We start from the raw sequence: 57,671 nt of genomic DNA, 5'->3' as shown, positions 1-57,671 counted from the left end.
AATTGACACAGAAAGTCACTCAAAAACATTTTCTCTAGGTATGATTAAGTTATGCTTATAGTGGTAAGTCTATAGATGTCTTGTATATTCTTAATGACAGAGCACAAATGATTAGTTAGAGTGCTTATTTCTGGTCAAGCTATTGGCAGTTATTCTTAAATCACTTTATTTCTCAGTTCTAGGTTCGGAATTATTGATGAGTCATCAAGATCACAGCCCATCGAAGCGCCGTTTTATACAGGGCGCAGCTGCAGTTATGTTACTGAGCGTCAGCCCATTCGGTTTTTCTGCAAATAGCAGCGTCATCGCTGTGCGTATTTGGCCTGCATCAAGCTATACCCGAGTTACGCTAGAATCCAGCGTCCCGTTAAAGTATCGCCAGTTTGTGCTTAATAACCCTGAGCGCATTGTTGTCGATCTTGAAGGGGTGCAGTTAAATAATGTGCTTAAACAGATGGGGACTCAGATCCAAACTCGTGACCCGTATTTGAAGTTGGTTCGGGTAGGGCAGTTTGATCCTCAAACGGTTCGTTTAGTTTTTGAAGTAAAAAATAGAGTTAGCCCTCAGTTCTTTACGATAACGCCTGTTGGTGAATTTAAACATCGTTTAGTGCTTGATTTTTATCCGGGCAAAGGTGTCGATACCAATGATGACCCACTGTTGGCACTACTTGAGGATTACAATAAAGGTGATCTCGAAGAAAATATGCCAGCTCAAGCTAAAAAACCAGGGAAGGCGGGAAGGGATCGCCCGATTATTATTATGATAGACCCAGGACACGGTGGTGAAGACCCAGGTGCGATAGGGAAATATAAAACGCGAGAAAAAGATGTCGTCCTGCAAATCGCACGTCGTTTAAAAGCGTTAATTGATAAAGACCCTAAAATGCGGGCTTATATGACACGAAATGAAGACGTTTTTATTCCGTTGAAGGTTCGTGTTGCGAAAGCAAGAAAGATGCAAGCAGATTTATTTGTTTCTATTCATGCTGATGCATTTACTAATCGTTCAGCACGCGGTTCCTCTGTCTTTGCTTTATCAACGAAAGGGGCTACCAGTAATACGGCTCGCTATCTTGCGCAAACTCAGAATGAAGCTGACTTAATTGGTGGGGTAAGTAAGAGTGGAGATGTATATCTTGACCATACAATGCTTGACTTGGTCCAAACGGCAACGATCAATGATAGTTTGAAGTTTGGTGATGAAGTATTAAAACTCATGGGTAAAGTCAATAAATTGCATAAGAACAAAGTTGACCAAGCCGGGTTTGCGGTACTTAAAGCGCCTGAAATACCATCAATTCTAGTTGAAACCGCATTCATTAGTAATTTAGAAGAAGAGCGAAAGCTTAAAACAGCTAAGTTCCAGCAACAAATGGCTGAATCTATTTTTGAAGGGGTTAAAGCCTATTTCCGCAATGGTGGAGAGCTAGCTATTCGTAACTAATCGAGTGAGCTATTAGGTATATGTTGATATAAAGGTGATGAACTAATTTGTGAGTCGCCTTTTTTATTTGCATAAATAAAAAAATAAGGGTTTATACAGGATAAAGACTAAAGGTGATTTGCTATTCAAGGAAGGAAATTAAGAAAGAATTGGTTGCGGGGGCTGGATTTGAACCAACGACCTTCGGGTTATGAGCCCGACGAGCTACCATGCTGCTCCACCCCGCGACTGAAGAAGTAAAAAATTGGTTGCGGGAGCTGGATTTGAACCAACGACCTTCGGGTTATGAGCCCGACGAGCTACCATGCTGCTCCATCCCGCGACTGAATTTTTACATCTTTATACTGCTGACTACTTTTAATACTTTACTGATAAAATCAGTAATTGGTTGCGGGGGCTGGATTTGAACCAACGACCTTCGGGTTATGAGCCCGACGAGCTACCAAGCTGCTCCACCCCGCGTCCGATTCGGGCACTATACTCGGGATGAGATCTGATGCAAGTTTTTTCGTGTTTTTTTTTCAAATTTCAGCATCTACAGAACAAAATCCGCACTGAATGTCTATTTTTTAATCTTTAGTGGGAGTGTTGAGAAAAATAACTGAACTAAATATGTTTACTCGTTTCATTCCCAATTTGGGTTTGCTATTGTGCGTTTCATATTGGATTGTTGGATGCGCTTGGGTGGTGGAGAATGAATTTAGGACTGACAAAAATTGTAAATAAGCGAGCAGTAAAAAATGGGTTGGTAATCAGTGTGTTTTTTTCTTTATTGGCAGGATGCCAAACTCATCCAACGGATAAAGGCCAACAATATAAAGATGGGCGTTTAGTACAAGACCTGCAAAAAGTTAACCAAGTGAATGTTCAAGGTCGGCCTATTAATGCACCTGATTTTAATCAACAAGTTGTTGAGATCAAAAATGCATCACCCCGTTTATTTCAAAATAACAGCGATACCTACCATGCTATCGAGAATTGGTTAATGGCGGGGGGAGAACCTGCGAAATTAGCTAATTTCAATTTAACAGCTTTTCAAATGGAAGGAGCTGATAATTATGGGAATGTGCAATTTACTGGTTATTACACGCCTGTTATCGAGGCTAGACGTGTCCCACAAGGTGAATTTCGTTACCCTCTATATGGTATGCCACCGAAAAGAAAATCCCGCTTACCTAGCCGAGCAGCTATTTACAATGGTGCATTGAGTGATAATTTAATTTTAGCTTATAGTAACTCTGTCGTTGATAATTTTATGATGGAGGTACAAGGAAGTGGTTATGTTGACTTTGGTGATGGCAGCCCACTGAATTTCTTTGGTTACGCAGGTAAAAACGGTCATGCATACAAAAGTATCGGTAAAGTGCTTGTTGATCGTGGAGAAGTACCATTAAACCAAATGTCTTTGCAAGCTATCCATGATTGGACAAATAACCACAGTGAGCAAGAAGTTCGCCAATTATTAGAAGAAAACCCATCGTTTGTTTTCTTTAAGCCTCAATCATTTGTCCCTGTTAGGGGGGCGAGTGCAGTACCTTTAATTGCTAAAGCTTCAGTGGCATCAGATAAAACATTAATTCCGCCTGGGACCGCATTACTTGCAGAAATCCCCGTATTAGACGGTAATGGTAAATTTACGGGGCAGTATGAAATGCGTATGATGGTTGCCTTAGATGTCGGAGGGGCAATTAAAGGACATCATTTTGATATTTACCATGGAACGGGCCATGAAGCTGGGAAAATGGCAGGTTTTTATAATCATTATGGGCGAGTTTGGGTGTTGAAAAAAAGCCAACCGCTTTTTGGTACAATGTAGTTAACGTTTTAACTAAGGTTGTTTGTTATTATGCAAGCTAAGCTTTCAGATGCTTGGATGCAGCGTTTTGCTGGGATCGGGCGTTTATATGGGCAACAAGCCCTTCATCTTTTTGCACGATCTCACATTTGTGTTATTGGTGTCGGTGGGGTTGGTGTATGGGCAGCTGAGGCGCTAGCTCGTTCAGGTATTGGTTATATTACTTTGATTGATATGGATGATATTTGTGTAACCAATACAAACCGCCAATTACATGCAATAAAATCGACAGTGGGCTTACCCAAAGTTGAAGTCATGAAAAATCGCATTTTGGAAATAAACCCTGAATGTGTAGTGAATGTGATTGATGATTTCATCACTGTTGATAATGCTGCTCAATACCTTAGTACGGGGTTTGACTATGTTATTGATGCGATTGATAGTGTTAGGCCAAAAGCTGCACTGCTAGCGTATTGCAGGCGCTTTAAAGTCCCTGTGGTAACGACCGGGGGAGCCGGGGGGCAGATTGACCCCACGCAAATCCAAGTTTCAGATCTCGCAAAAACTATACAGGACCCATTAGCTGCCAAACTACGTGAACGTTTGAAATCTGATTTTAATGTCGTGAAAAATGGCAAAGGCAAGCTTGGTATTGATTGCGTTTTCTCAACTGAGCAATTAGTTTACCCGCAAAGTGATGGGACGGTGTGTGCCGCTAAAAGCACCGCCGAGGGTTCTAAGCGTATGGATTGCGCAGCAGGTTTTGGCGCAGTAACCATGGTAACTGCGAGCTTTGGCTTTATCGCAGTTTCTCATGCACTCAAAAAAATGGTTGCAAAAGCGCAAAGGCAGGCAAGTCAAAGTGAGTAAGAATAGGAAGAGGCCATAAAATAGCCTCTTTCTAGCATTGATTATGCTGGCGTCATTTCACTGGCAATATTTTGAATTGCACTAATGAGTGATTGAATGCCATTTTGGCGGGATTCACTTAGCTGTGCCGGTAAGCCAGTTTGGGTGAGTAAATCATTAAAATTAATATCTATGATTTCCTGCGCTGTTTTTTGTTCTACCGCCGCGAGTAAAATGGTAAATAAACCTTTTACTACACGCCCCTCACTATCACCATAAAAGTGGAACGTATTATTATCATTGAGCAGTGCACCTATCCAGACGCGGTTTTCACAGCCTTTAACCTCTTGAGTTTGTTGCTTTTCATCGTCAGTTAATGGTGGTAACTTTTTAGCAAGCTGGATGAGCAAACGATACTTATCTTCCCATGCTTTGTACGTTGAAAATTGTTCAACTATTTCTTGAATTCCAATCTCTGTACCAAAAGGGTGCGGAGCAAAATCATGTTTAGTCGAAGTCATTAGGCTTCCTTCTGTATCTTTAGTCTTCATTTAATCATTTAGTATAGAAAGTGAGAGTGTGACTGCATCGATAAACTTATTGATATCTTGCTGGTTGTTATAAGGCATTACTGAAATGCGCAAACACCCACTAATATTCAATGCATCCATTAAGGGTTGGGCACAATGCTGACCATAGCGTAATGCAATATTTTGCTCGGTCAAGAGGGTACCTAAATCGCTATGATGAATATCTTTAAAATTAAATGATAATAAAGGGGAGTGAGAAGGGTGATAACTCATAAAGTTGGGGAGTAATGACAGCTTCTCGTAGGCGTATTCCACCAAGGAACATGCATAAGCTTCAGCAGAAGTTAAATCGACACCTTCTAGCCACTTAAGGACAGCAGAAAAGGCAATGACGCCAGCAATATTTGGTGTTCCAGCCTCAAAACGCTGTGGGATAGGCGCAGGGGTAAAATGGTCAAATGTGACATCAGTCAGCATTTTACCTCCTCCGTGCCAAGGGCTCATTTGTTCTAATAGCTCAGTTTTCGCATAACAAACCCCAAGCCCTGTAGGGCCATACAATTTGTGGGCTGAAAATGCGTAAAAATCAATATTCAGCTTTTTTACATTTATTGGGCTATGTACTACACCTTGTGCTCCATCAACCAGAACAAGTGCCCCAACTTGGTGAGCCAACTGAGTTATAGCATGTAAATCAGTTTGATATCCCGTTACATTGGACATTTGTGTGATAGCAACAAGTTTGCTTTTTGTGGAGAGCTTTGATTTGAGCACATCAAGGCTTAATGTTAAGTCTTTTTCAACAGGCCATTTAATTATTTTAGCGCCAGTTTGTTGAGCTAGCATAATCCAAGGTAATAAATTTGAGTGATGTTCGATTTCACTTACAATAATTTCATCACCGGGTTGTAATCTTGAGCGAAAATAACACTGAGCAATTAAATTGATTGATTCAGTAGTTCCACGCGTCCAGATAATATTTTTTTCGCTGGGGGCATTAATCAATTTGGCAGTGCGGACACGCCCTTGTTCATAGTCACGAGTTAATTTTAAGGCGTCAGGGGATTGGCCCCGATAAACAGAACTACCTGATAAACGGTAATAATTATTTGAAGCATCGATCATGGCTATGGGTTTTAATGCGGTAGCTGCACTATCAAAAAATAGAGTCGATGAGTCTAAAGCAGGAAATGCGAGACGAAATGAAGCGGCGCTAAAATGGTCCATGAGTTCTTTCTTTTAGTCAAAATTTATCTGTTATTGGCTATTGCTGAGTGTGGTGTAATTTGATTGTACATTTATTAGTACATTTATAGTTATTTTTTTGATTAATTTAAACATATCATTTTCAACCTAAGCATTGAAATATTTTGTTACGTTTGGTATTAATTGTTATCAATTATCTAGAATGTGTTTTTTAAAATGATTTAGCGTTTTGCATTACAATGCAATCCTTTTTATTCAGAAATTATTTTATTGATATCCTTTACGAACATATTTCAAGAATTATCTTAAATATCTAACTGAAAGTTTTTTCGGTACACTAGTAGTTATCTATAGATTATTGTATTTATTACGTTAAATTGCTTAGGTATTTATTGTTAGTGGTTTAAATAAATAGCAAAAAAAAGCACCGCGCGTTGGCGGTGCACTATAAAAATCACTATGGACAGACAGGGTAAATGTACAGGAAGTGAAAAAAACAGTAGCAAAGCTACAAAGTCTGGCTGAACCAGACAACTTGCAAACACAACATCACAACCACAAAGCCAAAAGTTCCAAAGTAACTAAACTCTGTAACTTTTCGTTCCGGCTTAGGAAGTGTGCATACTATAGGTATTTACTGGCGTATCCTCAAGGGACAAATTATAATGCTTCGGATGAAAAAAACTAATGAATAACAATATGCCAAGTAGAAGTGATTATGTCTAAAAGATTACCGCCCCTGAATGCACTGAGAGTCTTTGATGCAGCAGCTCGTCATTTAAGTTTTACTAAGGCTGCAGAAGAATTATTTGTAACGCAAGCTGCTGTTAGTCACCAAATGAAAAGTTTGGAGGATTTTCTTGGGCTCAAGCTGTTTCGCCGACGTAATCGTTCATTATTATTAACGGAAGAAGGGCAGAGCTATTATCTTGATATTAAAGAAATTTTCTCTTCTTTAAATGAGGCGACACGCAAGCTTCAAGCGCGAAGCGCGAAAGGAGCTCTAACAGTAAGTTTGTCACCAAGCTTTGCTATCCAATGGCTTGTACCAAGGCTTTCAGGCTTTAACCAAGCTTATCCTGGTATTGATGTAAGAATACAGGCTGTGGATAGAGAAGAAGATAAATTGGCAGATGATGTTGATGTCGCTATTTTCTACGGTAGAGGAAATTGGTCAGGGTTAAGAACGGATCGGCTGTATGCTGAATATCTAATGCCAGTATGTTCACCATCGTTATTAACAGGTGATAACCAACTTAAAAATCCCGAAGATTTAGCAAAACATACGTTACTTCACGATTCTTCTCGAAGAGACTGGCAAGCGTATGTTAAACAACTAGAGTTACAGAATGTGGTCAATGTACAGCAAGGGCCTATTTTTAGTCATAGTGCTATGGTTATCCAAGCTGCTGTACATGGGCAAGGTATTGCATTAACAAATAATGTGATGGCCAAAAATGAAATTGATGCAGGGCGTTTAGTTTGCCCCTTCAGTGAAGTATTGGTGAGTAAAAATGCATTTTATTTAGTCTGCCAAGAAAGCCAAGCAGATTTGGGCAAAATAGCGGCATTTCGCCAGTGGATCTTAGGGCAAGCAGCGAGTGAACAAGAAAAATTAGGCTTTATTACGGGTGACCAAGATGTGGCGCTTATTCAGTAATCAAGTAGTTAAATAAAAAGGTGTTACTGTGAATAGTCGTTTGATGTTAATTTTTGCTGGGATTAGTGGCTTCTTTACTGTTGCTTTTGGGGCTATAGGCTCTCATGCGTTGTCGTCAATCATGAGTGTCCACCAAATGGACTGGATTGAAACAGGCTTACGTTATCAGATGTTACATACTGTTGCGCTTATGGTGTTAGGTGCAGTTTTATTGCGTAAAGTGGTTCTATGGTTTTACTGGTCAGGGGTATTTTTTTCAGTTGGCATACTTCTTTTTAGCGGTAGTCTTTATTGTATGGCCCTATTGCAGGTAAAATACTTTTCTTATTTTACGCCAATAGGGGGAGTATGTTTCCTGATTGGCTGGCTGTTAGTAGTAATTGGCGCTATGCGTCTAAGGAAATCGGCGTCACGTAATGAGTAATAAAATTGCACTATATTGCCGTCCAGGCTTTGAGAAAGAGTGTGCAGCAGAGATTACAGACAAAGCCGGGCAAAAAGAAATTTATGGTTTTGCTCGGGTAAAAGAAAATAGTGGTTATGTTATTTTTGAGTGTTACCAAGCAGAAGATGCAGATACACTCGCGCGGACGTTGCCTTTTCGAGAGTTAATTTTTGCTCGTCAAATGATTGTGGTGGGGGATTTACTAAAAGATCTGCCGCCAGAGGATCGTATTACCCCGATTATAAACGCGCTGAGCCAGCAAGTTGCTCGAGCGGGTGATATTCGTGTTGAAGTGGCAGACACGAATGAATCTAAAGAGTTAATGAAGTTCTGCCGTAAGTTTACGGTGCCTTTACGTAATGCATTACGTAAAGAGAAAATTTTACTTCCTCTTGAAAATTTTAAGCGCCCAGTGATCCATGTATTTTTTATTGCTCCGGGTTGCTGTTATACAGGGTATTCCTATACCAATAACAGTTCGAATTTTTATATGGGTATCCCGCGATTAAAATTTCCATCAGATGCGCCAAGTCGCTCAACATTAAAACTCGAAGAAGCTTTTCATGTATTTATTCCGTATGAAGAGTGGGAAGAGCGGTTAGCAAGCGGTATGAACGCAGTTGATTTAGGGGCATGTCCGGGAGGTTGGACATACCAATTAGTGAAGCGCAGTATGATGGTTCATGCCGTAGATAATGGCCCAATGGCAGAAAGCTTAATGGATACTGGGCAAGTTAAACACCACCGAGCTGATGGTTTTAAGTTTCAGCCAAGTTCACAAAACATTACTTGGTTAGTATGTGATATGGTTGAAAAACCGGCGAAGGTGGCTGCACTGATGACTGATTGGCTAGCACAAGGTTGGTGTCGGGAAGCTATTTTCAATCTCAAGTTGCCAATGAAAAAGCGTTATGAAGAAGTTTCACATATTCTGGAAAAGATGAAAACACAGCTAAAAGAGCAAGGTGTGAATGTGTTAATTCAAGCTAAGCAACTTTATCATGACCGAGAAGAAGTCACTGTACATGTGATGAGAATTTGGTCTGCCAACCCAATGGCGCGTGAATATTACTAGTTAGTGTACTGCCATTCTAAAGGCCGCCAAGTGTGGCCTTTTTTGTGTGTTTATTTAGTGTAGTAACGTAGTTGATTTAAATTACCTTGCAAAGCTATATCTGTTTTTAATGTTGCAATATCACGGCAAATCAATGCAATTTGCTGCTGATCGACTAACTTTTTTTGCCATTTTTCTTCTAGTTTCGATAAATGAGCAAATAAATTTTCAATTGAATGATATTGTTGTAAAAGCTGCGTTGCACTTTTAGGGCCAATCCCTGCAACCCCAGGCACTTTACTACTGCTAATACCGGCAAGCCCCCAGTAATCAGGGAGTTGCTCAGGTGTAACGCCAAATTCCTTCTCAATAAACGGAACATCGAGCCAGCGTTTTTGAAAATAATCACGAATTCGAATATTCGGAGATAATAATTGGCAATAACCTTTGTCTGTGGATACGATGGTAACTGTATGCCCCGACCCAGCAATGCGTGTTGCTAAGGTCGCCGCTAAATCATCTGCTTCATCTCCTTCAGATTGCCAGCAATGTATCCCCTTTTCTTGGAAAAGAGCAATGAGAGTTGGCAGTTCAGCTTGTAAATCCTCAGGCATAGGCTGTCGACCCGCTTTGTAATCGGGTAGTTTTTCATGACGCCAACTTTGATGCCGCCCTTCCTCATCAAATACCGCCACAATATGAGTTGCAGCGGTATGATTTAATAATTGGGATATGGCAGATAAGCAGGTTTCACCACACGGGCTTCCTTGCACCGCATGGATGCGGCGTATTAAGTTTAGTGCATCAATAATTAATAAATGGATCATAAATACGCCATACCTAAAATGTTTATCCTTACTTGTAGACCATACTTATTTTACAATTTCGTAGCAAGGCTCATAAGCTGTACCACCTGGTAGCTTCATGCGGTGCTGTTCTACGAAGCCTTGCAGTAAAATATCCATCCGTTTCATGAGTTCGGTATCACCGTGGATTTTAAATGGCCCGTGCTTTTCTATTGCCTTCATACCAAACTCTTTTACGTTACCAGCAACAATCCCAGAGAAAGCGCGGCGTAAATCAGAGGCCAGTTTTTCAGGTTCTTGACCAGGATGAAGGTTCAATGAAGCCATATTTTCATGCGTTGGTTCGAATGGGTGTTGTAAATCTTGAGCAATTTTAATTGACCAGTTGAAGCTATAGGCATCACCGGTGCTACGGCGGTTCTCTTTAACTTTTGGCATGCTTTGCTTCATTACTCGGGCGACTTCTTGGGCATCGTCAATAATGATTTGGTAATGCTTACTGGCATCTTCACCTAAGGTATGACGGATAAAGTCATCTAAAACGGTAAAATATTCAGCACTTTCTTTTGGACCCGTTAAGATAAGCGGCAGAACTTGTTCGCTGTTGGCTGGGTCCATTAAGATACCCAGTAAGTAAAGTAGCTCTTCAGCAGTTCCTACCCCCCCAGGGAAAATAATAATGCCGTGGCCTAATCGAACAAACGCTTCTAAGCGTTTTTCAATGTCAGGCATAATAATCAGCTCATTTACCAGTGGGTTAGGTGGCTCTGCGGCAATAATTGATGGCTCTGTTAAACCAATAAAACGGCTATTTTTATACTGTTGTTGAGCATGCCCTACAGCAGCACCTTTCATTGGTGCTTCCATTGCTCCTGGCCCACAGCCAGTACAAATATTGAGCTCACGTAAGCCAAGTTCGTTACCAACTTTACGACCATACTGGTATTCGATTTCATTAATGGAGTGACCGCCCCAGCACACAATCATGCTTGGGTCTTCATCAATATGTAATGCGCGGGCATTACGCAAAATGGAGAAAATCATATTAGTAATATGAGCTCCATTTTCAAGGTCTAAATGGAATTGTTCTTTTGCGTAGGTAATTTGTGCATGAACGAACAGGATATCACGTAATACTGAGAATAGGTTTGCTTGCAATGTACGGATGATTTTACCGTCAACAAAGGCTTTTTCTGGCGGGTCTATAAGTTCTAGTTTAACACCGCGCTCACGACGTAATACATTGATATCAAAATCTTTGCTTTTTTCTAATAGCTCTTTACTGCTATCAGTAAGGCTGCCTGAGTGTAGAACGGCTAAAGAGCAATTTCTAAATAATTGGTACAAATCGCTACTGGCCGTACGTTTTAGCATATCAACTTCAAGTTGAGATAGTAGATCCATAGATCCTAATGGACTGATATGAGTAATCAAGTAGTACTCCTTTACCCAGTGGGTTCTTGATATGTGAATTGTACTGTAAATGCATGGGTAACATTTACTTTCAATTGTTTTTCAACTACATGGATACTTATTGCCGTGCTAAACGACCTAATTCAGGCGTAAAATCCTCATTACTTCGCCATGGGTTAATATCAAGCCCTCCACGGCGAGTATAACGTGCATAAACACTTAATTTATCGGGTTTACACAGTTGTGTAATATCATTAAATATACGTTCAACACATTGTTCATGAAACTCATTATGATGGCGAAATGAAATTAAATAACGTAATAGGGCTTCACGATTAATTTTCGCACCGCAATAGTGAATTTGTACTGAACCCCAATCAGGTTGATTAGTAATTAAACAATTTGATTTTAACAAATGGCTAACTAAGGTTTCTTCGACGATATCTTCTTGCGTACTATTTGTTAAGTAGTCACGGTTAAATTCATAATTATTGATATCAATTTCCTGATCATCAATACATATCCCTTGCAATGGTTGGATAGGTTGATGGGAAAAATCATCTAATTTATAAAGTGTAACGCTAACCTTACCATTAGCACAGCGGCTTAAATCATTTTGCAAAACGCTTCGCACATTTTCCCAAGTTTCAAAGCATGTTTGGTTAAAGCTGTTGAGATATAGCTTAAAACTTTTGGATTCAATAAGGTTTTCACTATGGGCATCAACACTGATTGAACCAATCGCAACTTGAGGGACACCACGTTGATTTAGCCAAGAAAGCTCGTACATTGTCCAGATATCTGCACCATGAAAGGGAAGAGCATCGGCGTAGATCGCTAAAGGAGAGCGATTTAGGCTGCGAGGAACGGCTTGGAGTAATGTTGCATCATATTGGTCATGATAAGCCGTTTTTTTCCCTAACGTTAAATTATCAAGTGCGGGATTATTCTGGTAGTGTGACATATTGGTCCTTGTACTTCATAAACGAGAATGAGGTTAAAAGGCAGAAACTGGTACATTTTATTCGCCCGTAAACTTCTGCCATAATACCATTTATCCACCTTGTTGACGTCTTTCAATTTAACGCAGCTATAAAACCATATAAATATGAATACAACACTTTCTGTCGCATTGCATAACTTTACTGAGAAATATGTTTCTCAATGGCAACAACAAACTGGTTTACCGCCCGCTTCAACGGATTTATATGGTATTCCATCCCCTTGTATTGTTCGCACTGGCGAAAACTGGGTGTATTGGGAGCCTCAAACATTTCCAATTAAGGGTGCAACCTTGGATAAAGTCGCTACTGCATTAGATATCAATTTGCAAAGTGATATCCACACTTTTTATACCACTCAGTTAGCTGGTGATATGAAAGCGACATTTCGTGATATTACCCTTAATTTAGTGCAAGTTTGGAATGAGGATGACTTTATTCGCTTACAGGAAAATTTAATTGGCCATTTGGTCACTCAAAAGCGTTTAAAGCTGCCGCCAACGTTGTTTATTGCAACCTTAGATTCTGAACTTGAAATGATATCAATGTGTAATCTTAGTGGTGAAATAATCCTAGAAAAATTTGGTAGTAAAGAAAGACGAGTACTTTCTTCGAATTTAACCTGTTTTCTTGAAGAGCTGACTGTCATTGTGGAGCCAAAGGGGTAAGCACTTTATTACAACTTGGTGTAGGTAAAAGCTTACAATTAAGTTAAGCAATATCTTAAAGTTTTTTTCTTTTATAAGAATGATAATTATTTAACTTTTTATTTCATGGCGTTACTACCGTACGTGATATTTCATTTAATATTATTGAATTATTGCAAGCCATACTAGGTTGTTTTAGTAAGCGGTTTCATACATTCTTATCTCGCTGGACAGGGTAAGTCAGTTTAGCTTTTTATACCTAATTATAGGGTGTAAAAATTTTTAAAAGTAAGGCGAGGGATTGCTAAATAGGTTAAAACACCTATTAACATGCTTTTATTCAACAGGATGTTGAGTGACAGGATGTCATTTTGCAGGATGCATAAGTCCTAAAGCGTAAGCCAGTCAACCAAGGTTGACTGGCTTTTTTCCTGATAAATATTATAGAGTTAATAATAGGCTTTATTGGTTATGGTTCTTCAAGGCATTTTTATTAACGGCTAGTTATCATTTACATTCTTGCTAACGCAAGGCCTGCGAACGAAATATTAATGGCTGTTATGCTGGGAGTTTTTAGTTAATGACATAATAATTTCTTGGGTCATTGCATCGCGCAGCGCTTCGCGACGGCGAAACTCAGCTCGGCGTTGGCTTTTGACTGATTCTATATCGCGTACAGGCTCTTGAATTGGCAATTGGAACCAGCCGTCTGCGGTTTGCGTCCCATTGCACTCTAACCAAAAAGTATCATAACTTGATTTTAAATGTTGGCTCTTAATATGGCATTGGTTAGAAACGCCTAATATTGATTTTACATGGAAAAAAGTAGCGACAGCATAAACTGCGGACATTAATAAATTCTTAGGTCTCATGCCGTGCATTTGTTTAGTAATTAACCTAACTTGGTCAACACTTTGCTCGGTTGAAGGCCCTTGTAAGGAGCATACATAAAGTTGGCCTTCAGGGCCGAAAGAAAAACTCATTAAATAGATCTCATCACCTGTTTCATTTTTCAGGTGTAGAGTGAGGTCACCTTCTCTTGGGTATTGTGAATATATTAAGGTTAATTGAGCAAAATCCCCTGATTTTAACTCAATATTAGCCACAACAAGCCCTTCACGTTTATCACAAAACATGGCTTCGATAGCTTCAGGTTTAAATGTTGTTTCAACTAAATTAAGTGTATAGCTAGCCGTAAGCAACTTTTGCTTTCCAGTCCAAGCCTTATGAAGGTATTTATTAATCGGTCGTTCAATGAAATGAGGAACACCTTCAATTGCCGCCGAAAATTGAGCACAACGGTAGTTTTGGCACATTACCTGATAGTGTTTATATTGCTCAGTAGGAAGTTTAGTAATACGAATTTTTCTTTTTAATTCAACATATTTTGAGTTAAAAGCTCGCCAAACTTTATTTTCCTTACGCCACTGCTTTAGTAATCCCATAGATAAACCATTTTATTGTTAATTATTTTGTTTGCATTAAATTGAAAAACATTTGATTTTACTTTTATCAATCGAAACAAATCATCAACGAAACTTATCAAGTTAAGTCGAGCAGATAATTAAGCAGAAAATAATGGTATAGAGATATCAATAAACTTGTATTTCCTCGTTTTTAACCCCATTTATCCGACAGAATTGTGATGAAAAATAAAGTATATTTGCTTTGTGATAATTAAATAGGTTTAAGCATGAATATTGAACAACGCATTATTGAAAAACTTTGTCATCTAGAAGAGGAAATGAAATTAAAATCCCTTTGGAATGAACAGCCACCAAGTCCTGAAGCTTTTAAAAGTGTTGAACCCTTTTGTATTGATACAATGGAAGCTTCGGAATGGTTACAATGGGTTTTGATCCCTCGCTTGCAGATACTGATTGAGCAAAAAGCGGTATTGCCGACAAGCTTTGCAGTTGCCCCTTATTTTGAAGAGGCTTATAAGCATGACGAAGAAGAGCGTTATACATTGGTTATTCATCACTTGCGTGAGCTAGACGGCCTTTTTTCAGCGAAAACGAGCGGGTGAATAATTAATGCTGGAAATCATTTATCACGATGAGTATATGGTTGCGGTGAATAAACCGGCAGGTATGCTAGTGCATCGCAGTTGGTTAGATAGCAAAGAAACGGTGTTTGTCATGCAAACGCTGCGAGATCAAATTGGGCAATATGTGTATCCCATTCATCGGCTTGATAGGCCTACATCAGGTATATTGCTTTTTGCGTTGTCGAGTGAGGTTGCAAGGCTGTTAGCTGCACAGTTTGAAAGCCACCAGTTAGAAAAAGTATATCATGCTATCGTTCGTGGCTATTTAACCGAAGAGCAAACCATCGATTATCCACTCTTAGAAGAGTTAGATAAAATTGCGGATAAACACGCGTCTCGTGAGCCCGTTTTACAGGAATGTATTACTCATTGTAAGCCAATCGCCACCGTTGAATGCCCTATTGCTATCGGGCGCTACGACACATCTAGGTTCAGCTTGGTTGAATTAAGGCCGGAAACAGGCCGTAAGCATCAACTAAGAAGGCACATGTCTCACCTTCGTCATCCTATTATTGGCGATAGTAAACATGGTGATTTGCGGCAGAACCGGGGAGTTAATGCGAATTTTTCAGTATCACGACTGATGTTGCATGCCAGTTTATTAAATTTAAATCACCCGATAACAAAAGAAAATATATCACTAGTTGCGCCGTGGGACACACAATGGTTGTCATTAATTGAACAATTTGGGTGGTCAGATAAGGTTGTAAAGTTAGGAATAAACGTTATTAATTCGTCAAATGAATAAGAAATAGAGGGGGTGTTATGTCAAAAATAGGCATTTTTGTTGGAACTGTCTATGGTAACTCTTTGGCTGTTGCAGAAACGGCACAAGAAATTTTAGAACAGCAAGGGCATGAAGTGGTTGTCTTTGACGAACCTACCTTGAATGATTGGCAACACTACAATTCAGGTGAAGAAATTGCCTTAATTGTGACTTCATCTACAGGCCAAGGGGATTTGCCCGATACTATAGCGCCGTTGTTTAGTGAAATTAACGATGTTGTTGGTTATCAACCTGATTTACGTTACGGCCTAATTGCTTTAGGTGATAGCAGTTATGAAAGTTTTTGCGGGGCTGGGGTCCGTTTTGATGAGCTATTAGCCGAACAATCAGCTACACGTATTGGTGATATTTTATTTATTGATGCAATTGAAGTGGACACGCCAGAAGAATATGCGAAGAGTTGGATTGAAGCTTGGGCTGAGCTACTTTAAATGCCTGCACCGTGGGATTACCCATATTTATAATAAATAGCGGTAATGCTACGGCGCAGTATATAATCACTTCGCCTGTAAATTATTTACGGGTAAGTTTTTCGAGGTCAGCTTCAATTTCTGCAATTTTATTTGAAACAACATGTTCTAAATGGCGTAAGTCATCAAGAATTTTGTGTTTTAAATCAATATCAGTTTGCTCTGTTTGGCAAATTTGGTCTAGTTCTTCAATCGCATAACGTAGGTTAGTATTGATCTCGTTAATTTCTTTGAAATTATTACCGCCATCGGCAATCGTTTTACGTTGGCGTGGGTATTTGAATTTTACGCTTTTAGCGAAAAACTCCCCTTTATCTTTGCGAAAATAGATTTTTAAAATGTCATTATTCGCTTCTTGACGCAAGGAATAGCGGTCAATGTCTTGGGGGTTACTGATGCCTAAACTTTTCAAATTATCGTACATGTTAGCTCGCTTTACTGTAGGAACAGAGTCGGTAAACAAAGTGATAGTGTGAGCAAGGCCGTAACAATATCGGTCTATTTCCCTTTATGGTACTACTGGTTTAAAGACGTAGGTTGGAAATACCCTATTACGTCATTTTGCAATAGCATCATTATAATGAAAAATAAAATAATACAGTTTTATTGATGGTAAACGGCAAAAGTCACGGACATATTATGCGCGATTTCTTGAAATTGACAAACTTCTCTTTGCAATTAATGCGCTCAGATGAACCACAAAATGAAATATTAACGAAAGTGTATTGAATATGGCCACCCGATTTGCATACAAGGTATGCGCTTCGGGATAGCTTCATGTTTAACCTAATTACTATGAAATGATTACAAAAACTGAGTAATAGGTTTTTAGATGGTAAGTAGTGGCTGATAGGAATTATTCATCAATACTTCTTAATAATTCATTGATCCCTACTTTACTCCGTGTTTTCTCGTCGACCTTTTTAACAATAACAGCACAGTAAAGGCTATAGCTACCGTCTTTGGAAGGCAAGTTACCGGAAACAACGACAGACCCCGCAGGTACACGACCGTAAAAGATTTCGCCAGTTTCGCGATCATAAATTTTTGTGCTTTGTCCCAGATAAACCCCCATTGAAATAACGGAGCCTTCTTCAACAATCACACCCTCAACCACTTCTGAGCGAGCACCAATAAAGCAGTTATCTTCAATTATTGTCGGGTTTGCTTGTAATGGTTCTAAAACACCACCAATGCCAACGCCGCCAGATAAGTGAACATTTTTACCAATTTGCGCACAAGAGCCGACTGTCGCCCATGTATCAACCATGGTGCCTTCATCAACATAAGCCCCTATGTTGACGTATGATGGCATTAAGACGCTATTTTTAGCAATGTAAGCCCCTTTACGTACAGCGGCTGGTGGAACAACGCGAAAACCTTCTTTTTCGAAGCGAGCTTGGTCGTAGTCGGCAAATTTCATTGGGACTTTATCGAAATAACGGCTTTCAGCGCCATCAATGACTTGGTTATCTTGAATACGAAATGATAACAATACGGCTTTTTTGAGCCATTGATGTGTAACCCAAACACCAGCAATTTTTTCTGCGACACGTAATTTACCGCTATCAAGTAATGCAATAGTCTCTAAAACGGCTTGTTTTACTGGGATAGAGACGGTATTTGGTGTAATACTGCTTCTATCTTCGAATGCTTGTTCAATGATCGCCTGTAAATGCTGCATTGATTGTATTTCCCTCTTGAATGACATGAAAGTAAGCGTTGACCGCAATAATGCGATGAGCGCTATATTTTATCCTTCGATTTTAGGGCTTCTGTCAACCTTTCTGATAACTCTTGTTGCATATTTTTACTTAAGGCTTGGTGCTCTTTATCTGCTAACACAAAGAAATCTTCAACTTTTTCGCCAATAGTGGTGATCCGTGCGCCATATAGCGAAATTTCCATTTGAGCAAAAACATGCCCAATTCGCGCTAATAACCCTGGTTGATCTAAGGCAAATAATTCCATATAGGTACGGCGATCATTCGTTGAATGTAAAAAATTGACTTTTGTTGGAACCGTAAAATGACGTAATTTAGATGGAATAGTGCGTGGTTTTGGTAGCGAAATTTCAGGTTGTTGCACCGCTAGCAACAACATTTTACGGATATGTTCATATCTATCTTTCGACAATGCATTCCCGTTAGGCTCTAACACCACAAAAGTATCCATTGCCATATTATCTTTATTAGTAAAGATCTGCGCACTGTGAATACTTAAATTACGCCTATCAAGTTCACTAGCAACAGCTGCAAATAAATGGGGTTTATCATGGCACCAAATAAAAATTTCAGTGCCACCATGTTTAGGTTGGGTGCTTATCAGGACAAGCGGTTGGCTTAAATCATGCGCTAGCAAATGTTTGGCGTGCCAAGCCAGTTGTGATGGGGTGTGACGCAAAAAATAGTCGGCGTGACAACGGGACCAAAGCGCTTGCAATTTTTCTTCGTTAATAGGGGACTGCCGTAATAATGATAAAGCTTGATAACGGTGATGGCGGATACGTTGGCGCAAATCAGGCGTGCTTTGCATCCCTTGATTTAACTGGTGCTCAGTGGATAAAAATAACTCGCGGATTAAACTTTGTTTCCAGCTATTCCATAATGTGCTGTTGGTCGCGCAAATATCAGCGACGGTCAAGCACATTAAATAATTAAGACGCGAAACTGTTTTTACTTCAGCTGCAAACTGCTTAATGATATCGGGGTCTTGAATGTCCCGCCTTTGAGCGGTTACTGACATCAGTAAGTGGTTTTTTACTAACCAAGCGGCAAGACCTGCTTCTTTGCTCGAAAAACCATGTAATAAGGCGAAGTCATACACAAATTCGGCTCCAAGATCAGAATGATCTCCTGAACGCCCTTTAGCAATATCATGGAAAATAGCGGCTAGCCGTAAAATCTCAGGTTGAAGTAATTTAGGGTAAACACTGACACAAAGCGGGTGATCGCGGCGATTTTCTTCTAGGGTAAAACTATCAATTTTTTGCAAGACGCGAATTGTGTGTTCATCGACGGTATAAGCATGGAATAGGTCGAATTGCATTTGGCCAACAATATTGCTCCAAAGAGGCGTATAAGCGCTTAGGACACTGTGAAGGTGCATAGGGACAAACGCACCTTTGATTGCTCTTGGATGGCATAATATTTTAAGGAATAGTTTTCGTGCTTCTGGCAGTTCACAGAGCGGCTTCACAAGATTTCGTCGCGCAAAACGTAATTGCCGTAAAGTGGTTGAGTAAATCCCTGTAATATTGGGATAGCGGGCCATTTGGTAGAACATTTTTAAGATAGTGGCAGGCTGGTTAATGAATAGGTCATCATCAATCATATCAATTAACGAGCCACGAAGCTGGAATTGAGAATCAATAGGACGAGGCTTTTCATCGGGGTTGAGGGTCAAAATGGCTTCATCAAATAGTTGTAATAACATTTGATTTAGTTCTCTAACGCGCCGAGTGACACGATAAAAATCTTTCATCATTCGCTCAACAGGTTGGTTTTTATCACCTTGATAACCCAATAGATTGGCTACACTAAACTGGCGGTCAAATAACAGTCTATTATCATGGCGTTTAACCACTAAGTGTAAGGCGAAGCGAATTTTCCATAAAAAGACTAAACATTCTTTGAGTTCTTGGTGTTCCTCTTCGGTTAAAAAACCAAAACCCACCATTTCATCGACGGTTGTTGCCCCAAAGTGACGCCTACCTACCCATAGTAAGGTATGTATATCCCGCAAGCCACCAGGGCTGCTTTTAATATCAGGTTCTAAGTTGTAGCTAGTGCTATGGTAGCGTTGATGGCGTTCTTGTTGTTCTTCAATTTTAGCGGCAAAAAAGACAGCGGAAGGCCAAAATTCATCACTGAAAATCGTTTTTTGTAACTGTAAAAAGAGGGCAATGTCACCACAAATTAGCCTTGATTCAATTAAATTTGTTGCGGTTGTGAGGTCTGCATTGCCGGCTTCTATACATTCAGATAAAGAACGAACGCTATGACCAATATCAAAGCGAAGATCCCACAATAAAGTAATAAATTGCCCAATTTGAGCTGCTAATGTCTCAGGTAGTGGCTCTTTACTTAACACTAAGATATCAATATCAGAAAGTGGGTGCAGCTCATGACGGCCATAGCCACCAACCGCAATCAGTGACATCCCTGACTGTTTTTCAAATTTAAATGATTGCCAGAGACGAGTCAGTAAAGCATCGAGGTAGTCACTGCGAATATGAACTAGGTCAACGACATCTTTACCTTGGTTGAATGCTTCCTCTAGCCAATGGTCAAAATCATCGACATGTTGCCTTAAGGCACTGAGTTCAAGGTCGTGGGGACCAAATTGGTTTGGTGAGAGATAGGGAGTAGGAAGTGCCGTCATCTTTATCTTTCCGTAGTGATATCGATAGAAAAACTTATATCAGCTTACGGTTTTTTAGTAAAAATGAACAGAAAAAGAACCCCCTAATGTGAGGGGGTCTTCTTGGAATTAGGCGTTAACCAGAACCGCTGAGATAAATGGCTCTTCTTCTTTACGTAATGTTAAGATTTCACAACCGTTATCAGTAACGACTAAAGTGTGTTCATACTGTGCTGACCAACCTCGGTCTTTGGTTTTGACTGTCCAACCATCTTTCATGGTACGGATGCGGTGATCGCCAGTATTAACCATAGGTTCGATGGTAAATGCCATGCCTTTTTGTAGCACCACTCCACTATCATCAGCATCATAATGTAGAACTTGTGGTTCTTCATGGAACCCTTCGCCAATACCATGGCCACAATATTCACGTACAACTGAAAAGTCTTGTTTTTCAACAAACTCTTGGATGGCCTTTCCTAGGGTGCGTAAGCGAATACCCGGTTTAACCAGACGTAGGGCTAAGTACAGGCTATCTAATGTGACTTGGCAAAGACGCTCGCCTTGGATAGTCGGTTTCCCAACAATGAACATTTTAGACGTATCACCGTGGAAACCATTTTTGATCACCGTAACATCGATATTAACGATATCACCATCTTTTAAAATTTTATCTTCACTAGGAATTCCATGACAAATGACATCATTGACGGAAATACAAACGGATTTAGGGAAACCGTGATAGTTAAGACAGGCAGGGATAGCTTGCTGCGTTTCAACGATGTGTTGATGACAGAGGCGGTCCAATTCACCAGTGCTGACGCCCGGCACAACATGTGGCGCAATCATTTCTAACACTTCCGCTGCTAGCCTACCCGCAACACGCATTTTCTGAATATCTTCTTCAGTTTTGATAATAATAGCCATGAGTTTAATCCATTCATGCCACATATATTAATGGCATGTTTAATAAAGGGGGGTGAAAATAGGTTTGGTACCTTTTTTACATCAATAACACTTATGGTAACAGCCACCGCATTTCCTGCCAACTAGCTATCGATAGGAACCGATAGATTAAGTGTTTTTTAGATAGGTGAGTAGGGCGCTGAGGCTATACGAACCTAAGTGTTTTATAGCACAAAATGCACAGTAATGATGAAGATATCTTGAACGGAGAAATAACTCCGATAGAAAATAAGATTTTTACTCTACCAGCGTTTTTACCCTGCCCAAAGAGCGTCTATAATTGATTAATGGGAATATCATATTTCCCGAGTGAACCGCTTTTTAATCAATCTGCTTTTTTGTCATTTTTGTTAGCGAAAAAAACAACAAAAGTTGGCTTCTAAGTTGGATTTATGGTATAAAGCGCGCCGGCAATCCATATTATTTCTTCTCACTTTTTTGTGCATCAATGAATGCTGCTCAAATGTTGTTAGTCGGATAGAAAATTGGATATGCGATAAACTTAAACTCAATTGTGTAATAACACACACAAATCGACACGTGCTCCGGGGTGCTCTTATGCGTTTAAACGCAGCCATAGAGTCGGTAGCATGGGATTTGTGGAGGCATAACCCCAATTACTTATATACAGAGGTATTAAATGGCAACTGTTTCCATGCGCGATATGTTACAAGCGGGCGTACACTTTGGTCACCAGACTCGTTACTGGAACCCAAAAATGAAACCTTTCATTTTCGGCGCTCGTAACAAAGTTCATATCATCAACCTGGAAAAGACTGTTCCAATGTTCAACGAAGCTTTGGCTGAGTTAACTAAAATTGCTTCTCGTAAAGGCAAAATTCTGTTTGTCGGTACTAAACGTGCTGCAAGCGAAGCCGTTCAAGAAGCTGCTAACAGCTGTGATCAGTATTTCGTTAACCACCGTTGGTTAGGTGGGATGCTGACTAACTGGAAAACTGTTCGTCAGTCAATCAAACGTCTGAAAGATTTAGAAGTTCAGTCGCAAGACGGTACTTTCGATAAACTGACCAAGAAAGAAGCGCTGATGCGTACTCGTGAACTTGGTAAGTTAGAAAACAGCTTAGGCGGTATCAAAGATATGGGCGGTTTACCTGACGCTCTGTTCGTTATCGATGCAGACCACGAACACATTGCTATCAAAGAAGCAAACAATCTGGGTATCCCAGTATTTGCTATCGTAGATACTAACTCTGATCCAGATGGTATCGATTTCGTTATCCCTGGTAACGATGATGCAATCCGTGCAATCAAACTGTATCTGGGCGCTGTAGCAAGCACCGTTCGTGAAGGCCGTTCACAAGATCTGGCTGTTCAAGCAGAAGAAAGCTTAGTAGAAGCTGAATAATAAGGCTTAAGTCCTTATTTATAGGTATTGCTATACAGGTACTGCTATATGTTAGAAGGGGCCTGATAAAGGCCCCTTTTATATATGAATCAGAACTATCCACGTGAGGAAGACTCTCACGGGGAATATCGAGGAATAAATCACATGTCTGGAATTACCGCTGCATTGGTAAAAGAACTGCGTGAACGTACTGGCGCAGGTATGATGGAATGTAAAAAAGCACTTGTTGAAGCTAATGGCGACATCGAATTAGCGATCGATAACATGCGTAAATCAGGTCAAGCAAAAGCGGCTAAAAAAGCAGGTCGTGTTGCAGCTGAAGGTGTTATCCTGACCGAAGTTTTCAACGATGGCAAAACAGGCGCTCTGATCGAGCTGAACTGTGAAACTGACTTCGTTGCTAAAGATGCTGGTTTCTTAGCATTTGGTAAAGAAGTTTTAGCATCTGTTGTTGCGGACAAAAATGCAGATATCGAAGCGCTGAAAGCAAAATTCGAAGAAGCTCGTACAACTTTAGTTGCTAAAATCGGTGAAAATATCAATATCCGTCGTGTTGATATTCTGGAAGGCGCACAAGTAGGTAGCTACCTGCACGGTGCTCGTATTGGTGTTTTAGTCGCTGGCGAAGGCGCAGACGAAGAATTACTAAAACACATTGCTATGCACATCGCTGCAAGCAAACCTGAATATGTGACTCCAGATGATGTACCTGCGGATGTTGTTGCTCATGAGCATCAAATCCAGTTAGACATCGCAATGCAATCTGGTAAACCACGCGAAATCGCTGAAAAAATGGTTACTGGTCGCATGAACAAATTCACTGGCGAAATCTCTTTGACTGGCCAGCCTTTCGTAATGGACCCAAGCAAATCTGTTGGTGACTTACTGAAAGAAAAAGGTGCTACTGTTTCTAACTTCATCCGTTATGAAGTTGGTGAAGGTATCGAAAAAGTTGAAACTGACTTTGCAGCAGAAGTTGCTGCAATGAGCAAGTAAGCAACTTAAGGGCCGCCGATTGGCGGCTCTGTTTTATACACGTTATATTTCAAGCTGTATTAGCCTTGTTTTACGACTGCAAACGGAGAATAACTCCGCCCTCGGAGCCGTTGACATAACAGCAACATGTAGCTCGAACTATTTAGTGTATAACTGTCGTATTCTAATTTTAAATTTAGGTACGTAGAAAACCATTATTCTACGTGTGTTACCCCAATAAATAATCTGTTAGGACAGAACACCATGGCAACCAATGCAAAACCCGTTTATCAACGTATTCTGCTTAAATTAAGTGGCGAAGCCTTACAAGGTGCAGAAGGTTTTGGTATCGATGCTAGCGTTTTAGATCGTATGGCTCAGGAAATTAAAGAACTCATAGAACTGGGTATACAGGTCGGTGTGGTTATTGGCGGTGGTAACCTGTTTCGTGGTGCTGGTTTGGCACAAGCTGGCATGAACCGTGTTGTCGGCGACCACATGGGGATGCTAGCGACAGTGATGAACGGGCTCGCTATGCGTGATGCGTTACACCGTGCATATGTGAATGCAAGGTTAATGTCTGCGATTCCACTAAACGGTGTCTGTGATAATTATAGCTGGGCTGAAGCAATCAGCTTATTACGCCACGGCCGTGTTGTTATTTTTTCTGCCGGAACAGGGAATCCATTTTTTACAACGGACTCAGCGGCATGTCTACGTGGGATTGAAATTGAAGCGGATGTGGTATTAAAAGCCACTAAAGTTGATGGTGTATATTCAGCAGATCCAGCTAAAGACCCTGAAGCAGTTCTTTATGAAACCCTGAGCTATCAAGATGTTCTGGAACGTGAACTTAAAGTGATGGACTTAGCTGCCTTCACTCTGGCGCGCGATCATAACTTACCTATTCGTGTTTTTAACATGAATAAGCCGGGCGCTTTACGCCGTGCCGTAATGGGTGAAAATGAAGGTACCCTGATTTCTCACAATTAATACTCAGAGACATAACCTGAGTTTAAATGTATTATCTAACATAAATTCAGACTATTTAAGCGAGGTCGCATCGCGGCCTTTAATAACCAGTTCTTAAGGGTTGAAAACGTGATTAATGAAATCCAAAAAGATGCTCAAGACCGTATGGAAAAGAGCCTAGAAGCATTTAAAAACCAAATTAGCAAAGTCCGTACAGGCCGTGCATCTCCAAGCCTCTTAGATGGCATCACTGTTGAATATTACGGTTCAGCAACACCTCTACGTCAGTTAGCTAACGTGACGGTTGAGGACTCCCGTACATTAGCAATTTCTGTTTTTGACCGTAGCATGTCACCGGCTATTGAAAAAGCGATTATGGCTTCTGATTTAGGTTTGAACCCTTCATCGGCAGGTACAGTTATCCGTGTTCCACTTCCTCCATTAACGGAAGAACGCCGTAAAGACTTAATCAAAGTGGTTCGTGGTGAAGCAGAACAAGGCCGTATCGCAGTTCGCAACGTTCGCCGTGATGCTAACGATAAAGTCAAAGCTTTACTGAAAGATAAAGAAATTAGTGAAGATGACGAGCGCCGTTCACAGGATGAAATCCAAAAGCTGACTGATAGCTACATCAAGAAAGTTGATGAGTCATTAGCGCAAAAAGAAACGGAATTGATGGAGTTTTAATCCATCTTGATATAAAGCCACCAAAGCATACCGTAAAAAGTATGTGTTAGTGTGGCTTTATTGTTTTCATATCTATTAAAAAATCCTTTCTAACCTCTAAGCTGATATAATCTCAGTATTGATTTAATACAGAGTAACCAATCACTATGAAACGTCTGACAATCCTAGGTTCCACAGGCTCAATTGGTACAAATACACTTTCTGTTGTTCGCCAAAACCCCGAAAAATTTCAAATTCTTGCTTTAGTCGCAGGGCAAAACGTTGCTGAAATGGCTAAACAATGCCTTGAGTTTAATCCGAAATATGTATCAATGGCGGATGAGTCTTCAGCCAAAGCATTACGGGCTATTTTGACTGAAAATAACAATAAAACGGAAGTGTTGTCAGGAAACCAAGCTGCAATTGAGCTCGCAGGGCTTGACGATGCTGACCAAGTTATGTCAGCGATTACTGGTGTGGCGGGCTTACTTCCTACTTTAGCCGCGATCAGAAAAGGCAAAAGAATATTATTAGCGAATAAAGAGTCTCTGATTACGAGTGGCCGTTTATTCTTTAATGAGATTCGTCAACACAATGCGACAGTTTTTCCTATTGATAGTGAGCATAACGCTATTTTTCAAAGCTTACCTGAAGTTATTCAGCTTAATTTAGGGTTTGCTGATCTATCTGCTTCTGGTATATCAAGTATTGTTTTAACTGGCTCAGGCGGCCCTTTTAGAGATACCCCATTATCTCATTTTGATAACGTGACACCTGATGAAGCCTGCAATCACCCGAATTGGTCGATGGGAAGAAAAATTTCAGTAGATTCGGCGACAATGATGAATAAAGGGCTAGAATATATTGAAGCTTGTTATTTCTTCAATGCGAGTGCTGAGCAGATGGAGGTCATTATTCACCCTCAGTCAGTTATCCATTCAATGGTACGGTATAAAGATGGCAGTGTGATTGCTCAATTGGGTACGCCTGATATGCGCACACCAATTTCATATAGTATGGCTTATCCTCAACGTATAATGTCTGGTGCAGAACCTCTCGATTTTGCCACTCTTTCATCATTAACGTTTGTTCAGCCAGACTATCAACGTTATCCTTGTTTGAAGTTAGCTATAGATGCTTGCCATGAAGGCCAAGCGGCAACAACTGCATTAAATGCAGCAAATGAAGTGGCCGTTGCCGCTTTCCTTAACGGTAAAATTCGTTTTACAGATATAGCAAAAATTAACCACAAAGTACTAGATGCACAAGTTTTTTCTGAACCAGTTTCTATTGATGAGGTCTTAGAAATCGATGAGCAAGCCCGCAAAAATGCGGTAAAAATAATCGCTCAGGCAGTTTAACCTCAGTATGTGATTTATTTAGTTGCTGATAGCCACATTATATCTTTAATATGTGATGTGTTTAAAAAAAGAAAGATAACATAGTATTTTGTAGCGAATTAAGGATGTGTCTTATCAGCAAACTTAATAATAGTGGTTATTATTGGGCTGTATTTTTAAAGCAGTACTCACAAGGATTAACATTTAATGAACTCTAGTGGTGAAAATCTCTCTGATTCGATGATACCTAAGCATGTCGCTATCATTATGGATGGTAATGGGCGATGGGCTAAACAGAGAGGAAAACTCAGAATTACAGGTCATAAGGCAGGTGTTGAATCTGTTCGTAATTCAGTGCGTTTTGCGGTAAAAAATAAAATTAGCTCCCTTACACTGTATGCATTTAGTAGTGAAAACTGGAGACGGCCAGAAAAAGAAGTGAGTTCTTTGATGGAATTATTTGTTTTTGCTCTCGACAATGAAGTTAAAAACCTGCATAAAAACAATGTAAAATTAAAGGTTATCGGTGATGTAAGTCGTTTTAGTGATCGTCTCAAAAAAAGAATCGATAAGGCAGAGGCACTCACGCAAAACAATACAGGTTTGAAACTGAATATTGCCGCAAATTACGGTGGCCGTTGGGATATAACCAACAGTGTGAAACAGGTATTTTCGAAAGTACAAAATGGTGAACTCTCTATTGATGATATCAATGAAGAAACCATTAATAGTGAAATTTGTATGCATGACCAAGAAAATGTCGATTTGGTTATAAGAACAGGAGGGGAGCATCGCATCAGCAACTTCCTGTTATGGCAAGTCGCTTATGCGGAATTTTATTTCACCAACGTTTTGTGGCCAGATTTTGATGAAATGGTGTTTCAGGATGCAGTTGATGCTTTTAGTAAGCGCGAGCGTCGTTATGGTGGAGCTGAATCAGATGATGAACTCGTCAAATAATAGGGGAAAGATGTGCTGAAATACCGTTTACTTACTGCAATAGTATTAATACCAATCGTTATTGCAGCTTTGTTTTTGCTTTCTCCAGCAAATTTTGGTTTTGTCGTGATTGCAGTTTGTGCATTAGGTGCTTGGGAATGGGCGCAGTTCGCAGGCTGGCATTCGCAAGTTAAACGTATAGGGCTAGCTATTGTTTTTGCAATAATATTGCTTGCGGTTCAATTAGCTGTTCCTGATATAACATCATTTTCCTCTGAGCCGATGATCCTCTACGGCTTGTGGGCCGGTCTGGCATGGTGGGTTGTCGCAATTCTTTTAGTCGTGACTTATCCTGCATCGGCATCGTGGGGTAAATCGGTCATTGTCCGCTTGCTGTTCGGTGCATTAACTATTATTCCATTTTATTGCGGCATGATGGTACTTAGAACTATTGGTTATCAAAGTGATACATCCTTTGGTGCATGGTGGTTATTGTACGTTATGTTACTTGTTTGGGGGGCTGATTCAGGTGCTTATGCATTTGGCCGCACCATTGGGCGGAATAAAATGGCGCCGAAAGTTTCTCCTGGGAAAACATGGGAAGGTTTAATTGGGGGCTTGATTACCGCAGGGGTGATATCGTGGTTGTTTAGCACATTTGCACCAATCCCTGTGATGCCTGATTATTTGCTAGTGACTTCGATTATTGTTGTTGTAGTATCTGTGTTTGGTGACCTAACAGAAAGTATGTTTAAACGTCAATCAGGTATTAAAGACAGTAGCCACTTAATTCCGGGGCATGGCGGTATTCTTGACCGAATTGATAGCCTGACAGCAGCGATTCCAGTTTTTGCTGGGCTAAATTTGTTAGTTTTTAACGGTTTTGGTCTTTAGGAAGATAAATGGGATTTATTTGGAGCTTAGCGGCGTTTATTATTGCGATTGGTGTGCTGATTACAGTACATGAATTAGGGCACTTTTGGGTTGCTCGCCGTTGTGGTGTTTATGTTGAGCGTTTCTCCATTGGTTTTGGGAAAACGTTATGGCGTAAGGTAGATAAACAGGGTACTGAGTTTGTATTAGCAATGATCCCGCTAGGGGGCTATGTCAAAATGCTTGATGAGCGAGTTGGCGAAGTTTCTCCTGAGCGTCGGCACCAAGCATTTAACAATAAAACGGTTGGGCAGCGGGCTGCCATTGTTAGTGCAGGGCCAATTGCGAACTTTTTACTTGCTATTGTTGTCTACTGGGTAGTATTTATGATTGGTGTTCCTTCGGTGAAACCAATTATTGAGGATGTAAAAAGCGGTTCTATCGCCGCCATAGCAAATTTTGAACCAAAAATGGAACTAAAAGCCATTGATGGTATCGAAACACCTGATTGGAATTCAGTGCGTTTGGCATTGGTCGGTAAAATTGGTGACCGTGAATTAACGGCTCAAGTATTGCCACAGGGCTACAGTGAGCCGATTACAAAAACGGTTGATTTAACCAATTGGCAATTTGATCCAGAAAAACAAGACCCGATACTGTCTATTGGCATTATGCCAGTATCTGTGAGAATTGACCCTGTTATTCAAAAAGTCACTGAAGGTTTGGCTGGTGAACGTGCGGGTTTACAGCCGGGTGATAGAATTGTTAGTGTTAACGGGGAAGCATTGGGTCTTTGGAATCCAGTGACGCGTATTATTCGTAATAACCCTGGAATACCATTGAAACTTGAGGTAGAGCGGTCACAACATTTGATCCCTCTCACTCTAACCCCTGACAGCCAAAATGGTCAGCGTGGTGAAAAAATTGGGTTTGCGGGCGTTGAACTTTCAGTGTTACCGTTAGCGGATGAATATAAAATGGTACAGCAGTATGGGCCATTTTCTGCGTTTTACCAAGCCAGTGATAAAACGTGGCAGTTAATGAAATTAACGGTCAACATGATGGGTAAACTGGTTGTTGGGGATGTCAAACTCAATAACTTAAGCGGTCCGATATCTATCGCAAAAGGTGCGGGGGTATCAGCCGAATCAGGCTTGGTGTATTATTTGATGTTTATTGCGCTTATTAGCGTCAATTTAGGTATCATCAATCTGTTTCCACTGCCTGTTTTAGATGGGGGGCACTTGCTCTTCTTGTTAATTGAAAAAATTAAAGGAAGTCCAGTGTCTGAGCGAGTACAAGACTTTAGTTTTCGGATAGGTGCAATGGCATTGATTCTGTTAATGGGACTTGCACTTTTTAATGATTTCTCTCGCTTCTAATTTTTATAAGCTGGGGACCAGTAAGGAATACGCATAACAACGATGGCGATGAAAAAGTTGCTCATAGCGTCGCTGCTTTTCAGCAGCGCCACTGCATACAGTTCAGACGGATTCGTAGTTAAAGACATTCGTTTCGAAGGTCTACAACGCGTCGCCGTTGGTGCAGCATTATTGAACATGCCAGTTAGGGTCGGTGATTCGGTTGATAACGAAGATATCAGTCGTTCGATTCGTTCCCTATTTTCAACCGGTAACTTCGAAGATGTTAGGGTCCTGCGTGATGGAAACACGCTGATCGTTCAAGTTAAAGAGCGCCCAACTATCGCAAGTATCACTTTTACAGGTAATAAATCTGTCAAAGATGACATGCTTAAGCAGAACTTGGAAGCTTCAAATATCCGTGTTGGTGAGGCGCTTGACCGCACAACAATTGCGAATATTGAAAAAGGCTTAGAAGACTTTTACTACAGTGTAGGTAAATATAACGCGACAGTAAAAGCGGTTGTAACGCCTTTACCACGTAATCGTGTTGACCTAAAATTTGTTTTCTCTGAAGGTGTTTCTGCGCAAATTCAGCAAATTAACATTGTTGGTAATAAAAATTACACGACTGCAGAATTAGTCAATAAACTGCAATTGCGTGATGATGTACCATGGTGGAACCTTGCTGCTGACCAAAAATATCAGAAACAAAAATTGGCGGGTGACTTAGAAACACTTCGCAGTTTTTACCTTGATCGCGGTTACGCTCGTTTCAATATAGATTCAACCCAAGTTAGTCTGACACCAGACAAAAAAGGAATTTATATTACGATTAACATTACCGAAGGCGACCAGTATAAAATTTCTGGTGTTGAGGTTAATGGTAATACAGCAGAACACTTAGCTGAAATCCAAGAGCTAATCACTATCACTCCGGGTGAGCTGTATAACGGTGCGCAAGTGACACGCATGGAAAACCAAATTAAAGAAATGTTTGGTCGCTATGGCTATGCTTATCCTCGGGTTATGACTCAACCTGAAATTAATGATGAAGATAAAACAGTTAAGTTGCATCTCAACATTGATGCTGGTAACCGTTTCTATGTACGTGAAATTCGTTTCCAAGGGAATGATACCAGTAAAGATACTGTTCTGCGCCGTGAAATGCGTCAGATGGAAGGCGCTTGGCTTGGTAATGACCTTGTCGAATTAGGTAAAGAACGCCTCAATCGTACTGGTTTCTTTGAAACTGTTGATGTTGAAACTCAACGTGTACCAGGAAGCCCTGACCAAGTTGACGTTATCTACAAAGTTAAAGAACGTAATACGGGTTCTATGAACTTTGGTATCGGTTTTGGTACTGAGAGTGGTGTAAGTTTCCAAGTCGGTGTAACACAAGATAACTGGTTAGGAACGGGGAATGCGGTTGGTATTAACGCAAGTAAGAATGACTATTCAACAAACGTTGAATTCTCATTTACTGATCCTTACTTCACCGTTAACGGTGTGAGTTTAGGTGGGCGCATTTTCTATAATGATTTTAGTGCGAAAGATGCAGATCTATCAGGCTATAACAACAAAACGTATGGTTTAGATAGTTTCTTAAGTTTCCCATTCAATGAGAATAACTCTTTCCGTGTTGGTGCCGGTTATGTACATAACCGACTTTCTGATATGCGTGCACAAGCTGCGATGTGGGATTACCTTGATTCTATGGGTAAAAATCCACCAGTCACAGAAAATGGGCGTAATAAAGAAAGTTTTGATGCAGATGACTTCACGCTTAACTTAGGTTGGACTTACAACTCGTTAAACCGCGGTTTCTTCCCGACATCAGGTAATAAAACTAACTTGTCTGCTAAAGTGACTATTCCTGGTTCTGATAACGAATACTATAAACTGCGTTTTGATACAGCACAGTATTACCCATTGGATGAAGACGAATCGTGGGTGGTTCTTGGCCGTGCACAAGCGGGTTATGGGGATGGTATCGGTAGTAAGCAAATGCCATTCTATGAAAACTTCTATGCGGGTGGTTCTAGCACCATTCGTGGTTTCCGCTCGAACAATATCGGTCCGAAAGCGGTTTACCTGAAGAAAATTAATGGTAAAGATCAACCTGAACCTGGAAGTCCATCAAGTGATGCGGTCGGTGGTAATGCTATGTACGCAGCATCATTTGAGTTAATTACCCCTACACCATTTATTGACGAGAAATATTCGAATTCTGTTCGTACTTCTTTGTTTGTCGATGCTGGTACGGTATGGGACACAAATTGGAACAGTATTCCCGCTGCTTGGCGTGCAGGTATGCCTGACTATGGTAAAGCAAGTAATGTCCGTGCTTCTGCGGGTATTGCTTTACAATGGATGTCTCCTCTTGGGCCATTGGTATTCTCTTATGCGCAGCCAATTAAGGACTACGAAGGGGATAAATCAGAACAGTTCCAATTTAATATTGGTAGAACGTGGTAATCTACTCTAGTTTCTATCTATGAAGGCTCCCATAATTTTGTGGGAGCAACCAAAATTTCCAGCCATACATATGGGTTAAGGAGTTTAGTGTGAAAAAATTGTTGTGTGCAGCGGGTGTTAGTATTGCTTTAGCAATGTCTGCGGGTGCTTATGCTGAGAAAATCGCTATTGTAAATGTTGGTGAAATTTTCCAAAAAATGCCTGCACGTGAAGCCGTTGCTAAACAGCTTGAGAGTGAGTTCAAAAGTCGCGCAACTGAGTTACAAAATCTAGAGAAAGATTTACAAGCTCGAGTTGATAAATTGCGCCGTGATGGTGCAACTATGAAGAAAACTGAACGTGAAAAACTTGAAGCAGAACTCATGACTAAACGTGACCAGTTCGCTGAAAAAGCTCAAAAATTTGAAGAAGACAACCGTCGTCGTCAAGGTGAAGAGCGTACTAAAATTTTAACACGTATTCAGGATTCTATTAAATCTGTAGCTGCTAAAGAAGGCTATGATGTTGTTATCGATGCAAATGCAGTTGCTTATGCAAAAGATAGCGTAGACATCACCAGTCAGGTTCAAAAACAGGTTAAATAATAGATGTCTTCAATTCGATTGGCTGACCTTGCTCAGCAGTTGAATGCGCAACTACATGGTGATGGCGATATTGTCATCACCAGTATTGCTCCAATGCATTCAGCGAATAATCAACAGATTACTTTTCTATCTGATAGCCGTTATAGTGATAAATTGGCTGATTGCCAAGCTGCAGCGGTTGTTCTCACAGCAAAAGATCTTGCAGCCTGTAAAGTCGCAGCATTGGTTGTGGATAACCCATACCTTGCTTATGCGCACATGGCTCAAATTATGGATACAACTCCGAGCCCAGCTGAAAATATCCATCCCTCCGCAGTGATTGCAGAAGACGCAAAACTCGGTGAGAATGTGGCAATAGGTGCAAATGCCGTTATCGAAAGTGGTGTAATCCTAGGCGATAACGTGGTGATTGGCGCAGGTTGCTTTGTGGGTAAAAACACACGTATAGGTGCAGAGACCCGTTTGTGGGCAAATGTGAGTGTGTACCACAATATTGAAATTGGCGAGCAATGCTTGGTTCAATCCGGAACAGTGATTGGTTCCGATGGGTTCGGCTATGCAAATGATCGTGGTAATTGGGTCAAAATCCCCCAATTAGGCACCGTAATTATTGGTTCACGAGTAGAAATCGGCGCAAATACAACGATTGATCGTGGTGCATTGGATAACACAATAATTGGCAATGGGGTTATCATCGATAATCAGTGTCAAATTGCACACAATGTCATTATTGGTGATAATACAGCAGTTGCTGGTGGTGTCATCATGGCGGGCAGTTTAAAAATTGGCCGTTATTGTATGATTGGTGGTGCCAGTGTAATCAATGGCCATATGGAAATTTGCGATAAGGTAACGGTAACGGGAATGGGTATGGTCATGAGACCAATCACTGAGCCGGGAGTTTACTCTTCAGGTATTCCTTTACAGCCTAATAAAGCTTGGCGTAAAACAGCTGCTTTAGTCTTAAATATCAATGAGATGAATAAGCGGCTGAAACATGTTGAGCGTGAATTAGATAGCCAAAATCAAAAAAATCAGTAATCATTTTGTAATTCAGGCTAAAATAGTCATCTGAGTTACGTTTTCCGGCCTGCCAGTTAACCTAATTTATGGTTAAAGCGGGCCGATTCATTAATTAAACCGTATTAATAGACAGGAAGAGTATTTCGATGAGTGATAATCATACTCTGAATATAGAAGAAATTTTAGAACTGCTTCCGCACCGTTATCCATTTCTTTTGGTTGACCGTGTATTAGATTTCGAAGAAGGCAAATCTTTGCGCGCAGTAAAAAATGTCTCATTTAATGAGCCATTTTTCCAAGGTCATTTTCCAGGCAAACCTATATTTCCTGGCGTGTTAATTTTAGAAGCAATGGCTCAAGCCACAGGTATTCTTGCGTTTAAAAGCGCCGGTAAATTAGAACCTGGTGAACTGTACTATTTTGCTGCGATTGATAATGCACGTTTTAAACGTCCGGTTCTACCTGGAGACCAAATGGTCTTAGAGGTTGAATTCATTAAAGAACGTCGTGGTGTAGCACGTTTTAAAGGTGTTGCAAAAGTTGATGGAGAAGTGGCCTGCGAAGCAGAAATGATGTGCGCCCGTCGTCGTGAGGTCTGATATGATTGACAAAACAGCCTATGTCCATCCCTCATCTATCGTAGAAGATGGGGCTAGTATTGGAGCCAATGTTAGAATTGGCCCTTTTTGTTATATTGGCGCGAATGTTGAAATTGGCGAAGGTACAGAGCTGAAATCCCACGTTGTGGTCAATGGCCATACAAAGATCGGCTGTGATAATGTCATTTTTCAATTCGCATCAATTGGCGAAATAAACCAAGACCTTAAATACCAAGGTGAACCAACACGTGTTGAAATTGGTGATAGAAACCGTATTAGAGAAAGCGTAACTATTCACCGAGGCACTGTCCAAGACGTAGGGCTGACCAAGATCGGTGATGATAACCTGTTAATGGTTAACGTCCATGTTGCTCATGATTGCCTGATTGGCAATCGATGCATCATTGCCAATAATGGGACATTAGGTGGTCATGTTACATTAGGTGATTACGCCATAATTGGTGGGATGACAGCTGTACATCAGTTTTGTAAAATTGGTGCACATGTTATGGTCGGTGGCTGCTCTGGTGTTGCACAAGATGTTCCTCCTTATGTTATTGCGCAAGGGAATCATGCGACCCCATTTGGTTTAAACCTTGAGGGTTTAAAACGTCGCGGTTTTGAAAAAGACTCGTTGCATGCAATTCGTAATGCATACAAAACGTTATATCGTTCAGGGAAATCGTTAGAGGAAGCTCGTGAAGAAATCGCGGAAGCTGCAAAGCTTAATGAGTACGTTAAAGTATTCAGCGATTTCTTGGAAGATTCTGCGCAATCCAAACGTGGTATTATCCGTTAATCCCTACTTTGGGGTTAACGAGCTTAGGCCTTTATTAAGGAGCGAATTTCGGTGAATAGCAACCGTCCACTTACTATTGGCCTTGTTGCCGGAGAAACTTCTGGTGATATTCTTGGCGCTGGCCTTATACGAGCGCTTAAAGAGCAAGTCCCTAATGCACGTTTTGTCGGTGTTGCAGGGCCGCTTATGCAAGCTGAAGGTTGTGAAGCTTGGTATGAAATGGAAGAGCTTGCTGTGATGGGCGTGGTTGAAGTCCTTGGTCGTTTACCTCGCTTATTATCCATTCGTAAAGATTTAACTCAGCGTTTTACTCAGTTGCAACCTGACGTTTTTGTTGGTATTGATGCGCCTGATTTTAATATCACCTTAGAAGGTCGTTTAAAGTCAAAAGGGATCAAAACGATCCATTACGTAAGCCCGTCGGTTTGGGCATGGCGCCAAAAACGGGTATTTAAAATCGGTCGTTCCACTGATTTAGTATTAGCATTTTTACCATTTGAAAAAGCGTTTTACGATCGTTTCAATGTCCCTTGTCGCTTTATCGGTCATACAATGGCAGATGCAATCCCATTACATCCAGATAAGCACGCAGCTAGAGTTCGTCTAAATATCCCTGAAAGTGTAAAATGTTTAGCATTATTGCCGGGGAGTCGCCATTCAGAAGTGGAAATGCTCAGCGCAGACTTTCTCAATACAGCTAAAATTTTACAGCAGCGGTTTCCTGACTTGCATGTGGTCGTTCCGTTGGTGAATGAAAAACGCCGTCAGCAATTTGATGCTATCAAGCAAAGTACTGCGCCTGAATTACAGGTTCATATTCTTGATGGTCAAGCACGCGATGCAATGATAGCTGCAGATGCAACTTTATTAGCCTCTGGCACTGCTGCGCTTGAATGTATGCTGACAAAATGCCCAATGGTTGTGGGTTATCGTATGAAACCTTTTACTTTTTGGTTAGCAAAACGCTTAGTAAAAACACCCTATGTTTCTTTGCCTAACTTACTGGCCGAAAAAGAGATAGTAAAAGAATTACTACAAGAAGAGTGTCAACCTGAACAATTAGCACAACAGCTTATTCCATTATTAGATGGCGGAGAGCAGGTTGATAGCTTGAAACAAACCTTTTTGCAATTGCATCAACGTATTCGTTGTGATGCAGATAAACAAGCTGCTGAGGCAGTACTAGATTTGGTTAAAAATTAATGGAATTTATCTATCCAAAAGCCAATTTGATTGCTGGTGTGGATGAAGTAGGTCGTGGTCCATTAGTCGGGGCTGTGGTAACTGCTGCCGTGATCCTCGATCCTAACAATCCAATTATTGGTCTCGCTGATTCAAAAAAGCTCACGGAAAGAAAACGTGAAAAACTATTTGATGAAATCCAGGAAAAAGCGTTGTGTTGGTGCATTGGTCGTGCAGAACCTGAAGAAATTGATAAAATAAATATTCTGCATGCAACTATGTTAGCCATGCAACGTGCAGTCGCAGGGTTAGCAATTGTTCCTGAGTTTGTTTTGATCGATGGCAATCGTTGCCCTGAATTACCGATGCCAGCACAGGCGGTTGTCAAAGGGGATAGCCTTGTACAGGAAATTAGTGCCGCCTCTATATTGGCGAAGGTTATTAGAGATCGCGAAATGGTTGAACTAGATAAAACCTTCCCTGAATATGGCTTTGCTAAGCACAAAGGTTATCCTACGGCTTACCATTTAGAAAAATTAGCGCAATATGGCGCAACCGAATTCCATCGCAAAAGCTTTGCTCCAGTGAGACGAGCTTTAGATATAACACAGTAGGTAGAAATTCGATGGCATCTCCTCGTTTTATTCATTTGCGTGTCCATAGTGACTATTCCATGATTGATGGGTTAGCTAAAACGGGTCCATTAGTTAAAAAAGTGGCCGCTATGGGAATGCCCGCATTTGCAATCACAGACTTTACTAACCTTTGTGGGTTAGTTAGGTTCTATGGGGCTGCCCATAGTGCAGGGATTAAGCCAATTATTGGTGCAGATTTTTATGTTGAAAGTGAATTATTAGGCGATGAAATTTCACATTTAACTATTTTAGCGCGTAATAATGAAGGCTATCAGAACCTAACCTTGCTGATTTCTGAAGCCTATCAAAAAGGTTATGGGGCAATAGGCCCAACAATCCACCGTGATTGGTTAGCAAAACATAAAGAAGGCCTGATTTTACTTTCAGGTGGGCGCAAAGGAGATGTCGGTCAATTTCTTTTAAGAGGTAATCAGGCGCTTGTCGATGAATGTCTTGAATTTTATGAAACCCATTTCCCAGACAGTTATTATTTAGAGTTAATAAGAACTGGTCGACCGGATGAAGAAAGCTACTTACACGCAGCCGTTGAGCTAGCCACTAAAAAAGGCTTACCTGTTGTTGCTACCAATGACGTTTGTTTTATTGAAAGTAGTGATTTCGATGCTCACGAGATCCGAGTTGCCATCCATGATGGGTTTACACTTGTCGACCCTAAAAGGCCTAAAAATTATAGCCCTCAGCAATATTTACGTTCTGAAGAAGAGATGTGTGAGCTATTTGCTGACATCCCTGAAGCGTTAGAAAACAGTGTAGAGATTGCTAAGCGTTGTAACGTGACCATCCGTCTTGGTGAATATTTCTTACCACAATTCCCTACTGGGGATATGAAAACGGAAGATTTTCTGGTTTTACGCTCAAAAGAAGGGCTTGAAGAGCGCTTAGAATTTCTCTTTCCAGATGAAAAAGTTAGGGCAGAAAAGAGGCCCGAGTATGATGAGCGTTTAGATATTGAGCTAAACGTTATTAACCAAATGGGGTTTCCCGGTTACTTCTTGATCGTAATGGAATTTATCCAGTGGTCAAAAGATAATGGTGTCCCTGTAGGGCCGGGCAGGGGGTCAGGCGCGGGCTCACTTGTCGCTTATGCTTTAAAAATTACTGATCTTGACCCTTTGGAATTTGACTTACTGTTTGAGCGGTTTCTTAACCCTGAACGTGTTTCGATGCCAGACTTTGACGTCGATTTCTGTATGGAAAAACGTGACCAAGTGATTGAACACGTTGCTCATATGTATGGGCGCGATGCTGTTTCGCAAATCATCACTTTCGGTACGATGGCTGCAAAAGCGGTTATCCGAGATGTAGGGCGCGTGCTTGGTCACCCTTATGGTTTTGTTGACAGAATTTCGAAATTAGTGCCACCTGATCCAGGTATGACATTGGAAAAAGCTTTTGAAGCTGAACCCCAATTGCCAGAAATATACGAAGCTGATGAAGAAGTTAAAGCGCTTATTGATATGGCGCGTAAGCTTGAAGGTGTGACCCGAAACGCAGGGAAACATGCGGGTGGTGTCGTTATTGCCCCCACGAAAATTACTGATTTTGCGCCGCTGTATTGTGATGCAGAAGGAAATAACCCTGTTACTCAATTCGATAAAAACGATGTTGAATACGCAGGGTTAGTGAAGTTTGACTTCCTTGGTTTACGCACACTGACAATCATCAACTGGGCGTTGGAAATGATCAACGCACGTCGAGCCAAGAAAAATTTAGATCCGATTGATATCGCAGCGATCCCATTGCATGATCAAAAAAGCTTCGATATGTTACAACGCTCAGAAACCACGGCGGTATTCCAGTTAGAATCCCGTGGAATGAAAGATTTGATCAAGCGGTTACGTCCAGACTGTTTTGAGGATATGATCGCCTTAGTTGCTCTTTTTCGTCCCGGCCCTTTGCAATCAGGGATGGTAGATAACTTTATTGACCGTAAGCATGGTCGCGAAGAAATTTCTTACCCTGATGTACAGTGGCAACATGAGTCATTAAAACCTGTTCTAGAACCAACTTATGGCATTATTCTGTACCAAGAACAGGTTATGCAGATTGCGCAAGTTTTGGCTGGTTACACACTTGGCGGTGCAGATATGCTGCGTCGAGCTATGGGGAAAAAGAAACCAGAAGAGATGGCCAAGCAACGGTCCATTTTTGAAGAAGGCGCAATCAAAAATGGTGTTGACGGCGAGCTATCAATGAAAATCTTTGACTTGGTAGAGAAATTTGCCGGTTATGGGTTTAATAAATCTCACTCGGCTGCATATGCATTAGTTTCATATCAAACTTTATGGTTAAAAGCCCATTATCCAGCCGAATTTATGGCCGCAGTAATGACTGCTGATATGGATAATACAGAAAAAGTGGTTGGTTTAGTTGACGAATGTTGGCGAATGGGATTAAAAGTATTGCCACCGGATATCAATAGTGGGCTTTATCATTTCCATGTCAATGACGATGGTGAGATAGTTTACGGTATTGGCGCGATTAAAGGGGTTGGTGAAGGCCCGATTGAGGCGATTGTTGAAGCTCGTCAACAAGGTGGCTTCTTTAAAGAAATTTTTGATCTCTGTGCCCGTGTTGATATCAAAAAAATTAACCGACGGGTGATGGAAAAACTGATTATGGCGGGGGCCTTTGACCGATTAGGCCCTCATCGTGCGGCATTAATGTCTTCATTAGAAGATGCATTAAAAGCCGCCGATCAACATGCGAAAGCAGAAGCTATTGGCCAAGCTGATATGTTTGGCGTATTAGCGGACGCACCAGAGCAGGTGGAAAGTTCTTACGCTAGCGTACCGAAATGGCCCGAGCAAGTGGTTTTGGATGGTGAAAGGGAAACGCTTGGTTTATATTTAACAGGGCATCCAATAACACGATACTTGAGCGAAATAGAACGCTATACTAACGGTCTTAGATTAAAAGATGTGAACCCAACCCCTCGTGGTCAAGTGACAACTGTGGTAGGTTTAGTACTTTCAGCTAAAGTGATTACAACCAAGCGTGGTAATAGAATAGGTATTTGTACGCTTGATGATCGTTCCGGTCGTCTGGATATTATGCTATTTTCAGATGCACTCGATAAGTACCAGCACCTGCTGGAAAAAGACAATATCCTGATAGCCACCGGTCAGGTCAGCTTTGATGATTTCAATGGTGGTAATAAAATGACAGTGCGTGAGTTAATGGATATTGGTGAAGCAAGGGAAAAATATGCACGAGGGCTTGCAATTTCACTGTCAGACAAACAAATTAACGATCAATTACTGAATCGGCTTCGTAGTACTCTTGAACCTCACCGTTCAGGAACGATCCCGGTTCATTTGTATTACCAGAAGGATGATGCCAGAGCTAAGCTTAAATTTGGCGTTGTTTGGCGTGTGACACCCGTAGATCCCCTTCTGAACGATCTTCGAACTCTGCTGGGTAGTGAGCAGGTAGAATTAGAATTTGACTAAAATAGGAATATTATGAGTCTGGATTTTCTTGATTTTGAACAGCCAATTGCGGAATTAGAGGCGAAAATTGATTCTCTAACAGCGGTTAGCCGTCAAGATAACAACTTAGAAGTCAACCTAGATGAAGAGGTTGCTCGTTTACGTGAAAAGAGTGTTGAACTGACACGTAAAATTTTCTCTGATCTGGGTGCTTGGCAAATTGCTAAACTTGCTCGTCATCCACGTCGTCCTTATACTTTGGATTATATCCCGCGCATTTTTACCGATTTCCAAGAATTAGCGGGCGACCGTGCCTATGCGGATGATAAAGCTATTGTGGGCGGAATGGCACGTTTAGATGGTCGTCCAGTGATGATTATTGGTCACCAAAAAGGGCGTGAAACAAAAGAAAAAATCCGTCGTAATTTTGGTATGCCAGCTCCTGAGGGGTATCGCAAGGCTTTGCGTTTGATGGAATTGGCTGAACGCTTTAATCTACCGATTATTACATTCATTGATACTCCAGGCGCATACCCTGGTGTTGGTGCTGAAGAGCGCGGTCAATCAGAAGCTATTGCTCGTAACTTACGTGAGATGTCACGCCTCTCCGTTCCGGTTATTTGTACCGTTATTGGTGAAGGTGGTTCAGGTGGGGCACTGGCAATCGGTGTTGGCGATAAAGTCAACATGTTGCAATACAGTACTTATTCTGTTATTTCGCCGGAAGGCTGCGCATCCATTCTGTGGAAAAGCGCTGATAAAGCCCCATTAGCGGCTGAGGCGATGGGGATCACCGCACCTCGTCTGAAAGAATTGAAACTAATTGATAATGTTGTGGCTGAACCTTTAGGTGGTGCTCATCGTAATTATGATGAGATTGCAGAGCATTTAAAAGCTCGCCTCACTGAAGACCTTAACGAATTAGAGTTATTAGACGCGGAAGCGTTGAAAAACCGTCGTTACCAACGTTTAATGGAATACGGTTACTGCTAATTGCGAGTCGTTAATTAGTTAAAAAAACGGGAGTTTGCTTTTGCTTGCTCCCGTTTTTTATTTTCTAATATAACCGATAAGTTAAGGTCTAAATTGCCATTCGGTTATCTGCTAAGAAGAACAATAGATAGGAACTAAAGTGAGACAATATAATTACCTAATGTACGCTTTGGCTTGTGTATTGATATGGAGCTTTATTCCTATTGTTTCCCGTTTAGGGCAAGCTGGAATGGATAGTTTTCAGTTTCTATTTTGGTCTAATTTGATATCAGCAATATCTGTCGTGATTGTTGCTTTAGGTTCTGGCTATAAAGTGAGTAAGCTGTTTATTTTACCTAGAAACACGATAAAAAAAGTGTTTATTCTTGGTTTTTTGGATTGTTTGTTCTACTTACTATTGTATTACGGTTATTCCATCGAAAATGGAATTGCAGTCTTAGTTATTCAGTACAGTTGGCCATTAATTATTATTTTGCTGTCAGTGGTATTATTAAAGGATAAGTTAGCGGGTAGGCAAATAGTTGGCATTATTATTGGGTTTATTGCCGTGATAATTACCTTTACCAAGGGGCAAATTACTCAGCTGCATGTAGAAAACCCAACGGCGCTATTATTAGTCTTTAGTGGTGCTTTTTGTTTTGCGCTAATGTCCGTTTTTTCTCGGCAATATTCGATCGACCCTTATATCAGTACAGTATGGCTATTTATCTTCTCCACACTGACCTCGCTTGTGCTACTGCTACTGTTTAGCGAAGTACAGTTACCCTCAAAAGCTGCTTTTTGGCCAACACTGATTAATGGTATTTTAATCAACGGCGTTTCGTATATTCTATGGTTTAAAGCAATGAATACGGGCCATTCGGCAAAAATCGCCTCTGTCGTGTTTTTGTCCCCTGTACTATCGGTGCTGTGGTTGGTATTAATTTTAAGTGATCCGTTTGAAATCGCCTATATCATAGGGGTGTTGCTTGTGATCATTTCAGGTGTTTTATGTGTTGGTATAAAAGGGAAAGTCAGAAATCGTGAATAAGGGTAGGCTAATAGTGCAGCAATCAAATATCATCATTGAGCGTATTTTAAATAAAATACAGGGTTTTGAGCAGCTATTGGTGGGCTTTAGTGGCGGCATTGACTCAACGGTGTTATTGCATGCCCTTTTTCAAATTCGGCAAACTCACCTTCCTACATTGAGTATCCGCGCAATACATATTCATCATGGGCTAAACCATAAAGCGGATGCGTGGGAACAACATTGTGCTCAGTTATGCTCACAGTGGGATATCCCTTTTATTTGCCGACATGTGACGGTTGACTCCAGCCAAAAAGGGGTTGAAGCAGCCGCACGCGATGCGCGGTATCAAGCTTACCGTGAAGAGTTAATGGCAAATGAAATCCTAGTGACGGCACAGCATCTTGATGACCAAGCAGAAACATTTATGTTGGCGCTTAAGAGAGGCAGTGGCCCCGCAGGGTTATCATCTATGCCTGAATCGTTACCATTTCTTGCTTTGAGTGGGGCTACGTGGCTATTGCGCCCGTTACTTTCAACGCCACGTGTTGAGTTAGAAACTTACATGCAGGAAAACCAACTTGCGTGGGTTGAGGACGATAGTAACCAAGATGATCGCTATGATAGGAATTTTCTTCGTCTACATATCATGCCTGCATTAACAGAACGTTGGCCGCACTTTCCGCATGCTGTTGCTCGCAGCGCAGCTTTATGTGCTGAACAAGAAACGTTACTTGATGAATTATTGAAGGAAACGCTAGAAGGCATGATGGATTATCGAGGTGGGCTATTTATTGATGACCTACAAGATTGTTCATTATCAAAGCGTAATGCATTAATCCGCCGTTGGATAGGTTTGCATCAACTCCCGATGCCACCTTTTAACCAATTAGAACGGATTTGGCAAGAAGTTGCTTTAGCTCGACAAGATGCCGACCCAATTTGCCGATTAGGCCAATTTGAAGTTCGTCGGTACCAAGGGGCATTATGGGTTATTAAGCGTATTAATAGTTTAGCGAACAAGCAGTTTCAATGGCATTATCCAAAACCATTTGAATTGCCAGAATCTCTTGGTGTACTTCATGTTATGGCTGGGCAAGGGCAAATACGCCCTCCGTTGCCTCATGAAACAGCAACTATTCGCTTTGGGTTGCAAGGCACATTGAATATCGTGGGTCGCCATCGTTCAAGAAGTAGCAAAAAGCTATGGCAAGAACTGGGGGTTGCTCCGTGGATGCGTGAGCGAGTGCCTCTAGTTTATTATAATGACCAGCTTATCACGGCTGTAGGTTGTTTTATTACGCCTGAAGGGCTGGCTGATGAGACACAATTAGGGATAGCGATTGATTGGCAGCAAGGCAGTGTATTTAAGGCGCTGTTATAAAGAGAAACCCCTTATGACTGTGATTATCATAAGGGGGGATAGAAGGACTCAATAATGTGAGTATTAGTGAGAGTGGTCGACAACAATTGTGCCGATTTCTGGATGACTGAAGGAGTTTATGCAATCCAGTCGTAGTTCCTTGGTTCCTTCATGCGTTTCAACAATCAGGTACTCGACTTTTTTTCGCAGGAGCAAATCACTGGCCTGCCCTTCAATATTCTCGCCGTCATTAAGTTTTATCTGTAACTTTAATTGACGTTGGCATGCAATTTCTAGATATTCGTAATCATCACAATTGATAGGTTGATATTCAGTATCTGTAGACATATTCCCTCACCACTGTGTTAGTGGCGGTTATTGCCGCCTTGAACATGTTGTATCAAGCAAAAAAGCGCTTGCTACGATAATAGCACAGTAAATTTAATAACTATAATCGTAGCTAGAGGAAAAAGACAATTCTTATTCATTAAATTAATTCATAACGTATTTTATCAGTAATGTCCGAATTTTCTTATCCCTGCCGTTTTTTTAAGTTTTGAAATGTTATGATTGAGAAATCGGTTAACGAATAAAAATGTATGATTTTAAGGGTATTATAATGAAAAAATCACTAATGTTAGTATTAATGGCTGTTGGGGCTGTCACGTTAGCTGGCTGTCAGACAGTTGCAAAAAATACAGAATCATCACCAGTAGATAATGTTTACACAGGTGTACTACCTTGTGCAGACTGTTCTGGTATTGAAGCAACCTTATTAGTTAACCAAGATGGCAGCTATGTTGAGCAATTGATCTATTTAGGAACAAAGGATGGCGATAGTGCTTTCCATGATTCAGGTAAATGGGCTATTGAAGATAACAAATTACGTACAACTAACCCAAAAGGTGAGAATACTTATTTCTCTCAAGCTGCGGATGGGAAGTCGGTTACTTTACTTGATTTAGAAGGTAATCCGATTGAATCGCAAATGAATTATACGTTAGAGAAAGTTAAGCCAAGCAAAAAAATAGGTCAGTACCGTTATATGGCGGACGCTGCTGTGTTCACTGAATGTGAAAGTGGGCGCCAATATTCAGCATCAGGTATTGAATTAGAAAAAGCATATAGTGAAACAGGTGTTGATGGTGGAACACCGGTGTATGTTGAGTTAGAAGGTTATTATACTGTTCGTCCATCAATGGAAGATGGTCAATTTGATCCTGCATTAGTTCCTACAGGTAACATCAATTTCGATAAATCTGCTTCTTGTAACTAATCTTAGTACATCCATTTCTATTAAAGGCTCAATAGTTATATTGAGCCTTTTTCTTTTATTAACTATCTAAAATATCAGCCAAAATCCCTTCGATTTATCAATATATTCACCAGCCTTTGCTTTTTTGATATCAATATAACTTTTTTATTAACGCAAAATATTTGTATAAATGTGAGAGGGGTCATAACGATTAGTCAATGAGAGACAATTCTTGATGACATTGAAATATCGAAAACTAGGGGAAGTACGTATACTTCATTCAACTAGAAAGAATTTTTATTTTTAGTTTGTAGTGTTAGTAAATGCTGTAAGTCTGCAAAAAAACTTATAAATTACAGCGGTAATTAAAAGATAGAACGAATCTAAGGATAAGGAATGAAGAAAAAAAATATCTATTTATTTTGTTCTGCGGGGATGTCTACCTCACTGCTAGTTAACAAAATGAGGCAACAGGCAGAGAAATATGATGTACCAGTCAACATTGAAGCTTTCCCTGAAAGCTTAGCAGCAGAAAAAGGTGTCGATGCTGATTTGGTATTACTTGGGCCGCAAATTGCTTGGATGCAATCTGATATTCAAAAATTATTGCCGAACAAACCCGTTGAGGTGATTGACTCACTTTTGTACGGCAAGGTTGATGGATTAGGAGTGTTAAAAGCGGCCGTGGCAATTATTAAAAACCAAACAGCAGGTTAATATTAGAGCGCTACTAACTACCTCTATTACATAATAACTCCATCGATATTGGTGCTAATACGATCTTTAGCTAATTAAGAATGGAGCATACTCAAAAAATTGAGGGTATTTTTATGAGTCTTGTTATCACTTCGCTTGAAAAGGTACTCCTTCCATTCGCGGTTCGATTGGGAAAGCAGCCTCATGTTAATGCAATAAAGAATGGTTTTATTAGAATAATGCCTCTAACACTCGTTGGGGCTATGTTTGTACTAATTAATAATGTTTTTCTTAGTTTTGATACAGGGTCGTTTTTTTATTCTTTAGGTGTTCGATTAGAACCTTCAACAATCGAAACATTAAACGGTTTTAAAGTGATAGGGGGAAATGTTTATAATGGGACACTAGGTATTATGTCTCTAATGGCCCCTTTCTTTATTGCCATGGCATTAGCAGAAGAACGCAAAGTTGACCCGCTAGCCGCAGGGTTACTTGCTATAGCTTCTTTTATGACAGTAACACCTTATGATGTAAATGGTGCCTATGCCGTTGGGGCGAATTGGTTGGGTGGAGCAAATATCATTTCAGGGATTATTTTAGGGTTAGTCGTCGCTGAAATGTTCACTTTTATTGTCCGCCGTAATTGGGTCATCAAATTACCAGATAGCGTTCCGCCATCAGTTTCACGTTCGTTTTCTGCACTTATTCCTGGTTTTATTATCTTATCTATTATGGGAATAGTGTCATGGGCGCTAACGGGGATTAGCACTAATTTTCATCAAATTATCATGGATAGTGTTTCAACGCCTTTAGCATCGATGGGAAATGTGGTTGGATGGGCTTATGTGGTCTTTACGTCGCTGCTGTGGTTTTTTGGTATCCATGGTTCATTAGCATTAACGGCGCTAGATAGCGGTATTATGACGCCTTGGGCATTAGAAAACGTTTCTTTATATGCAGAGTATGGCTCAGTTGACGCAGCAATTGCAGCTGGTAAATCCTTCCATATGTGGGCGAAGCCTATGCTTGACTCCTATGTGTTTTTAGGTGGAACAGGGGCGACATTAGGTCTGATTATTGCAATTTTTATTGCTTCACGTCGTGCTGATCATCGCCAAGTTGCTAAGTTAGCTTTACCTGCAGGTATCTTCCAAATTAATGAGCCTATTATTTTTGGTTTACCGATCATTATGAATCCTGTGATGTTTATCCCCTTTATTTTGATTCAGCCATTATTGGCAGGAATAATGGTGGCAGCATATTCTTTAGGGATCATCCCACCGGTAACAAATATTGCTCCGTGGACGATGCCAACAGGTTTGGCTGCTTTCTTTAACACTAATGGAAGTATTGCTGCCTTATTACTTGCCTTATTCAACCTTGGTGTTGCTGTTCTTGTTTATCTACCGTTTGTGGTCATTTCGAATAAAGCCCAAAACACGATAGATGAAGAAGAAAGTGAAGAAGATATTGCGAATGCACTGAAGTTTTAAAATATGGAGGAGCTTGCTCCTCCCATTTAAGTCGAGATAAAAATATGTTTGAACTTGATGATATCCAAGAAGACGCAAGCAATGAACTAGAAGAAGTTGTCATGGGGTTAATTATTAATGCGGGGCAAGCTCGAAGTTTAGCCTACACCGCGCTGAAAAAAGCCAAAGCGGGTGATTTCGTGACAGCGAAAAATTTAATGGAGCAGTCTCATTCTTCATTAAATGAAGCTCATAAAGTACAAACTCAATTGATTGAAAGTGATATGGGAGAAGGGAGAATCAAAGTGAGTTTAGTTCTTGTTCATGCTCAAGATCACTTAATGAATGCTATGTTAGCCCGTGAATTAATTACAGAATTAATTGAGTTACATGAAAAAATAAATCATTAGAGAGAGGCTCATGATGCAGACACTGATGAATAGAACCGACACTAATGCTGAGATTAAACTGGTTCAAGAAAGTGAACTTTTTAATAATAAAACCTTTCATGTCTTTATTTATAATAAAGTTGAGAGTGCAAGTGGACTGCATCAACACGATTATTATGAATATATGATTGTTCTAACTGGTCGTTGTTATCAAATTATAAATGGAAAAAAAGTTTTATTAGAGCGTGGGGATTTTGTATTTCTACCAATTGGCTCCTACCATGAAAGTGCTTATGACTTTGGTCCTACACGGATATTAAATGTCGGAATTAGCAAAGCATTTTTCGATAAGCATTATCTGCCATTGTTACCAAATTGCTTTGTTGCATCACAAAGCTACCAATTAAAAAATGAATTTATGGCTTATATCGAATCGGTAATCGCATCATTGAACTTCCGCGATAGTGAATTTAATGAATTTATTGAATTAGTTACATTTAACGTAGTTAATCGGTTACGCCATTTTCGTGAGAAAAGTATGCGGGATGATGCCCCCCAATGGTTAAAAAGTACATTGGAAGAAATGCATGATATCGCGATGTTTAGTGAAAGTGCGTTGCAAAATATGATAACAATTACTGGCAAATCACAAGAGTATTTAACTCGCGCAACAAAACGATATTATGGCAAAACGCCGATGCAAATTATTAATGATATAAGAATTAATTTTGCTAAAAAACAGCTTGAAATAACTAATTATTCAATTACCGATATTGCATTTGAATCAGGGTATAGTAGCCCCAGTTTATTTGTGAAAAAATTTAAAGAGTTAACATCATTAACACCAAGTGATTATAGAAAAAATCTATTTAGTGTTGAGCAAAAAATGGTGGGTTAATTTTTTATTTAAGTTAATTTTTCTTTTAAGAAAACTCAAGCATAACCATCTTTTGATAAAGATGGTGTGCTTTTCTATATTCATTTTATAAGGTTCAATGAGGTTAATATGACTCAGAAATTAAAAGTTGTCACTATTGGCGGTGGTAGTAGCTATACACCTGAATTGTTGGAAGGTTTTATTAAGCGGTATCACGAATTACCTATTACGGAATTATGGTTAGTTGATGTTGAAGAAGGGAAAGAAAAGTTAGATATTATTTTTAACTTATGTGAGCGTATGGTTAAACATGCAGGAGTCCCTTTAAAATTATATAAAACATTAGATCGAAGAGAAGCATTAATAGATGCTGATTTTGTTACGACTCAATTAAGGGTTGGTCAATTAAAAGCGCGTGAGCTGGATGAGTCAATTCCGTTAAAACATGGTTATTTAGGGCAAGAAACTAACGGTGCTGGTGGGTTATTTAAAGGGTTACGTACCATTCCTGTTATTTTCGATATTATTAAAGATGTTGAAGAGATTTGCCCAAATGCATGGGTGATTAATTTTACCAACCCAGCAGGTATGGTGACAGAAGCAGTATATCGTCATACTGATTTTAAACGCTTCATTGGTGTCTGTAATATTCCAATCGGTATGAAAATGTTTATTACAGATGTTTTGCAACTATCTGAAAAAGATGAGTTATCAATAGATCTATTTGGTTTAAACCATATGGTTTTTATCAAAGATGTTATTGTAAATGGTGTATCACGCTTTGATGAACTATTAGAAGGAATTGCCGCAGGGACATTAAGCGCAAATTCAGTAAAAAACATTACTGACCTAGCCTTTGAAGAAGGGTTAATTAGAGGCTTAAATCTAATCCCTTGCTCGTATTTATTATACTATTTTAAACCTAAAGAAATGTTAGCAATAGAGCTTGGCGAGTATTATAAAGGTGGGGCTCGAGCACAAATTGTGCAAAAAGTTGAGCATCAACTTTTCGAACTTTATAAAAACCCATCCCTCGATGTTAAACCTAAGGAATTAGAGCTGCGGGGGGGAGCATATTATTCGGATGCTGCCTGTGAAGTGATAAATGCAATCTACAATGATAAAAAGACAGAGCACTATGTAAATATCCCACACCATGGCCATATTGATAATATTCCAAGCGATTGGACTGTAGAAATGACCTGTATACTTGGACGTGATGGTGCTATGCCTCATCCAAGAATTACGCATTTCGATGATAAGGTACTAGGGTTAATTTATACATTGAAAAACTTTGAAATAGCAACAAGTAGAGCTGCAACCAATGGTGATTTTAATGATGTCTTATTGGCTATGAATCTAAATCCATTAATTCACTCTGATAAAGATGCTCGTTTAATTTCAAAAGAATTGTTAATTGCTCATAAAAAATACCTGCCTAACTTTGATGAAGTGATAAAAAAATTAGAGCAGGAAAGTAAATAGGGCGATTATATACAGGGTTAAGGGAAATACTATGTCTTCATTACTTATTGTTAATGCTGATGATTTTGGATTATGTCGCGCTGTAAACTATGGGATCATTGAATCCCATCGAAATGGAGTTGTTCATTCAACTACGGCTATGATGAATATGCCTGCGATATCGGATGCCGCAAAATTAAGTCATGATTACCCTAATTTAGCGGTAGGTATGCATTTTGTTTTGACCGCGGGCAAACCTTTTTCATCGATGCCATCTTTGTGTCGTGATGGTTTGCTTGGTAAATGGTTGTGGGATATAGACACAAATGAATTGCCATTAAATGAAATTGAAGAAGAGCTAAATCAGCAATACCAGAAATTTATTGAGGTTTTCGGTCGAAAGCCTAGTCACATAGATAGCCATCACCATGTGCATATGATAGAAGGGGTCTTTCCTATCATTGTTAACTTTGCACAGGAAAAAGGTATTGCATTGCGAGTTGATCGTCAATTAGAAAAAAATTGGCCGCCTTTGTCATATCAAGTTGCTAGCACTGATTCTTTTAGTAGTGAGTTTTATGGTGATAAAATTAGTGAGTCATTATTTTTGCAGATTTTAGACGAAGCGAAACTACATGGAAATCGCTCCATTGAGATAATGAGTCATCCTGCATTTATTGATAATGCTTTATTAAAAAGCAATTATGCCTATCCACGGTTGAATGAATTAGAAGTGCTGACCTCAGAGAATTTAAAGATGCGGATCTTAGAGCGTGGCTTTAAAATTGGTTCATATCGAGATATTTAAAAAAAGCCCCCTATAGTTGGAGAACCAATGGCTGGGGGCTTTTTATTGTTTTGGTTATTTAACTAAACGAGCTGCTAACTTTTCTTTTAAGAAGCTAACCACATTGTCTAGACCAACCAAGTCTTTGTCATCACTGCGACGAGATTTGTATTCAACTTGGTTATTGTCTAAATTACGATCACCAATAACAATGGTGTATGGCACACCAATTAATTCCATATCGGCAAACATCACACCAGGGCGCTCTTTACGGTCATCAAAAATAACATCAATACCGTTGGCTTTTAAATCAGCATACAGTTTTTCTGCAACTTCTTTAACGCGGTAAGATTTATGCATATTCATTGGCAAAATTGCAACTTGGAATGGTGCAATCGCATCCGGCCAAATGATCCCACGCTCATCGTGGCTTTGTTCAATAGCTGCTGCAACGATACGAGTTACACCAATACCATAACAACCCATTGTCACGATTTGATTATGGCCTTCTTCATTTTGGACAGAAGCTTTCATCGCTTCAGAGTATTTAGTCCCTAATTGGAAAATATGACCGACCTCGATACCACGTTTAATTTGTAGCACCCCTTTACCATCTGGGCTTGGGTCACCATTAACGACATTACGCAGATCAAAAGTGTCAGGAGTCGGTAGATCACGTTCCCAGTTAATACCAAAATAGTGTTTACCATCAATATTCGCACCCGCGCCAAAGTCGCTCATTATTGCAACACTACGGTCGATAACGATAGGTAATGGCATATTAACAGGGCCTAAAGAACCCGGACCTGCATTTACCGCATTTCTAATTTCTTCTTCAGAAGCAAACTCTAGTGGGCTCGCAACTAAAGGGTGTTTTTCCGCTTTAATTTCATTAAGCTCATGATCACCACGGATTAACAACGCGACCAATGTATGACCAGAATCTTTTTTGGCGTGAACAATTAATGTTTTAACTGTCTTTTCAATAGGTAAATGGAATTGTTCGACCAACTCAGCAATAGTTTTTGCATTTGGAGTATCGACTAAACGCATTTCTTCTGTTGCTGCTCCACGTGGTGCCGTAGGTGCAACTGCTTCAGCAAATTCAATGTTTGCAGCAAAATCAGATTCCGTTGAGAAAACAACGTCGTCTTCACCACTTTTCGCAAGTACTTGGAATTCGTGAGAAGCGCTACCACCAATTGAGCCGGTATCCGCTTGGACTGCACGGAAGTCAAAGCCAATGCGAGTGAAAATTTTGCTATACGCTTCGTACATCGCATCATAAGTTTCTTGTAACGATTCTTGATTGATGTGGAACGAATATGCATCTTTCATGATAAATTCACGTGAACGCATGACACCAAAGCGTGGGCGAACTTCGTCACGGAATTTAGTTTGAATTTGGAATAAATTCAAAGGCAGTTGTTTATAAGAGGTGATTTCATTACGTATTAAATCAGTAATGACTTCTTCATGAGTTGGGCCTAGAACGAAAGGCCGTTCACCACGGTCAACAAAACGTAGCAATTCAGGACCATACTGTTCCCAACGCCCACTTTCTTGCCATAAATCTGCCGGTTGAACTACGGGTAAAGATACCTCGATAGCACCTGCATTTTCCATTTCTTCACGAACAATGGTTTCTACTTTTCGTAGTACACGCACGCCAGTGGGTAACCAGTCATACAGACCAGAAGCAAGTTTACGGATCATTCCTGCACGCAGCATCAGCTGATGGCTGATAACTTCTGCATCCGCAGGGGTCTCTTTTAGAGTTGAGAGCAGATATTTGCTAGTACGCATTGTATAGGTTCCATTAGAACAACAAATTATGATAAGTCGTTTGCTTACCAAGGTATATAGAGAGCTAGTCTACCAGTGACTGACATTTGCCAAAAGGGGTTAACGCGTTTTTTCATACGGTTCAATAGCGAATACTTCAGTCACACCACGAATTACTCGCCAGCGAATATTAAAATCTAATAAATGGACAGCGTAGTCACGAATTTCAGTAGATTGTTTTTTATAAGCAGGACGAGGGTCTTGCATTAGTACTTGTTCAATAAATTGCTTCAATTTAGGGTATTGTCTTTGATAGAGATTTAATTCCTGTTGGGCTTGTACAGTAAATATAACCTGCATATCGTCTGTAGGCGCCTCTTGTGCGTATCCTGCAATGGCTTCTGGTAACGCTTCAGCGAAGGGCAAATAAGGCTTAATATCAATCACTGGCGTACCATCAAGTAAATCAAGGCTACCTAGGTCAAGGATAACTTGATTATCTTTTTCCGTTATCCCTTTTAATTCAACAAGTGACATACCGATAGGGTTTGGTCTAAAAGTTGAACGCGTCGCAAAAACCCCCATTTTCTGGTTGCCACCAAGGCGCGGCGGACGAACTAAAGGCTTCCAACCGCCTTCCATCGTTTGATGAAAAATAAATAAAACCCAAATATGGCTAAATTGCTTGAGCCCTCGAACAGTGTTTGGGTCATTATAAGGCGGGTGTAAATGTAGGCGTCCTACACCGCCTAGAACGAGTCCAGGCTGGCGCGGGATGGCAAACTTTTCTTTATAAGGTGATTCAATATGGCCAATAACATTAAATTGAAAAGATTGCATTGATTTATTATTCAACAATTTGTAATGCACTGCCTTCACAAATGGTTGCCTGATAACAGCCCGGTGAGGTCATTGTTTGGCATTGATGTAAAAGCACTGCATCGGCGGCAATATAAGCAGCTTGGGTTAACATGCTGTTTTTTGCTGTGTTTAGATTTGCCGGAGGGCTTTGAACACTTTCACGGCAAGATTCCCCAGAAACAACACCTAAGTCTTTGAAAGGCATGCCTAACAGCTCTTCAGGGCTATTCATTAATTTGACATTTGCGGTGTCTGGTTCTGTGACACGAGGTACAGGTTTAGACAATTTCATACTAGTGAAACCTTTGTTTTGCCCTGGACTTGTGTATTGGTTAATTCCACACCCGGCTAGCGTAAAAGCCACCAAGGTGAGCAATAACAGTCTCATAAGTTATACCTTTCTTATATGGTTACTAAAATTAAGTTGCTATGTTTTGTAGTCTATAAATTGCAAAAAATACTAGATGGCATTACGCCACCTAGTATTTTAATCGTTTTTTTAATAATAAAAAAGATTACCAGCCTTTAACTGCACCACCATCAAAGACTTCATTAGCTTTGTTAGATACTTCATCCGATTGATATGCTTGGATAAATTTCTTCACATTTTCGCTATCTTTATTATCTTCACGGGCAACAATAACATTCACATATGGAGAATCTTTGTCTTCAACGAATAAACCATCTTTTGCTGGTGTTAATTTTGGTGTTGCGCTACTTGCCCAAGTGGTATTGATAATGGCTAGAGCAATTTTTTGGTCATCCAAAGCTCGTGGTAATTGAGGTGCTTCTAATTCAACAAATTTCAGGTTTTTTGGGTTCTCAACCACATCCAGAACAGTAGGCATTAAACCTGTGCCCTCTTTTAATTTGATCAAACCTTGCTGTTGTAACAATAGTAGAGAGCGGCCTAAGTTAGTCGGGTCATTAGGTAGCGCAATTTGTGAACCATCGGCTAATTCATCAACTGATTTAATTTTTTTAGAATAAGCTGCAATTGGGTAAATAAAAGTATTGCCCACAGGAACTAATTTATAGTTACGATCTTTAATTTGTTGATCAAGGTACGGTTTGTGTTGAAATGCGTTAGCATCAATATCGCCTTTGCTTAATGCTTCATTAGGTAAAACGAAGTCATTAAATGAAACTAATTCAACATTTAAGCCATACTTTTCTTTAGCAACTTTTTGTGCAACCTCAGCAACTTCTAATTCTTTGCCCATGATCACACCAACTTTAATGCTGTTGGCATCTTTTTCTTTCTCACCACAACCTGTGAGAACTAGAGTGCCTAATAGCGCGCCGACAACTGCGATAGATTTTAATTTAATAGACATTGATATACCCCTTTAAAACGGACTTTATAAGCACCCTAACGGCGCAGCTATTTTACTTACTATCGATGTGATACTTTTTTCATTAAGTATTCACCAGTGTATTGAATGATGAAAACTAAAATGATTAACAAAACAAGTACGGTATTCATCACTAATGGATTGTAGGTGTAATACCCATATTGCATTGCAATTTGCCCTAAACCACCAGAACCCACAGCACCGCCCATTGCTGAGTAGCCGACTAACATAATTAATGTGATAGTTGCTGCGTTGATAATCCCCGGTAATGATTCAGGTAACAATATTTTACGAATAATCTGTAGCGGTGTTGCCCCCATAGCCCTTGAAGCTTCAATCAAACCACTTGGTACTTCTAATAATGTATTTTCAACCATACGAGCAATAAAGGGAATTGCGCCAACTGTCAATGGAACAATAGCGCCTTCAATACCAATGGCCGAACCAACCAAGAATTTAGTGAATGGGCTAATCCATACTAATAGAATGATAAACGGGATTGAACGAAATACGTTCACTACCGCTGAAATTACACTATAAAGAGCTGTATTTTCCATCACTTGCCCACGGCGAGTGACATAAAGTAAAACACCTGTCGGTACACCTAATAAAAAACCGAGGATCGCTGATACGAAAGTCATAATGATAGTATCAATCGTTCCTGTTATAAGTAGTGAAATCATTCCCTCAGACATAACCCAAAACCTCTACTTTGACATGGTGTTCTTTTAAAAATGTAATTGTGGACTCTACTCCACCATTGATGCCATGTAGTTCAGCTAACATTACACCAAACTTAACGCCGCCTGCGTAGTCGATTTGGGAGCTCAATATATTAATATCTATATCGAACTTGCGTACAGCCATGGAAATTAAAGGAGCATCAACAGATTGCCCTGTAAATTCTAATTTCACTAATGGCGATAAATCACTGCCTGATTCAGCTTTTAAACGAGCTTTATAGTCATCTGGAATATCAATCACTAATGTTGACTGAATAAATGCTTGGGCAACCGGTGTTTTCGGATGAGAAAACACTTCACTGACTTTATCTTTCTCGATTAACTGACCACCGCTGATGACTGCAACTTGGTCACAGATGCGTTTTACCACATCCATTTCATGGGTAATTAATAAGATAGTTAATCCTAAACGACGATTAATATCCTTTAATAACTCAAGGATAGAGCGTGTTGTCGCAGGGTCTAATGCACTGGTCGCTTCATCACACAATAGAACTTTGGGTGAGTTTGCTAAGGCTCGCGCAATAGCAACGCGTTGTTTTTGCCCTCCAGAAAGATTAGCAGGATAACTATCTTTCTTGTCGGTTAAACCAACCAGTTCGAGTAATTCATTAACGCGCTCATTAATTTTTTCCTTAGGCGTATTATCAAGCTCTAAAGGAAGCGCCACATTATCAAAAACAGTACGTGAAGATAATAAGTTAAAATGTTGGAAAATCATGCCGATGCCACGGCGTGCTCTCGTCAACGTTTTTTCTGTCATTGCTGTTAAATCTTGCCCATCAACGACGACTTGGCCTGAAGTAGGGCGTTCGAGCATGTTTACGCAACGTATAAGTGTACTTTTACCTGCACCTGATGCGCCTATTACGCCATATATCTGACCAGCAGGAACATGCAAGCTAATGTCAGTCAGCGCTTGAATGTTACGGTTTCCTTGCTGGAAAACCTTATTAATATTTGAGAGCTTTATCATTTATATTTTCTAACTTTTATCTGAATTGTTTTTTTAGATAGTGTATCTAATATTGTTGGATGTTAAGGCGTCTAGACGTCTAAGTCAATAAAGATTGTTCTATTTATTCTATTCTCATTTCTTTTCTTTTCATGAGATACTAAAAAGATATTAAATTTGAGGAGCAAATCGGTGAGTAACGGGACCCCCGCAGTCTTTTTAGACAGAGATGGAACAATCAATATCGATCATGGCTATGTTCATAAAATCGATGACTTTGAATTTATCGAAGGCTCGATTGAAGCGATGTTAGAATTAAAAAAAATGGGTTATGCATTAGTCATTGTAACTAATCAATCTGGCATAGGCCGTGGTATTTATACCGAGGACCAGTTTATGCAGCTAACAGAGTGGATGGATTGGTCGTTAGCCGACCGCGGTGTTGACTTAGATGGTATCTATTTTTGTCCTCATCATATCGAAGCGGAAATTGAAGAGTATCGCCAAGACTGCAACTGCCGCAAACCAAAGCCAGGGATGTTACAAGATGCGCAATCATTCTTAAATATAGATATGGCTGCTTCTATTATGGTTGGCGACAAACTCGCGGATATGCTAGCGGGAAAAGCGGCTAAAGTTGGTACCACTGTGTTAGTGAAAAGTGGTGAGCAGGTCACTGATGAGGCTATGGAGAATGCAGATATTGTCATTAATAGTATTGCTGAGTTACCAGAAGCCCTAAAAAGAATCAAAAAATAGTCGTTTTGAGTGATAAGTAAGCAGTCAGAAAAAAAATGCAAAAAAAGGGTTGCCAGATTTTTCTGACTCCCTATAATGCGCCACCACTGACCGGGAACAAGACAACGCAAAGCGCGATGAACACTGAAACGGCAGCGAGAGATTCTGAAAAGAAAAAGCAAAAAATTGCTTGACTC

At 40.2% G+C, this 57,671-nt stretch carries 54 protein-coding genes and 3 tRNA genes; 37 read left to right on the top strand and 20 right to left on the bottom strand.

All coding sequences use genetic code 11. The annotated features are described in order from the left end of the window. Positions 1-196 precede the first annotated feature (196 nt). Positions 197-1,447 carry an N-acetylmuramoyl-L-alanine amidase AmiC gene (amiC, locus tag ACHB7C_RS17915; RefSeq protein WP_042845973.1) on the top strand — a complete coding sequence of 417 codons (1,251 nt, stop codon included), beginning with the start codon at positions 197-199 and terminating at the stop codon, positions 1,445-1,447. Positions 1,448-1,597: 150 nt separating this feature from the next. On the opposite strand, the gene ACHB7C_RS17910 is transcribed toward amiC, so the two are convergent. The 3 genes from ACHB7C_RS17910 to ACHB7C_RS17900 all read right to left on the bottom strand — a co-directional run bounded on the left by ACHB7C_RS17910 (position 1,598) and on the right by ACHB7C_RS17900 (position 1,909). Further along, positions 1,598-1,674: transfer RNA gene (locus ACHB7C_RS17910), tRNA-Met, on the bottom strand. Positions 1,675-1,692: 18 nt separating this feature from the next. Continuing rightward, a tRNA-Met gene (locus tag ACHB7C_RS17905) sits at positions 1,693-1,769 on the bottom strand. A gap of 63 nt (positions 1,770-1,832) precedes the next feature. Then, a tRNA-Met gene (locus ACHB7C_RS17900) sits at positions 1,833-1,909 on the bottom strand. Between the two features lie 232 nt (positions 1,910-2,141). On the opposite strand from ACHB7C_RS17900, the gene mltA reads away from it, so the two are divergent. Both mltA and tcdA read left to right on the top strand, forming a co-directional pair. Next, positions 2,142-3,263, top strand: coding sequence for a murein transglycosylase A (mltA, locus tag ACHB7C_RS17895; protein ID WP_048606311.1), 1,122 nt, complete (start codon positions 2,142-2,144; stop codon positions 3,261-3,263). A 30-nt stretch (positions 3,264-3,293) separates the two neighbouring features. Further along, positions 3,294-4,112 (top strand): tRNA cyclic N6-threonylcarbamoyladenosine(37) synthase TcdA, encoded by an 819-nt coding sequence (gene tcdA, locus ACHB7C_RS17890; protein ID WP_042849006.1) that lies wholly within the window; start codon positions 3,294-3,296, stop codon positions 4,110-4,112. A 41-nt stretch (positions 4,113-4,153) separates the two neighbouring features. On the opposite strand, the gene csdE is transcribed toward tcdA, so the two are convergent. Both csdE and csdA read right to left on the bottom strand, forming a co-directional pair. Then, entirely contained in the window at positions 4,154-4,612 is a 459-nt protein-coding gene (gene csdE, locus ACHB7C_RS17885) for a cysteine desulfurase sulfur acceptor subunit CsdE (protein WP_048606312.1), read from the bottom strand. 30 nt (positions 4,613-4,642) lie between these two features. After that, positions 4,643-5,848, bottom strand: a complete 1,206-nt coding sequence (gene csdA, locus ACHB7C_RS17880; RefSeq protein ID WP_042849003.1) for a cysteine desulfurase CsdA — start codon at positions 5,846-5,848, stop codon at positions 4,643-4,645. A gap of 697 nt (positions 5,849-6,545) precedes the next feature. Between csdA and ACHB7C_RS17875 the strand changes: the two genes are divergently transcribed. From ACHB7C_RS17875 to rlmM, 3 genes are read left to right on the top strand one after another with little or no spacing between them, the layout of a single operon-like run. Further along, positions 6,546-7,487: a transcriptional regulator GcvA gene (locus ACHB7C_RS17875; protein WP_042849002.1), complete on the top strand. Its 942-nt coding sequence runs from the start codon at positions 6,546-6,548 to the stop codon at positions 7,485-7,487. 28 nt (positions 7,488-7,515) lie between these two features. Then, complete coding sequence (locus tag ACHB7C_RS17870) at positions 7,516-7,911, top strand: DUF423 domain-containing protein (RefSeq protein WP_042849001.1); 396 nt, start codon at positions 7,516-7,518, stop codon at positions 7,909-7,911. After that, complete coding sequence (rlmM, locus tag ACHB7C_RS17865; RefSeq protein ID WP_129466378.1) at positions 7,904-9,007, top strand: 23S rRNA (cytidine(2498)-2'-O)-methyltransferase RlmM; 1,104 nt, start codon at positions 7,904-7,906, stop codon at positions 9,005-9,007. The genes ACHB7C_RS17870 and rlmM overlap by 8 nt, the downstream gene beginning before the upstream one ends. A gap of 50 nt (positions 9,008-9,057) precedes the next feature. On the opposite strand, the gene xni is transcribed toward rlmM, so the two are convergent. From xni to queF, 3 genes are all read right to left on the bottom strand, one after another. Then, on the bottom strand, positions 9,058-9,813 hold the full coding sequence (xni, locus tag ACHB7C_RS17860; RefSeq protein ID WP_210831486.1) for a flap endonuclease Xni: 756 nt from the start codon (positions 9,811-9,813) through the stop codon (positions 9,058-9,060). Between the two features lie 45 nt (positions 9,814-9,858). Beyond that, the gene (gene ppnN, locus ACHB7C_RS17855) at positions 9,859-11,226 is read right to left on the bottom strand and encodes a nucleotide 5'-monophosphate nucleosidase PpnN (RefSeq protein WP_042848998.1); all 1,368 of its coding nucleotides are present in this window, start codon (positions 11,224-11,226) and stop codon (positions 9,859-9,861) included. A gap of 97 nt (positions 11,227-11,323) precedes the next feature. After that, the gene (queF, locus tag ACHB7C_RS17850) at positions 11,324-12,169 is read right to left on the bottom strand and encodes an NADPH-dependent 7-cyano-7-deazaguanine reductase QueF (RefSeq protein WP_129466376.1); all 846 of its coding nucleotides are present in this window, start codon (positions 12,167-12,169) and stop codon (positions 11,324-11,326) included. Positions 12,170-12,313: 144 nt separating this feature from the next. Between queF and syd the strand changes: the two genes are divergently transcribed. Further along, entirely contained in the window at positions 12,314-12,874 is a 561-nt protein-coding gene (syd, locus tag ACHB7C_RS17845) for a SecY-interacting protein (protein WP_042848996.1), read from the top strand. 527 nt (positions 12,875-13,401) lie between these two features. Here the strand turns inward: syd and ACHB7C_RS17840 are convergent. Next, on the bottom strand, positions 13,402-14,298 hold the full coding sequence (locus ACHB7C_RS17840) for a DUF535 family protein (protein ID WP_042848995.1): 897 nt from the start codon (positions 14,296-14,298) through the stop codon (positions 13,402-13,404). Between the two features lie 248 nt (positions 14,299-14,546). Here ACHB7C_RS17840 and ACHB7C_RS17835 point away from each other — a divergent pair, with 248 nt between their 5' ends. The 3 genes from ACHB7C_RS17835 to ACHB7C_RS17825 are packed head-to-tail and all read left to right on the top strand — an operon-like array spanning position 14,547 to position 16,121. After that, positions 14,547-14,882, top strand: a complete 336-nt coding sequence (locus ACHB7C_RS17835; RefSeq protein ID WP_042848994.1) for a YqcC family protein — start codon at positions 14,547-14,549, stop codon at positions 14,880-14,882. A gap of 7 nt (positions 14,883-14,889) precedes the next feature. Further along, complete coding sequence (gene truC / locus ACHB7C_RS17830) at positions 14,890-15,651, top strand: tRNA pseudouridine(65) synthase TruC (protein ID WP_042848993.1); 762 nt, start codon at positions 14,890-14,892, stop codon at positions 15,649-15,651. 17 nt (positions 15,652-15,668) lie between these two features. Beyond that, positions 15,669-16,121, top strand: a complete 453-nt coding sequence (locus ACHB7C_RS17825) for a flavodoxin (RefSeq protein WP_042848992.1) — start codon at positions 15,669-15,671, stop codon at positions 16,119-16,121. An 82-nt stretch (positions 16,122-16,203) separates the two neighbouring features. On the opposite strand, the gene ACHB7C_RS17820 is transcribed toward ACHB7C_RS17825, so the two are convergent. From ACHB7C_RS17820 to map, 4 genes are all read right to left on the bottom strand, one after another. Further along, positions 16,204-16,584 carry a DUF3461 family protein gene (locus ACHB7C_RS17820; protein WP_042848991.1) on the bottom strand — a complete coding sequence of 127 codons (381 nt, stop codon included), beginning with the start codon at positions 16,582-16,584 and terminating at the stop codon, positions 16,204-16,206. Positions 16,585-17,016: 432 nt separating this feature from the next. Beyond that, positions 17,017-17,844 carry a 2,3,4,5-tetrahydropyridine-2,6-dicarboxylate N-succinyltransferase gene (dapD, locus tag ACHB7C_RS17815; protein ID WP_395348079.1) on the bottom strand — a complete coding sequence of 276 codons (828 nt, stop codon included), beginning with the start codon at positions 17,842-17,844 and terminating at the stop codon, positions 17,017-17,019. 62 nt (positions 17,845-17,906) lie between these two features. Beyond that, on the bottom strand, positions 17,907-20,543 hold the full coding sequence (gene glnD / locus ACHB7C_RS17810; protein ID WP_048606321.1) for a bifunctional uridylyltransferase/uridylyl-removing protein GlnD: 2,637 nt from the start codon (positions 20,541-20,543) through the stop codon (positions 17,907-17,909). Positions 20,544-20,651: 108 nt separating this feature from the next. Continuing rightward, a complete protein-coding gene (gene map / locus ACHB7C_RS17805; protein ID WP_042848988.1) occupies positions 20,652-21,449 on the bottom strand; it encodes a type I methionyl aminopeptidase in 798 nt (265 codons plus the stop codon). 679 nt (positions 21,450-22,128) lie between these two features. Here map and rpsB point away from each other — a divergent pair. The 19 genes from rpsB to tilS all read left to right on the top strand — a co-directional run bounded on the left by rpsB (position 22,129) and on the right by tilS (position 44,118). Further along, positions 22,129-22,854, top strand: coding sequence for a 30S ribosomal protein S2 (gene rpsB, locus ACHB7C_RS17800; RefSeq protein ID WP_004257504.1), 726 nt, complete (start codon positions 22,129-22,131; stop codon positions 22,852-22,854). Positions 22,855-22,998: 144 nt separating this feature from the next. Continuing rightward, positions 22,999-23,850 carry a translation elongation factor Ts gene (gene tsf / locus ACHB7C_RS17795; protein ID WP_042848987.1) on the top strand — a complete coding sequence of 284 codons (852 nt, stop codon included), beginning with the start codon at positions 22,999-23,001 and terminating at the stop codon, positions 23,848-23,850. Between the two features lie 243 nt (positions 23,851-24,093). Next, positions 24,094-24,822: a UMP kinase gene (pyrH, locus tag ACHB7C_RS17790; protein ID WP_042848986.1), complete on the top strand. Its 729-nt coding sequence runs from the start codon at positions 24,094-24,096 to the stop codon at positions 24,820-24,822. Positions 24,823-24,930: 108 nt separating this feature from the next. Then, positions 24,931-25,488, top strand: a complete 558-nt coding sequence (gene frr / locus ACHB7C_RS17785) for a ribosome recycling factor (protein WP_042848985.1) — start codon at positions 24,931-24,933, stop codon at positions 25,486-25,488. Between the two features lie 146 nt (positions 25,489-25,634). Further along, positions 25,635-26,828 (top strand): 1-deoxy-D-xylulose-5-phosphate reductoisomerase, encoded by a 1,194-nt coding sequence (gene ispC / locus ACHB7C_RS17780; protein ID WP_042848984.1) that lies wholly within the window; start codon positions 25,635-25,637, stop codon positions 26,826-26,828. 186 nt (positions 26,829-27,014) lie between these two features. After that, a complete protein-coding gene (uppS, locus tag ACHB7C_RS17775; protein WP_042848983.1) occupies positions 27,015-27,767 on the top strand; it encodes a polyprenyl diphosphate synthase in 753 nt (250 codons plus the stop codon). 12 nt (positions 27,768-27,779) lie between these two features. Beyond that, positions 27,780-28,640, top strand: coding sequence for a phosphatidate cytidylyltransferase (gene cdsA / locus ACHB7C_RS17770; protein ID WP_042848982.1), 861 nt, complete (start codon positions 27,780-27,782; stop codon positions 28,638-28,640). A gap of 8 nt (positions 28,641-28,648) precedes the next feature. Continuing rightward, positions 28,649-30,001 (top strand): sigma E protease regulator RseP, encoded by a 1,353-nt coding sequence (gene rseP, locus ACHB7C_RS17765; protein ID WP_395348074.1) that lies wholly within the window; start codon positions 28,649-28,651, stop codon positions 29,999-30,001. Between the two features lie 42 nt (positions 30,002-30,043). Continuing rightward, positions 30,044-32,458: an outer membrane protein assembly factor BamA gene (gene bamA / locus ACHB7C_RS17760; RefSeq protein ID WP_042848980.1), complete on the top strand. Its 2,415-nt coding sequence runs from the start codon at positions 30,044-30,046 to the stop codon at positions 32,456-32,458. Positions 32,459-32,547: 89 nt separating this feature from the next. After that, on the top strand, positions 32,548-33,042 hold the full coding sequence (skp, locus tag ACHB7C_RS17755) for a molecular chaperone Skp (RefSeq protein ID WP_042848979.1): 495 nt from the start codon (positions 32,548-32,550) through the stop codon (positions 33,040-33,042). A 3-nt stretch (positions 33,043-33,045) separates the two neighbouring features. Then, entirely contained in the window at positions 33,046-34,083 is a 1,038-nt protein-coding gene (gene lpxD / locus ACHB7C_RS17750; RefSeq protein ID WP_042848978.1) for a UDP-3-O-(3-hydroxymyristoyl)glucosamine N-acyltransferase, read from the top strand. 128 nt (positions 34,084-34,211) lie between these two features. Beyond that, positions 34,212-34,664, top strand: a complete 453-nt coding sequence (fabZ, locus tag ACHB7C_RS17745; protein WP_042848977.1) for a 3-hydroxyacyl-ACP dehydratase FabZ — start codon at positions 34,212-34,214, stop codon at positions 34,662-34,664. 1 nt (position 34,665) lies between these two features. Next, complete coding sequence (gene lpxA / locus ACHB7C_RS17740; protein ID WP_042848976.1) at positions 34,666-35,463, top strand: acyl-ACP--UDP-N-acetylglucosamine O-acyltransferase; 798 nt, start codon at positions 34,666-34,668, stop codon at positions 35,461-35,463. Positions 35,464-35,508: 45 nt separating this feature from the next. Then, on the top strand, positions 35,509-36,666 hold the full coding sequence (lpxB, locus tag ACHB7C_RS17735; protein WP_042848975.1) for a lipid-A-disaccharide synthase: 1,158 nt from the start codon (positions 35,509-35,511) through the stop codon (positions 36,664-36,666). Beyond that, positions 36,666-37,259 carry a ribonuclease HII gene (rnhB, locus tag ACHB7C_RS17730; protein WP_042848974.1) on the top strand — a complete coding sequence of 198 codons (594 nt, stop codon included), beginning with the start codon at positions 36,666-36,668 and terminating at the stop codon, positions 37,257-37,259. The genes lpxB and rnhB overlap by 1 nt, the downstream gene beginning before the upstream one ends. Before the next feature lie 11 nt (positions 37,260-37,270). Beyond that, positions 37,271-40,753, top strand: a complete 3,483-nt coding sequence (gene dnaE, locus ACHB7C_RS17725) for a DNA polymerase III subunit alpha (RefSeq protein ID WP_166687072.1) — start codon at positions 37,271-37,273, stop codon at positions 40,751-40,753. A 12-nt stretch (positions 40,754-40,765) separates the two neighbouring features. Further along, positions 40,766-41,725 carry an acetyl-CoA carboxylase carboxyl transferase subunit alpha gene (gene accA / locus ACHB7C_RS17720; protein WP_042848972.1) on the top strand — a complete coding sequence of 320 codons (960 nt, stop codon included), beginning with the start codon at positions 40,766-40,768 and terminating at the stop codon, positions 41,723-41,725. A 139-nt stretch (positions 41,726-41,864) separates the two neighbouring features. Beyond that, positions 41,865-42,755 carry a DMT family transporter gene (locus ACHB7C_RS17715; protein WP_042848971.1) on the top strand — a complete coding sequence of 297 codons (891 nt, stop codon included), beginning with the start codon at positions 41,865-41,867 and terminating at the stop codon, positions 42,753-42,755. A 13-nt stretch (positions 42,756-42,768) separates the two neighbouring features. Then, positions 42,769-44,118 carry a tRNA lysidine(34) synthetase TilS gene (tilS, locus tag ACHB7C_RS17710; RefSeq protein ID WP_395348070.1) on the top strand — a complete coding sequence of 450 codons (1,350 nt, stop codon included), beginning with the start codon at positions 42,769-42,771 and terminating at the stop codon, positions 44,116-44,118. 63 nt (positions 44,119-44,181) lie between these two features. Here tilS and rof read toward each other — a convergent pair whose 3' ends face one another. Further along, the gene (gene rof, locus ACHB7C_RS17705; protein WP_042848970.1) at positions 44,182-44,445 is read right to left on the bottom strand and encodes a Rho-binding antiterminator; all 264 of its coding nucleotides are present in this window, start codon (positions 44,443-44,445) and stop codon (positions 44,182-44,184) included. Between the two features lie 271 nt (positions 44,446-44,716). Between rof and nlpE the strand changes: the two genes are divergently transcribed. The 7 genes from nlpE (at position 44,717) to chbG (ending at position 51,058) form a co-directional block, all read left to right on the top strand. After that, positions 44,717-45,373 carry an envelope stress response activation lipoprotein NlpE gene (gene nlpE, locus ACHB7C_RS17700; protein ID WP_048606323.1) on the top strand — a complete coding sequence of 219 codons (657 nt, stop codon included), beginning with the start codon at positions 44,717-44,719 and terminating at the stop codon, positions 45,371-45,373. A gap of 375 nt (positions 45,374-45,748) precedes the next feature. Further along, positions 45,749-46,069 carry a PTS sugar transporter subunit IIB gene (locus ACHB7C_RS17695; RefSeq protein WP_042848968.1) on the top strand — a complete coding sequence of 107 codons (321 nt, stop codon included), beginning with the start codon at positions 45,749-45,751 and terminating at the stop codon, positions 46,067-46,069. Between the two features lie 113 nt (positions 46,070-46,182). After that, a complete protein-coding gene (gene chbC / locus ACHB7C_RS17690) occupies positions 46,183-47,541 on the top strand; it encodes a PTS N,N'-diacetylchitobiose transporter subunit IIC (protein WP_042849009.1) in 1,359 nt (452 codons plus the stop codon). A 44-nt stretch (positions 47,542-47,585) separates the two neighbouring features. Further along, positions 47,586-47,930: a PTS N,N'-diacetylchitobiose transporter subunit IIA gene (gene chbA / locus ACHB7C_RS17685; protein WP_048606324.1), complete on the top strand. Its 345-nt coding sequence runs from the start codon at positions 47,586-47,588 to the stop codon at positions 47,928-47,930. A 10-nt stretch (positions 47,931-47,940) separates the two neighbouring features. After that, a complete protein-coding gene (gene chbR, locus ACHB7C_RS17680) occupies positions 47,941-48,807 on the top strand; it encodes a transcriptional regulator ChbR (RefSeq protein ID WP_080750946.1) in 867 nt (288 codons plus the stop codon). Positions 48,808-48,915: 108 nt separating this feature from the next. Continuing rightward, on the top strand, positions 48,916-50,271 hold the full coding sequence (locus ACHB7C_RS17675) for a 6-phospho-beta-glucosidase (protein ID WP_042848966.1): 1,356 nt from the start codon (positions 48,916-48,918) through the stop codon (positions 50,269-50,271). A gap of 31 nt (positions 50,272-50,302) precedes the next feature. Continuing rightward, positions 50,303-51,058: a chitin disaccharide deacetylase gene (chbG, locus tag ACHB7C_RS17670; RefSeq protein WP_048606326.1), complete on the top strand. Its 756-nt coding sequence runs from the start codon at positions 50,303-50,305 to the stop codon at positions 51,056-51,058. A 54-nt stretch (positions 51,059-51,112) separates the two neighbouring features. Here chbG and proS read toward each other — a convergent pair whose 3' ends face one another. From proS to metN, 6 genes are all read right to left on the bottom strand, one after another. Next, positions 51,113-52,843, bottom strand: coding sequence for a proline--tRNA ligase (gene proS, locus ACHB7C_RS17665; protein WP_048606330.1), 1,731 nt, complete (start codon positions 52,841-52,843; stop codon positions 51,113-51,115). Positions 52,844-52,942: 99 nt separating this feature from the next. Then, the gene (gene tsaA, locus ACHB7C_RS17660; RefSeq protein WP_042848962.1) at positions 52,943-53,662 is read right to left on the bottom strand and encodes a tRNA (N6-threonylcarbamoyladenosine(37)-N6)-methyltransferase TrmO; all 720 of its coding nucleotides are present in this window, start codon (positions 53,660-53,662) and stop codon (positions 52,943-52,945) included. A gap of 7 nt (positions 53,663-53,669) precedes the next feature. Continuing rightward, positions 53,670-54,071: an Rcs stress response system protein RcsF gene (gene rcsF, locus ACHB7C_RS17655; RefSeq protein WP_042848961.1), complete on the bottom strand. Its 402-nt coding sequence runs from the start codon at positions 54,069-54,071 to the stop codon at positions 53,670-53,672. Positions 54,072-54,198: 127 nt separating this feature from the next. Further along, positions 54,199-55,020 (bottom strand): MetQ/NlpA family lipoprotein, encoded by an 822-nt coding sequence (locus ACHB7C_RS17650; RefSeq protein WP_048606331.1) that lies wholly within the window; start codon positions 55,018-55,020, stop codon positions 54,199-54,201. A 59-nt stretch (positions 55,021-55,079) separates the two neighbouring features. Next, positions 55,080-55,733 (bottom strand): methionine ABC transporter permease MetI, encoded by a 654-nt coding sequence (metI, locus tag ACHB7C_RS17645; RefSeq protein WP_042848959.1) that lies wholly within the window; start codon positions 55,731-55,733, stop codon positions 55,080-55,082. After that, entirely contained in the window at positions 55,726-56,757 is a 1,032-nt protein-coding gene (gene metN / locus ACHB7C_RS17640) for a methionine ABC transporter ATP-binding protein MetN (protein ID WP_042848958.1), read from the bottom strand. The genes metI and metN overlap by 8 nt, the downstream gene beginning before the upstream one ends. 171 nt (positions 56,758-56,928) lie before the next feature. Between metN and gmhB the strand changes: the two genes are divergently transcribed. Then, positions 56,929-57,495 carry a D-glycero-beta-D-manno-heptose 1,7-bisphosphate 7-phosphatase gene (gene gmhB, locus ACHB7C_RS17635; RefSeq protein WP_395348063.1) on the top strand — a complete coding sequence of 189 codons (567 nt, stop codon included), beginning with the start codon at positions 56,929-56,931 and terminating at the stop codon, positions 57,493-57,495. Positions 57,496-57,671: the final 176 nt, after the last annotated feature.

Source organism: Providencia sp. 2024EL-00732, from assembly GCF_044006275.1.
GTDB classification, from domain to species: Bacteria; Pseudomonadota; Gammaproteobacteria; order Enterobacterales; family Enterobacteriaceae; genus Providencia; species Providencia huashanensis.
This window is presented reverse-complemented; position numbering and strand designations above follow the sequence as displayed.

What these genes read in the sequence shown, in the direction of transcription:
- amiC (WP_042845973.1), top strand. Translation starts at nt 197, where the DNA reads ATGAGTCATCAAGATCACAGCCCATCGAAGCGCCGTTTTATACAGGGC.
- mltA (WP_048606311.1), top strand. Translation starts at nt 2,142, where the DNA reads ATGAATTTAGGACTGACAAAAATTGTAAATAAGCGAGCAGTAAAAAAT.
- tcdA (WP_042849006.1), top strand. Translation starts at nt 3,294, where the DNA reads ATGCAAGCTAAGCTTTCAGATGCTTGGATGCAGCGTTTTGCTGGGATC.
- csdE (WP_048606312.1), bottom strand. Translation starts at nt 4,612, where the DNA reads ATGACTTCGACTAAACATGATTTTGCTCCGCACCCTTTTGGTACAGAG.
- csdA (WP_042849003.1), bottom strand. Translation starts at nt 5,848, where the DNA reads ATGGACCATTTTAGCGCCGCTTCATTTCGTCTCGCATTTCCTGCTTTA.
- ACHB7C_RS17875 (WP_042849002.1), top strand. Translation starts at nt 6,546, where the DNA reads ATGTCTAAAAGATTACCGCCCCTGAATGCACTGAGAGTCTTTGATGCA.
- rlmM (WP_129466378.1), top strand. Translation starts at nt 7,904, where the DNA reads ATGAGTAATAAAATTGCACTATATTGCCGTCCAGGCTTTGAGAAAGAG.
- xni (WP_210831486.1), bottom strand. Translation starts at nt 9,813, where the DNA reads ATGATCCATTTATTAATTATTGATGCACTAAACTTAATACGCCGCATC.
- queF (WP_129466376.1), bottom strand. Translation starts at nt 12,169, where the DNA reads ATGTCACACTACCAGAATAATCCCGCACTTGATAATTTAACGTTAGGG.
- syd (WP_042848996.1), top strand. Translation starts at nt 12,314, where the DNA reads ATGAATACAACACTTTCTGTCGCATTGCATAACTTTACTGAGAAATAT.
- ACHB7C_RS17840 (WP_042848995.1), bottom strand. Translation starts at nt 14,298, where the DNA reads ATGGGATTACTAAAGCAGTGGCGTAAGGAAAATAAAGTTTGGCGAGCT.
- ACHB7C_RS17835 (WP_042848994.1), top strand. Translation starts at nt 14,547, where the DNA reads ATGAATATTGAACAACGCATTATTGAAAAACTTTGTCATCTAGAAGAG.
- truC (WP_042848993.1), top strand. Translation starts at nt 14,890, where the DNA reads ATGCTGGAAATCATTTATCACGATGAGTATATGGTTGCGGTGAATAAA.
- ACHB7C_RS17825 (WP_042848992.1), top strand. Translation starts at nt 15,669, where the DNA reads ATGTCAAAAATAGGCATTTTTGTTGGAACTGTCTATGGTAACTCTTTG.
- ACHB7C_RS17820 (WP_042848991.1), bottom strand. Translation starts at nt 16,584, where the DNA reads ATGTACGATAATTTGAAAAGTTTAGGCATCAGTAACCCCCAAGACATT.
- dapD (WP_395348079.1), bottom strand. Translation starts at nt 17,844, where the DNA reads ATGCAGCATTTACAGGCGATCATTGAACAAGCATTCGAAGATAGAAGC.
- glnD (WP_048606321.1), bottom strand. Translation starts at nt 20,543, where the DNA reads ATGACGGCACTTCCTACTCCCTATCTCTCACCAAACCAATTTGGTCCC.
- map (WP_042848988.1), bottom strand. Translation starts at nt 21,449, where the DNA reads ATGGCTATTATTATCAAAACTGAAGAAGATATTCAGAAAATGCGTGTT.
- rpsB (WP_004257504.1), top strand. Translation starts at nt 22,129, where the DNA reads ATGGCAACTGTTTCCATGCGCGATATGTTACAAGCGGGCGTACACTTT.
- tsf (WP_042848987.1), top strand. Translation starts at nt 22,999, where the DNA reads ATGTCTGGAATTACCGCTGCATTGGTAAAAGAACTGCGTGAACGTACT.
- pyrH (WP_042848986.1), top strand. Translation starts at nt 24,094, where the DNA reads ATGGCAACCAATGCAAAACCCGTTTATCAACGTATTCTGCTTAAATTA.
- ispC (WP_042848984.1), top strand. Translation starts at nt 25,635, where the DNA reads ATGAAACGTCTGACAATCCTAGGTTCCACAGGCTCAATTGGTACAAAT.
- uppS (WP_042848983.1), top strand. Translation starts at nt 27,015, where the DNA reads ATGAACTCTAGTGGTGAAAATCTCTCTGATTCGATGATACCTAAGCAT.
- rseP (WP_395348074.1), top strand. Translation starts at nt 28,649, where the DNA reads ATGGGATTTATTTGGAGCTTAGCGGCGTTTATTATTGCGATTGGTGTG.
- bamA (WP_042848980.1), top strand. Translation starts at nt 30,044, where the DNA reads ATGGCGATGAAAAAGTTGCTCATAGCGTCGCTGCTTTTCAGCAGCGCC.
- lpxD (WP_042848978.1), top strand. Translation starts at nt 33,046, where the DNA reads ATGTCTTCAATTCGATTGGCTGACCTTGCTCAGCAGTTGAATGCGCAA.
- fabZ (WP_042848977.1), top strand. Translation starts at nt 34,212, where the DNA reads ATGAGTGATAATCATACTCTGAATATAGAAGAAATTTTAGAACTGCTT.
- lpxA (WP_042848976.1), top strand. Translation starts at nt 34,666, where the DNA reads ATGATTGACAAAACAGCCTATGTCCATCCCTCATCTATCGTAGAAGAT.
- rnhB (WP_042848974.1), top strand. Translation starts at nt 36,666, where the DNA reads ATGGAATTTATCTATCCAAAAGCCAATTTGATTGCTGGTGTGGATGAA.
- dnaE (WP_166687072.1), top strand. Translation starts at nt 37,271, where the DNA reads ATGGCATCTCCTCGTTTTATTCATTTGCGTGTCCATAGTGACTATTCC.
- accA (WP_042848972.1), top strand. Translation starts at nt 40,766, where the DNA reads ATGAGTCTGGATTTTCTTGATTTTGAACAGCCAATTGCGGAATTAGAG.
- rof (WP_042848970.1), bottom strand. Translation starts at nt 44,445, where the DNA reads ATGTCTACAGATACTGAATATCAACCTATCAATTGTGATGATTACGAA.
- nlpE (WP_048606323.1), top strand. Translation starts at nt 44,717, where the DNA reads ATGAAAAAATCACTAATGTTAGTATTAATGGCTGTTGGGGCTGTCACG.
- ACHB7C_RS17695 (WP_042848968.1), top strand. Translation starts at nt 45,749, where the DNA reads ATGAAGAAAAAAAATATCTATTTATTTTGTTCTGCGGGGATGTCTACC.
- chbC (WP_042849009.1), top strand. Translation starts at nt 46,183, where the DNA reads ATGAGTCTTGTTATCACTTCGCTTGAAAAGGTACTCCTTCCATTCGCG.
- chbA (WP_048606324.1), top strand. Translation starts at nt 47,586, where the DNA reads ATGTTTGAACTTGATGATATCCAAGAAGACGCAAGCAATGAACTAGAA.
- chbR (WP_080750946.1), top strand. Translation starts at nt 47,941, where the DNA reads ATGATGCAGACACTGATGAATAGAACCGACACTAATGCTGAGATTAAA.
- ACHB7C_RS17675 (WP_042848966.1), top strand. Translation starts at nt 48,916, where the DNA reads ATGACTCAGAAATTAAAAGTTGTCACTATTGGCGGTGGTAGTAGCTAT.
- chbG (WP_048606326.1), top strand. Translation starts at nt 50,303, where the DNA reads ATGTCTTCATTACTTATTGTTAATGCTGATGATTTTGGATTATGTCGC.
- proS (WP_048606330.1), bottom strand. Translation starts at nt 52,843, where the DNA reads ATGCGTACTAGCAAATATCTGCTCTCAACTCTAAAAGAGACCCCTGCG.
- tsaA (WP_042848962.1), bottom strand. Translation starts at nt 53,662, where the DNA reads ATGCAATCTTTTCAATTTAATGTTATTGGCCATATTGAATCACCTTAT.
- rcsF (WP_042848961.1), bottom strand. Translation starts at nt 54,071, where the DNA reads ATGAGACTGTTATTGCTCACCTTGGTGGCTTTTACGCTAGCCGGGTGT.
- ACHB7C_RS17650 (WP_048606331.1), bottom strand. Translation starts at nt 55,020, where the DNA reads ATGTCTATTAAATTAAAATCTATCGCAGTTGTCGGCGCGCTATTAGGC.
- metI (WP_042848959.1), bottom strand. Translation starts at nt 55,733, where the DNA reads ATGTCTGAGGGAATGATTTCACTACTTATAACAGGAACGATTGATACT.
- metN (WP_042848958.1), bottom strand. Translation starts at nt 56,757, where the DNA reads ATGATAAAGCTCTCAAATATTAATAAGGTTTTCCAGCAAGGAAACCGT.